56 protein-coding genes (2 of these 56 cut by a window edge) are annotated in these 57671 nt (G+C 31.7%); 44 read left to right on the plus strand and 12 right to left on the minus strand.

The window, feature by feature from the left end; all coding sequences use genetic code 11:
• On the plus strand, positions 1-1087 hold the 3' portion of the coding sequence (locus IM744_RS00550) for an exopolysaccharide biosynthesis polyprenyl glycosylphosphotransferase (RefSeq protein WP_194506138.1). Its footprint begins 320 nt before the window's first position; the window shows 1087 of its 1407 coding nt (coding positions 321-1407); its start codon lies beyond the left edge, outside the window; its stop codon occupies positions 1085-1087.
• Here the strand turns inward: IM744_RS00550 and IM744_RS00555 are convergent.
• Both IM744_RS00555 and IM744_RS00560 read right to left on the minus strand, forming a co-directional pair.
• Complete coding sequence (locus tag IM744_RS00555) at positions 1084-2247, minus strand: glycosyltransferase family 4 protein (protein ID WP_194506139.1); 1164 nt, start codon at positions 2245-2247, stop codon at positions 1084-1086. The two genes, IM744_RS00550 and IM744_RS00555, sit on opposite strands and share 4 nt — an antisense overlap.
• Positions 2244-3563, minus strand: a complete 1320-nt coding sequence (locus tag IM744_RS00560) for a phenylacetate--CoA ligase family protein (protein WP_194506140.1) — start codon at positions 3561-3563, stop codon at positions 2244-2246. Before IM744_RS00560 ends, IM744_RS00555 begins: the two co-directional genes overlap by 4 nt.
• 105 nt (positions 3564-3668) lie before the next feature.
• On the opposite strand from IM744_RS00560, the gene purD reads away from it, so the two are divergent.
• Positions 3669-4943 carry a phosphoribosylamine--glycine ligase gene (gene purD / locus IM744_RS00565; protein ID WP_194506141.1) on the plus strand — a complete coding sequence of 425 codons (1275 nt, stop codon included), beginning with the start codon at positions 3669-3671 and terminating at the stop codon, positions 4941-4943.
• Positions 4944-4961: 18 nt separating this feature from the next.
• Here purD and IM744_RS00570 read toward each other — a convergent pair whose 3' ends face one another.
• Positions 4962-5189 carry a DUF6341 family protein gene (locus IM744_RS00570; RefSeq protein WP_194506142.1) on the minus strand — a complete coding sequence of 76 codons (228 nt, stop codon included), beginning with the start codon at positions 5187-5189 and terminating at the stop codon, positions 4962-4964.
• 96 nt (positions 5190-5285) lie between these two features.
• Here IM744_RS00570 and IM744_RS00575 point away from each other — a divergent pair, with 96 nt between their 5' ends.
• Positions 5286-6209, plus strand: a complete 924-nt coding sequence (locus tag IM744_RS00575; protein ID WP_194506143.1) for a DUF6427 family protein — start codon at positions 5286-5288, stop codon at positions 6207-6209.
• On the opposite strand, the gene upp is transcribed toward IM744_RS00575, so the two are convergent.
• Positions 6198-6857: a uracil phosphoribosyltransferase gene (gene upp / locus IM744_RS00580; protein WP_194506144.1), complete on the minus strand. Its 660-nt coding sequence runs from the start codon at positions 6855-6857 to the stop codon at positions 6198-6200. The genes IM744_RS00575 and upp overlap by 12 nt on opposite strands.
• Before the next feature lie 72 nt (positions 6858-6929).
• On the opposite strand from upp, the gene IM744_RS00585 reads away from it, so the two are divergent.
• Positions 6930-7538: a DUF4254 domain-containing protein gene (locus IM744_RS00585; protein WP_194506145.1), complete on the plus strand. Its 609-nt coding sequence runs from the start codon at positions 6930-6932 to the stop codon at positions 7536-7538.
• Positions 7539-7624: 86 nt separating this feature from the next.
• The gene (locus tag IM744_RS00590) at positions 7625-8644 is read left to right on the plus strand and encodes a glycosyltransferase family 9 protein (protein WP_241738265.1); all 1020 of its coding nucleotides are present in this window, start codon (positions 7625-7627) and stop codon (positions 8642-8644) included.
• A gap of 189 nt (positions 8645-8833) precedes the next feature.
• Here the strand turns inward: IM744_RS00590 and IM744_RS00595 are convergent, their stop codons facing one another.
• On the minus strand, positions 8834-9889 hold the full coding sequence (locus IM744_RS00595) for a ferredoxin--NADP reductase (protein WP_194506146.1): 1056 nt from the start codon (positions 9887-9889) through the stop codon (positions 8834-8836).
• Positions 9890-9998: 109 nt separating this feature from the next.
• On the opposite strand from IM744_RS00595, the gene IM744_RS00600 reads away from it, so the two are divergent.
• From IM744_RS00600 to IM744_RS00720, 26 genes are all read left to right on the plus strand, one after another.
• Positions 9999-10337, plus strand: coding sequence for a PadR family transcriptional regulator (locus tag IM744_RS00600; protein WP_194506147.1), 339 nt, complete (start codon positions 9999-10001; stop codon positions 10335-10337).
• Complete coding sequence (locus IM744_RS00605; protein WP_194506148.1) at positions 10337-10996, plus strand: hypothetical protein; 660 nt, start codon at positions 10337-10339, stop codon at positions 10994-10996. The genes IM744_RS00600 and IM744_RS00605 overlap by 1 nt, the downstream gene beginning before the upstream one ends.
• Complete coding sequence (locus tag IM744_RS00610; RefSeq protein WP_194506149.1) at positions 10983-11651, plus strand: hypothetical protein; 669 nt, start codon at positions 10983-10985, stop codon at positions 11649-11651. Before IM744_RS00605 ends, IM744_RS00610 begins: the two co-directional genes overlap by 14 nt.
• 21 nt (positions 11652-11672) lie before the next feature.
• Entirely contained in the window at positions 11673-12362 is a 690-nt protein-coding gene (locus IM744_RS00615; protein ID WP_194506150.1) for a hypothetical protein, read from the plus strand.
• A 57-nt stretch (positions 12363-12419) separates the two neighbouring features.
• Positions 12420-12824 carry a DUF2059 domain-containing protein gene (locus tag IM744_RS00620; protein WP_194506151.1) on the plus strand — a complete coding sequence of 135 codons (405 nt, stop codon included), beginning with the start codon at positions 12420-12422 and terminating at the stop codon, positions 12822-12824.
• Between the two features lie 23 nt (positions 12825-12847).
• Positions 12848-14323: a DUF5687 family protein gene (locus IM744_RS00625; RefSeq protein ID WP_194506152.1), complete on the plus strand. Its 1476-nt coding sequence runs from the start codon at positions 12848-12850 to the stop codon at positions 14321-14323.
• 25 nt (positions 14324-14348) lie between these two features.
• Positions 14349-15056: an ABC transporter ATP-binding protein gene (locus tag IM744_RS00630; RefSeq protein ID WP_194506153.1), complete on the plus strand. Its 708-nt coding sequence runs from the start codon at positions 14349-14351 to the stop codon at positions 15054-15056.
• Between the two features lie 385 nt (positions 15057-15441).
• Entirely contained in the window at positions 15442-18024 is a 2583-nt protein-coding gene (gene porW, locus IM744_RS00635) for a type IX secretion system periplasmic lipoprotein PorW/SprE (RefSeq protein WP_317175373.1), read from the plus strand.
• A 37-nt stretch (positions 18025-18061) separates the two neighbouring features.
• Positions 18062-18460, plus strand: coding sequence for a bactofilin family protein (locus IM744_RS00640; protein WP_317175374.1), 399 nt, complete (start codon positions 18062-18064; stop codon positions 18458-18460).
• Positions 18411-18650, plus strand: a complete 240-nt coding sequence (locus IM744_RS00645) for an AtpZ/AtpI family protein (RefSeq protein WP_194506155.1) — start codon at positions 18411-18413, stop codon at positions 18648-18650. The genes IM744_RS00640 and IM744_RS00645 overlap by 50 nt, the downstream gene beginning before the upstream one ends.
• The gene (locus IM744_RS20870; protein ID WP_379660201.1) at positions 18643-19041 is read left to right on the plus strand and encodes a DUF6168 family protein; all 399 of its coding nucleotides are present in this window, start codon (positions 18643-18645) and stop codon (positions 19039-19041) included. Before IM744_RS00645 ends, IM744_RS20870 begins: the two co-directional genes overlap by 8 nt.
• 117 nt (positions 19042-19158) lie before the next feature.
• Positions 19159-20337, plus strand: a complete 1179-nt coding sequence (gene atpB, locus IM744_RS00650; RefSeq protein WP_194506156.1) for a F0F1 ATP synthase subunit A — start codon at positions 19159-19161, stop codon at positions 20335-20337.
• Positions 20338-20375: 38 nt separating this feature from the next.
• Positions 20376-20576, plus strand: a complete 201-nt coding sequence (gene atpE, locus IM744_RS00655) for an ATP synthase F0 subunit C (protein ID WP_092465958.1) — start codon at positions 20376-20378, stop codon at positions 20574-20576.
• Between the two features lie 95 nt (positions 20577-20671).
• The gene (locus IM744_RS00660) at positions 20672-21172 is read left to right on the plus strand and encodes a F0F1 ATP synthase subunit B (RefSeq protein WP_194506157.1); all 501 of its coding nucleotides are present in this window, start codon (positions 20672-20674) and stop codon (positions 21170-21172) included.
• A gap of 5 nt (positions 21173-21177) precedes the next feature.
• Positions 21178-21714 carry an ATP synthase F1 subunit delta gene (atpH, locus tag IM744_RS00665; RefSeq protein WP_194506158.1) on the plus strand — a complete coding sequence of 179 codons (537 nt, stop codon included), beginning with the start codon at positions 21178-21180 and terminating at the stop codon, positions 21712-21714.
• A 53-nt stretch (positions 21715-21767) separates the two neighbouring features.
• Positions 21768-23348 carry a F0F1 ATP synthase subunit alpha gene (atpA, locus tag IM744_RS00670; RefSeq protein ID WP_194506159.1) on the plus strand — a complete coding sequence of 527 codons (1581 nt, stop codon included), beginning with the start codon at positions 21768-21770 and terminating at the stop codon, positions 23346-23348.
• Positions 23349-23399: 51 nt separating this feature from the next.
• The gene (gene atpG, locus IM744_RS00675; protein ID WP_194506160.1) at positions 23400-24260 is read left to right on the plus strand and encodes an ATP synthase F1 subunit gamma; all 861 of its coding nucleotides are present in this window, start codon (positions 23400-23402) and stop codon (positions 24258-24260) included.
• A gap of 119 nt (positions 24261-24379) precedes the next feature.
• Positions 24380-24907: a hypothetical protein gene (locus IM744_RS00680; RefSeq protein ID WP_194506161.1), complete on the plus strand. Its 528-nt coding sequence runs from the start codon at positions 24380-24382 to the stop codon at positions 24905-24907.
• 21 nt (positions 24908-24928) lie between these two features.
• Positions 24929-25393: a hypothetical protein gene (locus IM744_RS00685; protein WP_194506162.1), complete on the plus strand. Its 465-nt coding sequence runs from the start codon at positions 24929-24931 to the stop codon at positions 25391-25393.
• 57 nt (positions 25394-25450) lie between these two features.
• On the plus strand, positions 25451-26878 hold the full coding sequence (locus IM744_RS00690; protein ID WP_194506163.1) for an oligosaccharide flippase family protein: 1428 nt from the start codon (positions 25451-25453) through the stop codon (positions 26876-26878).
• Between the two features lie 75 nt (positions 26879-26953).
• Positions 26954-27388: a dUTP diphosphatase gene (dut, locus tag IM744_RS00695; RefSeq protein ID WP_194506164.1), complete on the plus strand. Its 435-nt coding sequence runs from the start codon at positions 26954-26956 to the stop codon at positions 27386-27388.
• Between the two features lie 38 nt (positions 27389-27426).
• The gene (locus tag IM744_RS00700; protein WP_194506165.1) at positions 27427-27741 is read left to right on the plus strand and encodes a GIY-YIG nuclease family protein; all 315 of its coding nucleotides are present in this window, start codon (positions 27427-27429) and stop codon (positions 27739-27741) included.
• A 40-nt stretch (positions 27742-27781) separates the two neighbouring features.
• Positions 27782-28801, plus strand: coding sequence for a sugar phosphate nucleotidyltransferase (locus IM744_RS00705; protein ID WP_194506166.1), 1020 nt, complete (start codon positions 27782-27784; stop codon positions 28799-28801).
• 165 nt (positions 28802-28966) lie between these two features.
• Complete coding sequence (locus IM744_RS00710; protein WP_194506167.1) at positions 28967-30328, plus strand: tetratricopeptide repeat protein; 1362 nt, start codon at positions 28967-28969, stop codon at positions 30326-30328.
• Between the two features lie 3 nt (positions 30329-30331).
• On the plus strand, positions 30332-31102 hold the full coding sequence (locus tag IM744_RS00715) for a DUF4292 domain-containing protein (protein WP_194506168.1): 771 nt from the start codon (positions 30332-30334) through the stop codon (positions 31100-31102).
• Between the two features lies 1 nt (position 31103).
• Positions 31104-32321: a murein hydrolase activator EnvC family protein gene (locus IM744_RS00720; RefSeq protein WP_194506169.1), complete on the plus strand. Its 1218-nt coding sequence runs from the start codon at positions 31104-31106 to the stop codon at positions 32319-32321.
• 92 nt (positions 32322-32413) lie between these two features.
• Here the strand turns inward: IM744_RS00720 and IM744_RS00725 are convergent, their stop codons facing one another.
• Positions 32414-32923 (minus strand): acyl-CoA thioesterase, encoded by a 510-nt coding sequence (locus IM744_RS00725; protein ID WP_194506170.1) that lies wholly within the window; start codon positions 32921-32923, stop codon positions 32414-32416.
• 160 nt (positions 32924-33083) lie between these two features.
• A complete protein-coding gene (locus IM744_RS00730) occupies positions 33084-34022 on the minus strand; it encodes an HU domain-containing protein (protein WP_194506171.1) in 939 nt (312 codons plus the stop codon).
• Between the two features lie 104 nt (positions 34023-34126).
• Here IM744_RS00730 and dprA point away from each other — a divergent pair, with 104 nt between their 5' ends.
• Together dprA and IM744_RS00740 are read left to right on the plus strand one after the other, a co-directional pair.
• Positions 34127-35230 carry a DNA-processing protein DprA gene (gene dprA, locus IM744_RS00735; protein ID WP_194506172.1) on the plus strand — a complete coding sequence of 368 codons (1104 nt, stop codon included), beginning with the start codon at positions 34127-34129 and terminating at the stop codon, positions 35228-35230.
• A gap of 549 nt (positions 35231-35779) precedes the next feature.
• Positions 35780-39079, plus strand: coding sequence for a T9SS type A sorting domain-containing protein (locus IM744_RS00740; protein WP_194506173.1), 3300 nt, complete (start codon positions 35780-35782; stop codon positions 39077-39079).
• Positions 39080-39148: 69 nt separating this feature from the next.
• On the opposite strand, the gene trpS is transcribed toward IM744_RS00740, so the two are convergent.
• Positions 39149-40117: a tryptophan--tRNA ligase gene (trpS, locus tag IM744_RS00745; RefSeq protein WP_194506174.1), complete on the minus strand. Its 969-nt coding sequence runs from the start codon at positions 40115-40117 to the stop codon at positions 39149-39151.
• A 160-nt stretch (positions 40118-40277) separates the two neighbouring features.
• Here trpS and IM744_RS00750 point away from each other — a divergent pair, with 160 nt between their 5' ends.
• Complete coding sequence (locus tag IM744_RS00750; protein ID WP_194506175.1) at positions 40278-41015, plus strand: lysophospholipid acyltransferase family protein; 738 nt, start codon at positions 40278-40280, stop codon at positions 41013-41015.
• 80 nt (positions 41016-41095) lie between these two features.
• Here IM744_RS00750 and IM744_RS00755 read toward each other — a convergent pair whose 3' ends face one another.
• From IM744_RS00755 to recA, 4 genes are all read right to left on the minus strand, one after another.
• Entirely contained in the window at positions 41096-42796 is a 1701-nt protein-coding gene (locus tag IM744_RS00755) for a hypothetical protein (protein ID WP_194506176.1), read from the minus strand.
• Complete coding sequence (locus IM744_RS00760; RefSeq protein ID WP_194506177.1) at positions 42796-43338, minus strand: RNA polymerase sigma factor; 543 nt, start codon at positions 43336-43338, stop codon at positions 42796-42798. The genes IM744_RS00755 and IM744_RS00760 overlap by 1 nt, the downstream gene beginning before the upstream one ends.
• Before the next feature lie 20 nt (positions 43339-43358).
• Positions 43359-43775, minus strand: coding sequence for a hypothetical protein (locus tag IM744_RS00765; RefSeq protein WP_194506178.1), 417 nt, complete (start codon positions 43773-43775; stop codon positions 43359-43361).
• A 124-nt stretch (positions 43776-43899) separates the two neighbouring features.
• Positions 43900-44904: a recombinase RecA gene (gene recA / locus IM744_RS00770; protein WP_194506179.1), complete on the minus strand. Its 1005-nt coding sequence runs from the start codon at positions 44902-44904 to the stop codon at positions 43900-43902.
• 576 nt (positions 44905-45480) lie between these two features.
• Between recA and trhO the strand changes: the two genes are divergently transcribed.
• The 10 genes from trhO to IM744_RS00820 all read left to right on the plus strand — a co-directional run.
• Complete coding sequence (trhO, locus tag IM744_RS00775; protein WP_194506180.1) at positions 45481-46551, plus strand: oxygen-dependent tRNA uridine(34) hydroxylase TrhO; 1071 nt, start codon at positions 45481-45483, stop codon at positions 46549-46551.
• A complete protein-coding gene (locus tag IM744_RS00780; RefSeq protein WP_194506181.1) occupies positions 46552-47556 on the plus strand; it encodes a radical SAM protein in 1005 nt (334 codons plus the stop codon).
• A gap of 221 nt (positions 47557-47777) precedes the next feature.
• The gene (locus tag IM744_RS00785; RefSeq protein WP_194506182.1) at positions 47778-48956 is read left to right on the plus strand and encodes a PSP1 domain-containing protein; all 1179 of its coding nucleotides are present in this window, start codon (positions 47778-47780) and stop codon (positions 48954-48956) included.
• On the plus strand, positions 48943-49446 hold the full coding sequence (locus IM744_RS00790) for a gliding motility lipoprotein GldH (RefSeq protein ID WP_194506183.1): 504 nt from the start codon (positions 48943-48945) through the stop codon (positions 49444-49446). The genes IM744_RS00785 and IM744_RS00790 overlap by 14 nt, the downstream gene beginning before the upstream one ends.
• A 2-nt stretch (positions 49447-49448) precedes the next feature.
• On the plus strand, positions 49449-51806 hold the full coding sequence (locus IM744_RS00795; protein ID WP_194506184.1) for a penicillin-binding protein 1A: 2358 nt from the start codon (positions 49449-49451) through the stop codon (positions 51804-51806).
• A gap of 817 nt (positions 51807-52623) precedes the next feature.
• Positions 52624-52905, plus strand: coding sequence for a hypothetical protein (locus IM744_RS00800; RefSeq protein ID WP_194506185.1), 282 nt, complete (start codon positions 52624-52626; stop codon positions 52903-52905).
• Positions 52906-53030: 125 nt separating this feature from the next.
• Positions 53031-53762: a GLPGLI family protein gene (locus tag IM744_RS00805; protein WP_194506186.1), complete on the plus strand. Its 732-nt coding sequence runs from the start codon at positions 53031-53033 to the stop codon at positions 53760-53762.
• Between the two features lie 70 nt (positions 53763-53832).
• Positions 53833-56442 (plus strand): carboxypeptidase-like regulatory domain-containing protein, encoded by a 2610-nt coding sequence (locus IM744_RS00810; RefSeq protein WP_241738266.1) that lies wholly within the window; start codon positions 53833-53835, stop codon positions 56440-56442.
• A gap of 198 nt (positions 56443-56640) precedes the next feature.
• Positions 56641-57342, plus strand: a complete 702-nt coding sequence (locus tag IM744_RS00815; protein ID WP_194506187.1) for a CoA transferase subunit A — start codon at positions 56641-56643, stop codon at positions 57340-57342.
• A 2-nt stretch (positions 57343-57344) separates the two neighbouring features.
• On the plus strand, positions 57345-57671 hold the start of the coding sequence (locus tag IM744_RS00820) for a CoA transferase subunit B (protein WP_194506188.1). Its footprint extends 327 nt past the window's final position; the window shows 327 of its 654 coding nt (coding positions 1-327); it begins with the start codon at positions 57345-57347; the stop codon falls past the right edge of the window.

A 57671-nucleotide genomic window follows, 5' to 3' on the forward strand; every position in this document is an offset into this window, starting at 1 on the left:
TATTAATATTCAAGCTATTGATACTATAAAATACTTAGTCTATGCTTTTGGAGCAATCGCTTTAATTAAACTTTTAAGCTATTATGTTTTAAAATCGGTAAGAGTATATCTAAAAGGAAATTTAAGAAATATTGTTGTTATTGGTAAAGGAGATAGCGTTAAGCAACTCAAAAAAATATTCCTTGATAAAAAAGAATTAGGTTATAAAATAATTGGAGTATTTAATAATGAAGCTATAAATAATGATGGAACCATTAAGGATAGTTTTTCCTTTTTAGAAGGTAATAATAGAGTTGATGAGATTTATTGCGCCATAGATGAATTGACAGAGAAGCAAATTAATGAGTACGTTAGATATGCAAATTTAAACCACTGTAACATCAAATTTATTCCAAATTCTAACAAGCTTTTTACAAAAAGATTAAAAATCGATTTTTACAATTATGTACCAGTATTATCCATCCAGGAAGTAGCTTTAAATAATGAATTAAATAAGTTTCTTAAAAGAAGTTTTGATATTATTTTTTCATTGTTTATTATCATTTTTGTTCTCTCTTGGTTATCTGTGATACTATTTATTCTTATAAAATTAGAGTCTAAAGGCCCTTTGTTTTATAAGCATAAACGAACAGGTATTAATTATAAAGAGTTTTATTGTTATAAGTTTAGATCACTTAAAACAACTAAGGAAGTAAAAGGTACTTATGTGAAAAAAGATGATAAAAGAGTGACTGCCATCGGGAAATTCTTGCGAAAAACAAGTTTAGACGAACTTCCTCAATTTATCAATGTGCTTAAGGGAGATATGAGTGTTGTTGGCCCAAGACCACACATGCTTTCATATACAGATGATTACTCAAAAAAAATTAATAAATACAACTTTATTTTTAGACATAATGTAAAACCGGGTATCACAGGTTTAGCACAAATTAAAGGCTATAGAGGAGAAATAAAATTAGATAAAGATATTATTAACCGAATAAAGTACGACATTTTCTATATTGAGAATTGGTCAATACTTTTAGACATTAAAATCATATTTAAAACCATTGTAAATTTTATTAAAGGAGATGATAAAGCTTATTAAATAATAGCTTTTAATAATTCTAATTGCTTCTTGAAATTGAAATTATCTACAGCAACATCTTGTATGTTTTGTCTTCTTTCTAACGTTAAAGACTCCATTTTAATGTTAGAAATTACTCTGTTTAAATCACCATAGTCACCAGAAGTAGCTATCCACCCTAAATTGTTGTTTTCTATAACATTTTCACCCTCACCACCTCCAAAATAAAGCATTGGCATACCTAAACGAGCGTATTCAAAAATCTTTGAAGGCACACTGCCATAAATTCTATTTAGTAGTGGTATAATGGCTATATCATATTTTAATAATAGAGGATGAAGTTCATCTCTTGTGACTCGACCATGAAAAAAAATAGGAAGTTCAGGGTGTTGATATACAAAATCTTCAATTAGTGATTGCTCAGCTCCAGATCCATAAATATGTAATTCAATAGTAGAATAATCTAACGCAGTACATAATTTATAAATGCCTTGAGCAATCCCTAAAAGACCTGCGTAAACTATTTTTAACTTACCGCTAGAAGTTACTTGTTGAAGTTGTGGAGGTTGAAAATCGGGATAGTTTCGGTATAAAAATGTCTTTTTATTTGGAAACATAGAAATCACATGAGTTAAAATCTCTTCGCTTTGACCTAAAATTAAGTTTGCATTTTTGTAATTAAAGCGTTCGATTTTTTCTAGCATTTTATAACTAAAATTCTTTTTTAATGCGCCTAACTCTAATCCAGCTATAGGCCAGAGATCACTAACATTTAAGATGAGGTTTCGTTTTTTATTCCGAAGAAAAAACATAGAAGTAAAGGCGACTAAAAGTGGTGGAGATTGCACAATAACAGTCTTAGGGATTTTATTCCACATGAAAAACCAAATCAAACTACAACTATACGATAACATAGCGATTAAACGTAATAACTTGTTTTTTGAATTGCTTGCATAAATCCAAAGGCGATGAATAGTAATGTTTTTTTCTTCGGAAACATGCCTGAATTTAACCTTATAACCGTCAAAAATTTTACCGGTAGGATAATTAGGTAAAGGCGTTAAAACAGAAACATTAAAATCATTTTGTTGCAAGCCATTTGCTAACTGAAAAATACGGTTGGAAGCAGCTCCAATTTCTGGAGGAAAATAACTTGTAATAATTAAGACCTCTTTTTTCATGAATCTAAATTAACGTGTGATGTAAATTGTTTTAGTTTTCCGCTTTTAGAGCGTTTTAATGTCGATTGTTTTTCAAAAGTTATAGTCAATCCTTGTTCTAGATAGCGTTCCATTTCCTGAGCAATGGTATTCTTTTTTTCTTCAGAAAGTGTCTCTTCACTCACATAAATGACCTTAAATAGGTGTTTCTCTAATTGTTCAATAATAAACTCTTTTACATTACCATCATCTTCAATAATACTTTTGGTAATGTAATAGAATGTAAGACCTGCAGCTTTTTTTCCGCTAGGTAAAACAGCAATATCATTAGTTCTACCAATTAATGTTTTTAATAATGGTTTTTTTAAAGTGCTCCTTTTAGAAAGTACTCCAATATCACCAATATCATATCTTATAAAAGGATGTGCTTTGTTGTACAATGAAGTGATTACTATACGCCCTTCTTCTTCATGAGGTAAGATATTATCATTCTCATCTAATATCTCAATATATAATGTTTCGCTATTGAGTTGCCATTCATTATTAATGTTTTGAAATGCGATTAAGTCTAATTCAGAAGCACCATATTCGTTAATTACGGGTACTCCAAATTGTTGTTCCATTAGCTTTTTATCCTTATCAAATAACATTTCCGAAGTAACAATACAAGCTTTTAATGTTGGGCAAATAGAGGTTAAGCAAATAGATTGTCTCTCTAGAAATTTTGCAAATTGGACGATAGAACTCGTGTAACCATTGATGTAATCAAACTTAGTGGTTTTAAATTTTAGTAAATGTGCCTTAAAAGCAGCATCACTTAAATCAAATACCGAAAACCTGTAACGTTTACTCAAACTGTCCTTAAACCGTTCTTTATAATATCCTTTTTTATCTAACGGAATTCCATAAAAACGAGCCTGTCGTGACGTGTTAAAATCTAATCCATACCAACCAAATCTGTTTTGAATGACAGCCCAAGTCATAGCATGGCTAAACTTGTCTTTAGCAAACACAAACGGATCTCCAGAAGATCCAGAAGTTTTATTTACATAAACATTTTTAGCTGTAAAACCTTTTGACAATCGCTCTTCAAGTGGTTGTTGTAAATCTTTTTTAGTCATCACAGGTATAGACGACCATTGATTTGAATCTGCTTTTGGAGCTAATGATTTATAGTATGGGTTATTCTTTAGGTGATAATTTACAATAGCATGAAGCTTATCATCTAAAAATATTTTATAATCAATATCATTTTTTTGCTGAATATGGACCAATTCCTTTTTAGCCTTATCCAAAGGGTAGCCATTTAATCGTAAAGAAAAATCGAAAAGGTTCAAAAAATTGATAAGGTTTGTATTGGATGTAAAGTAAAGAAAAAAAGTCTTGTTTAGAAACTTCGAAACGCGTAAAAACGATTATTTTTACGCAAACAAATTGAAAACATGACTATTTTAATTCTAGGTTCTGGAGGTAGAGAGCACACATTTGCATGGAAAATTGCTCAAAGTCCATTATGCGATAAAATTTTTGTTGCACCAGGAAACTCTGGTACAGCACAAATAGCAACTAATGTTGATATAAAGGTAACCGATTTTGGTGCTATCAAATCCCTAGTTATTGAGCATAAAATTGATATGGTTGTTGTAGGTCCAGAAGACCCATTAGTACAGGGTATTCATGATTTCTTTTTAAATGATGAGCAATTAAAACATGTTGCTATCATTGGCCCTCAAAAAGCAGCTGCAGAGTTAGAAGGGAGTAAGGAATTTGCAAAAGAATTTTTGTTTAGACATAACATTCCAACTGCTGCTTACCAAAGTTTTAATGCCAATAATGTAGAAGATGGATATAAGTTTCTAGAAACTCTAAATCCGCCATATGTTTTAAAAGCAGATGGTTTAGCAGCAGGAAAAGGTGTTTTAATACTCAATGATTTAAATGAAGCTAAAGCAGAACTCAAAAGTATGCTTGTTGACGCTAAGTTTGGAGCAGCAAGTTCTAAAGTGGTCATCGAAGAATTTCTCGACGGAATAGAATTGAGCTGTTTTGTATTAACCGATGGGAAGAACTATAAAATTTTACCAACTGCAAAAGATTATAAACGTATTGGAGAAGGTGATACCGGATTAAATACAGGTGGTATGGGAGCAGTCTCTCCAGTACCTTTTGCGACAGAAGAATTCTTAAATAAAATTGAAGAACGTGTTGTAAAACCTACAATTTCTGGTTTGCAAAAAGACAATTTACCTTATAAAGGATTCGTGTTTATTGGTTTAATCAAAGTAGGTGATGATCCTAAAGTGATTGAGTACAATGTAAGAATGGGAGATCCAGAAACAGAAGTTGTATTACCTAGAGTGAAAAACGATTTTGTAGAAATATTGAAGGCTATTGCAGAAGAACGTCTTAACGAGATAGATATTGAAATAGATGAAAGAGCTGCAACTACAATAATGTTAGTGTCTGGTGGTTATCCTGAGGCTTATGAGAAAGGAAAAGAAATTACAGGATTAGAAAATGTAGAAGGTTCTATTGCTTTTCATGCTGGAGCAATCTTAAAAGATGATAAAATTGTAACTTCAGGAGGACGTGTTATGGCAATCACATCTTATGGTAATACATACCAAGAAGCCATAAAAAAATCTTATCAAAATATAGATAAACTACATTTTGATAAGATGAATTATCGAAAAGATATTGGTTTCGATTTAAACTAATTTATTATTAAAGGAGTTTTACAAATAAGAATGAGAAGTAACGCTTTTATCTTCCTCATTGTTTTTACTATGCTCTTTTAATTGTAACATCCAGTATACCATAGCTACAATACCAATGAGTATAAAAATCCATGATAATAAGTTTGCTGTCCACCAGCTTTCTAATTCTAGTGCTCTAAGTGCATCAAAAGGAGCAAATAAAACATTTACAAAAAAATCTTGTACAGCGTAAAAAAAGTCTTTCATTTAGTTATATTTTAAGAAACTCTTATTAAGCTTCGTTGGTATAATCATATATTTACAGCACAAAATTACGTATTTTTTTCATTTTAAACTATTGCAATGATTTCAAATTTTTTCAGCAAATCAAAACCAATTCACTACATCGTTGTTAGTGTCATATTATTGTTGGTTTTTGTTTTAGGTAGATTTAAAATGTTTTCTACGGAATTCAACATGATTAATTTTGCAGAACAAATAGGTTTGTTCATTATTGCTCTGTCTTCAGTTTTTATTTTTGATTTCTTTGTGACTCGAAATAGTTTGACAAAAAAGAACAGTTATAACATTCTTCTCTTTGTGTTGTACTTTGCTATTTTACCGCAAACAACATTAAACGCTAATCTATTATTTGCTAACTTTTTTATTCTTTTAGCTTTAAGGCGCTTAATAAGTCTGAGGTCTCAAAAAGAAATTAAAAAGAAGCTTTTTGATGCATCATTTTGGATTGCTATTGCAACGCTTTTTTACTTTTGGTCTGCATTGTTTTTTATATTGATTTTTGCTGCTTTATTAGTCTATGTTATGACAGATGTAAAGAATTATTTAATTCCAATTGTGGGAATAGCATCTGTAGCTGTAATTACAATATCTTATTTTATTTTTTTAGATAAAGATATAGTTGACTATGTAGGAGGATTATTTGATTATAGCATGGATTTTAGTCCTTTAAATTCCAAGCGAATCATAATAGGCTCAACACTATTATTATCATTTGGATTGTGGTCATTAGTTTACTACATAAAAAACATAAAATCTCAAATGAAGAGTTATAGACCATCTTTTAAGTTGGTTGTATTATCAGCTATAATAGGATTGGCAATTATTGCAATAGCACCTTCAAAAAATGGTAGTGAGTTTATTTTCATACTTGCTCCATTATCTATTATTATGACTAATTATTTAGAAGTCATTTCAGAAAAATGGTTCAAGGAAACACTACTTTGGATTTTGGTTCTAACACCAATAGTTTTATTAATGTTGTAGTTTTTTTCCGAAGGCTAAATCACCTGCATCACCCAAACCAGGTACAATGTATCCTTCTTTGCTTAAAGATTTATCTACAGTAGCAATCCATAGATGTGTATCTTTTCCGAAGTGATTATTCACAAAATCAACACCATCTTGAGCGCCAATAACGCTCACTAAATGTATGCTTTTTGGTGTTCCAAAAGGTTTTAATGCTTCAAAAGTAGCAACCATAGATTGACCAGTTGCCAACATAGGATCTGCAAGAATAAGTGTTTTGCCTTCAAGGCTGGGACAAGCCAAATACTCTACAATAATCTCAAAGGTCTCTGGGTTTTCTTTATGATGTCTGTATGCAGATATGAATGCATTTTCTGCTTCATCAAAGTAGTTTAGGAGTCCGTTATGAAGAGGTACACCTGCTCTTAATATAGAACACAACACGATGTCTTCATTAATAAGTTTTGTCTCACTTTTTCCTAAAGGTGTTGTGATCGTTTTAGGTTTAAAATCTAAAGTCTTGCTCATTTCATAGCACAAAACCTCACCTATACGTTCAATGTTTCGTCTAAAACGCATACGATCTGTTTGGATATTGACGTCTCTAATTTCTGAAATAAAAGAATTTAAGATAGAATCTTCTTGTGATAGATTATGAATGTGCATAGCTGAGTGTTCAATTTTATGAATGCTAAAGTTAATAAATACCCATATATTTGTAGTCTAAAATTTCACAATATGTTTTCAGAAAAAGCTAATAAAATATTTCAGGACGTTATAGCAAAATATCATGTCATCAATACAGTAGATCAACCATTTACTAATATTTATAATAAAGACACTAATTTATTAGAACATTTATTATACAGAAAATGTTGGATTGATACTGTACAATGGCACTATGAAGATATCATTCGTGACCCACAAATAGATCCTGTTGCTGCTTTAAAATTGAAACGTCAAATCGATGCTTCTAACCAAGATAGAACAGATATGGTAGAGTATATTGATAGTTATTTTCTTGAAAAATATAAGGATGTACCAACAAAACCAAATGCAACTATAAATACTGAAAGTCCTGCTTGGGGAATTGATAGATTATCAATTTTAGCACTTAAAGTGTACCACATGAACGAAGAAGCAACTAGAACAGATGCTACTGATGCTCATAGAGCTGCATGTCAAACAAAGTTAAATGTATTGTTAGATCAACGTGTAGATTTATCTACAGCAATAGACACGCTTTTAGAAGATATAAGTAAAGGTGATAAGTACATGAAAGTTTATAAGCAGATGAAAATGTATAACGACGATGAACTTAATCCTGTATTGCGTTCACAGAAATAAATAGATTTCAAAATTGAGCACCTTTTCTTTTTAAGATAAGGTGCTTTTTTCTTTTTTTAAAATCAAAAGACTAAAAGGTCTTTAACATGCCAAAACCAAAACACATCCTAGTAATTCGGCTCTCTGCAATGGGTGACGTGGCTATGACTATTCCTGTTTTGCGAGCATTTACAAATCAATATCCAGAGGTGAAACTTACGGTTTTAACAAGACCATTTTTCACACCTTTTTTCAGGAATCTTCCCAATACTACTATTGTTTCTGTAGATTTAAAAGACAAGCATAAAGGTGTTTTAGGGCTCTATAAATTATCAAAAGAACTTAAATCTTTAGACATAGAAGCAGTTGCAGATTTACACAATGTTTTAAGAAGTAAGATTTTAAAGTTTTTTCTCTTCGGAAAGCGTGTCGTACAAATAGATAAAGGGCGTGATGAAAAAAAGATTTTGGTTAACGGACAATCATTCAAGCAACTAAAAACCACACATCAACGCTATGCAGATGTTTTTGAAAAGTTAGGGTATCCAATAGATTTGAGTCAACCTACTTTTCCGAAGAAAGAAAATCTAAAAGAGAAATACATACAAGTTATTGGTAGTGATTCAAAACCTTGGGTTGGTATTGCGCCTTTTGCAGCCTTTGAAGGTAAAATGTACCCTTTAAACTTAATGACAACTGTTATTGAAGCGCTTTCAAAAAATTGTAAAGTATTATTATTTGGCGCTGGCAACGATGAGAAAAAGGCGTTAGAGAACATTGCCAATCAATTTGAGAACGTCATTAATCTTGCAGGACAATTTTCTCTAAGTGAAGAATTAGACATCATATCCAACTTGGACCTCATGCTTGCTATGGATTCTGGTAACGCACACATGGCAGCTATGTTAGGTGTAAAAGTGATTACGGTTTGGGGAGTTACACATCCTTATGCAGGATTTTTACCGTTTAATCAAAGTATAGATTCTGCAATTTTAGTAGATAGAGATCAATATCCTAAAATACCGACTTCGATTTATGGTAACAAGTTTCCAGAAGGCTATGAAAATGCAATGCGTTCTATTTCTCCAAATATCATTATTTCAAAAATAAATACAGCTTTAAAATAAAAAAGCCTCGTTCCAGAAGAACGAGGCATGATTTAGAATTTTTAGATAATCCCTACGATTAAATTCTAATCTAGAACGAAAGTATTTTGATTAAAATTAGCTATCAAACTTACGAAGTAATAAATTTTATTTATTCGACAAAGTGTTCGTTTTTAGGGATTAAAACCAAATAAGTCAGACGACGTGTAATTATACATCATCATAATCAACTTTAATTGTTGGTGTTATAGGTTGTGCTTGACAGGTTAATATTAAGCCTTCAGCCAATTCACCATCTGTTAAAATATTATTTTGTCTCATGATAGCTTCGCCTTCTGTGATTTTAGCAATACAACTGCTGCAAATTCCACCTTGACAAGAGTAAGGTGCATCAATATCTTCATCTAAGGCAGCTTCTAAAATGGTTTGCTTTTGAGACATTTCAAACGTAAAAGTTTCATCATCTACGAGAACAGTTATTTTTGTTTTTCCGCTTGCAGCTGCTGTATCATTAACGACAGCAGGTTTTGCAGCTTTAAAAAGCTCATAATGAATACGGTCTTCTTTGGTGCCATGTCCTGTCAATACATCTTTAACAGTATGAATCATCGCTTCAGGACCACAAAGATAATAAGCATCAACATCAATATGTTTGTGCTTATTTTTCATAACGTAGTTTACTGTGCTTTTTTCAATACGTCCAAAAATAGCGTCATCTTCATCTGCTTGACTAAACACAAATTGAATAGAAAAACGGGCGCTATATTGATGTTGTAATTCTAACAACTCATTTAAAAACATAGTGTCCTTTGTCGTTTTATTGCCATAAACAAGTATTACTTTACTTAGAACTTCTTCCTCTAAAGCACATTTAATAATGCTCAAAATTGGAGTGATACCACTTCCTGCAGCAAATAATCCAATATTTTTAGTTTTAGAATCATTAGGTTCAAACACAAAACGACCTTTTGGAGGTGCAACATCTAAGACATTACCAACACTCAATTGTGTATTGGCATAAGCAGAGAATGTACCATCTTCAACTTCTTTTACAGCAACTTTAAGTTCGCCACTTTTTGGAGACGAACATAGAGAATAATCTCTTCTTACTTCGTTTCCGTTAAGATTTGTTTTTAAAGTGATGTATTGTCCTGCTTTAAATTGAAATGTGTTTTTTAATTCCGTCGGAACGTCAAAACTTATAGTAACCGCGTTTTCGGTTGTTTTATTAATTTCTTTTATAGAAAGCTTATGAAATTGTGACATGGTTTATTTTTTTGTAAAAATAATGAAGCTAAAACACTTTGTCATTTATTTAGAGAAAAAAAATAATACATAAGACTTTTATACATAAGAATATTATGTATATTTGATTATGGCAAATTCTAAATTATATAAAGGCAGTTTAGTCACTATTATTTTAAAGCTTTTAAATGAAAGCGATAAAATGTATGGTTATGAAATTACACAAAAAGTTAAAGCGCTTACCAAAGGTGAATTAAAAATTACTGAAGGCGCTTTATATCCTGCACTTCATAAATTAGAAGCAGAAGGATTGTTGGAGGTTGAGGTAAAAAAAGTAGATAATAGACTTAGAAAATATTATAAACTAACCGAAAAGGGCAATAAAGAAACCGTTAGCAAATTACAAGAATTACAGGAGTATATCAAAACGATGCAGGTTTTGGTGAACCCTAAATTAATTGTAGAGTAATGGTTAAGTTAGAAAAAGAAGACATACAGTTTATAGAAAACTATCTGGAAAACTCAGATATTTTTTACGCAGATATCCGTATGGAAATGACAGATCATGTTGCTTCGGAAATTGAACAACTCATGGACTCAGAACACACAACATTCTATGAGACTTTCAAAGATTACATGCTAAGTAATAAAGCCATATTATTAGAAAGTAACAAACAGTTTATTAGAGGAGCAGATAAATCTATTCTAAAACGATTAATGGTAGAAACACTTAAGTTGCCAACATTACTTGTCTTTGGATTAACTTTTTTTATCAGTTTTAAATGGTTATCTACTATAGAGGTTGAAAATTTAAGAGATTATATGTCATTATTTCCAATACTGTCTATTGTGCCATTTTGTATAGTATATGTTATTGCTTTAAATATGTTTAAACTACCTCGGTTTTCTGGTATTGAGCGATTGGCATTTTTATACATGATTTGCTTTCAGTTTTTTAATTTTATCAGTTCTTTCTCAGGTGTGTATATTCAAAGTAAAAGCAACTTTTATATTGTAGCAGTTGTTATGTCCATTATTATGACTTTAAGTTTACTAATTATAAAAATCACGTTAAAGATTATCAATCAATATCGTAACAATTATAAATTTAACTATGAAATTGAATAAAGACCAAATACAAATTATAGATAATTACCTCATTAGAAAGCAAGTTAAATATGCTGATTTAAAACTTGAAATTTTAGATCATATGATCTCTGATATTGAGAGCGAAATGGAAACCAATAAAATTTCATTTGATGACGCATTTGATAAAACGATAGTTAAATGGAAAAGCAGTTTCTTAGAAACGTCTAGTCTATGGTTAGGAGCAGCTTATGTAAGGCCAAAAATCATTATTTCAAAATTAACTAATACTTTAAAACCATTGATTTTAAAGGTTTTAATGAGTACGGTTTTAATAACTGTTTTACTTTATGTACTAGATAATGGTTTTTTTAAAATGAATTTAAATGATTACAAAGAAAGCTTACTTATTGCTATTTATGTATTCGCAGCAGTCAATACATTGATCTTAAGTTACTGGGCTATTTTAATGTACAGGTCAAAAGTAAAAACATCATTTAGTTTCTTGTACTATCGTCAAGTTGTTGTGTTTTGCTTTTTTCCGTTTATGATAACAGATACTTTTTTATTAAAAGAAGGGTCAATTAATTTTATCTCTTTAGGGTTTATCATATTATCTGTTTTTATCTCTTTAATGGGAAGAGAGTTGTTTAAAGCTCATTTTAAAACATTAAAAATAATAAACCAATTCGCTTAATTTTTAAGTGCTTATTTAACAATGAAAATTAAAGAAACTCAAATAGAAGACCTCTACGCTTTTACAAGACAACATTTTGTAGAACATTATGATTTACAAACCGAACTTGTAGATCATTTAGCTAATGATATTGAAACTATTTGGATTGAACAGCCAAAATTGTCTTACATAGAGGCTCGCGATATGGCTTTTAAAAAGTTTGGGATTTTCGGGTTTATGGATGTTGCAAGCAAACGTCAAAAAGCAATGGGTAAGCGATATAATAAATACTTATGGCAAGAATTTAAAGAATGGTTTACATTTCCGAAGTTAATAATAACACTATCTATATGTTTGGGTTTATATGTAGCACTTTCTTTTAATTTTGTATCCTATGTTTTAATTACTGTTTATAGCATAATCACTATTTGGAGCTTCTATAAGAGCATACAATTAAATAGACAATTTAAACGCAGAAAAAAGATTTCAAAAAAGAAATGGATGCTAGAAGAGATTATATTTAAACAAGCTGGTGTTTCTGGTTTATTATTAATGTCTCAACTTCCTTCATTGCATAGATTTTTAGATGCTTCATCATTATCAATTAGCATGATAATCATTGTGTCTACATGTTCAACCTTAATAATTCTTTGGATGTACATAAGCTTCGAACTCCTTCCGAATAAAGCAGAAGAACTCCTTAATGACACCTATCCAGAATTTAGTTTGTAACAAAATAAGATTATCAACTACTAATATTTTAGAATAATAAATTAAATAACAAAAACCATGAAAAAACTATTATTTGCTATCGCTTTTATCTGTACACTTACTATTCAAGCACAAGACAATTCAGAATTTAAAACACAAACTATCGAGTTTATTCAACTAACAGGAACTGCCGATGCTTTTAATAATGCTATTTCTCAAATAGGAGCAATGGTTCCTGCAGATAAAAAAGAAGCATATACTAAAGAAGCTAATGGGACTTTAGATGATTTATACAGCAAATTAGCAGATGTATATATGAAAGAATTTACAGAAGAAGACATCAACGAATTGGTGGTGTTTTACAAAACTGATTTAGGAAAAAAATTAGCTTCAAAACAAACCCAATTGGTGCAATCTGGAATGGCTATTGGTCAAACCTGGGGAATGGAATTATCACAAATTGCTGGTAAATACGCTAATTAGTAAAATTCAATCAATCAAAAATTATGATTAAACGTTTTTTAAGTTTAGAGTGGAAACAATTTAGAAGAGCTTCTTATTTTCAAAAAGGAATCGCTATTAAAATCCTATTATTTTTTGGAGTTATCTATTTTGGAGGTGCAGCACTTATGCTTGGTGCTGGAATGTTTTTTATTCTTAAAAAAACGTTCCCAGAAATAGATCCATTAGTAATGGTAAATAATTATTTAGTTTATTGGATATTATTTGAGTTAATGCTTCGATATTTTATGCAGCAACTGCCTGTAATGAACATTAAGCCATTGATGATTATACCTATAAAGAGAAATTCTGTAATTCATTATTTATTAGGAAAAACAGCGTTTTCGTTTTTTAATTTTATTTCAGTTTTAATATTTCTTCCTTTTTCTATTGTATTATTATTTCAAGGTTACCCAGTAGTTAATGTAATCTTATGGTTTTTCGCTTTAATGTGTATTACCATGTCAATTAACTTTTTAAATTTTTTAATCAATAAAAGTAATACCGTTTTTTATGGTATTGCATCTATGGTGATTGCAATTGTAGCATTGAGATATTTTAACATTTTTGATGTAACAGAACCAGTTGGAAAAATCTTTAATGGATTATTTAACCAACCTTATTTAGCAATTATTCCATTATTAACAATGATAGGATTTTATAAGGCGAATTTTGATTTTATCAGAAAAGGATTTTATTTAGATGGAGCAGTTTCAAAGAAAATAAAAGAAGTTAATGCAACCGATTTATCATGGATGGATCGTTTTGGAAGTGTTGCTCCTTTTCTAAAAAATGATATAAAAATGATTACGCGTAATGCAAGACCAAAACAAGTGGTCCTCATGTCATTTTTCTTTTTATTCTATGGTTTATTCTTTTTTACTCAAAAAGTGTACATTGAAGAGATGCCTTATTTATTAGGTTTTGCTTCAATATTTATTACTGGAGGATTTCTTTTAAGTTTTGGTCAATTGGTGCCTTCTTGGGATAGTGAATATTATAAACTTTTAATGAGTCAAAATATTCCGTATAGACAGTATTTAGAATCTAAATGGTATTTAATGGTTTTTGCAGTAATTGTTGCATTTATATTAAGTACACCATACTTATATTTTGGGATGGATATTTATTTAATAATAGCAGCTGGTGCATTATTTAATATTGGTCTAAACACATTTATTACCTTATTTGGAGGTGCTTTAAACAGAGTTCCAATAGAATTAGATACAAAAGCAAAAGCTTTTAGCAATACCAATGGTTTTAATCCAACGCAACTACTTATAGCACTACCAAAAATGCTATTGCCAATAATAATCTTTTTTATACCTTATCACTTTATTAGTTTTAATGCAGGGATTATAGCGTTAGCGTTATCTGGAGTTATTGGTATTGTGTTTAAAAACTTTTTCTTAAACAAAATAGAGCAAGTATACCAAAAAGGAAAGTATAAGACTATTGCAGCATTTAGCGAAAAAAAATAATTAGAATTTAAAACATATAACACTAATGATAATTACATCAAACTTATCAAAAAAATATAATGGCGTTTCAGTATTGCATATTGAAAACCTTGAGATTCCAAAAGGTCAAAGTTTTGGATTAGTAGGTAATAATGGCGCAGGAAAAACAACATATTTTAGTTTGTTGTTGGATTTAATTCAGCCAACGACAGGATATATTGAAAATAATGGAGTAATGGTTCATGAAAGTGAAGATTGGAAGCCATTCACATCATCTTTTATTGATGAAAGTTTTCTAATTGGTTATTTAACTGCTGAAGAGTATTTTTACTTCATAGGCGAGTTACGTGGACAAAACAAAGCAGATGTGGACGCATTAGTGTCTCAGTTTGAAGACTTCTTTCACGGTGAAATTTTAGGTCAGAAAAAATACCTCAGGGATTTAAGTAAAGGAAACCAGAAAAAAGCAGGAATCGTTGCAGCTTTAATAGGAAATCCAGAAGTGATCATTCTTGATGAACCATTTGCAAATTTAGATCCAACTACTCAAATTCGTTTAAAAGGGATTATTAAAGACTTAGCAGAAAAGCAAGGTGTTACCGTTTTGGTTTCTAGTCATGACTTATTGCACGTTACAGACGTTTGTGAACGTATTGTAGTTTTAGAAAAAGGTGAAGTTGTAAAAGATTTGGCTACTACTGAAGCAACTTTAAAAGAACTTGAAGCACATTTTTCAGGTTCTGAGGTCGTATAAGACTCTTTCTCGCTAAGGAGCAAAGTCACAAAGCAACTCATACTAATGGTTTGTTAAAAGTGAATAGTTTGAGCTAATTATAAAATAGTATTGCTTTTCATAAGAGTAATCATACAACGCTTTGCTACTCTGCACCTTTGCGACAGAACCCAAGTAAAAGTATTCACATAACACTTTGCTACTTTGCGCTTTTGCGAGAAAAAAAGGATAAGAGTAAAACGCTAGAGTAAGTCAACTAAACACCGAGCACCTTTCCACCAAACGACTCAATACATCGATAAATCACCCATTTTTCCAAGATAAATCAAAAAGATGCTTATTTTTACAGCGCTACATAATATATGCGAGCGATTTTAGTTATAGTATTTACAAAAAACTAAACCTTTTGAATACATCTTTTAAAGTCTTAATATCAGTTTTTTGCGTAACAATGCTTATCACAAGTTGTTCACGTAAGAAGGATACTTTTATTAATCGAAATTTTCATGCACTAGGTACCAAATACAATATTTTGTATAATGGTAATATTGCATTAGAAAAAGGAAGAGAAACTGTTGATAATGCTGCAACAGATAACTATTGGCAATTACTTCCAATAGAACGAATGCAAGTCTCAGAAGATATTTTTTTTCCTGGTCAATCTAAAAACCAAGATTTTGAACGTGCTGAAGAAAAAGCAATTAAAGCAGTTCAAAAACATGGGATGAATATTAAGGGTAAAGAGTACAACCCTCAAATAGATGAAGCGTATTTACTCTTAGGTCAAGCACGTTATTTCGATCAACGTTTTGTGCCAGCTCTTGAAGCTTTCAACTACATTTTATACAAATATCCGGCTAGTGATAAAATTAATACTGCTAAAGTTTGGAGAGAAAAAGCAAACATTAGATTAGAAAATAATGAACTAGCTATTAAAAATTTAAAGCGTCTTTTAGAGCAAGAAGAACTAGAAGATCAAGATTTAGCAGATGCGACATCAATATTAGCTCAAGCTTATATTAATGTGAAATCTAAAGACAGTGCTTTAACACAATTAGCAATTGCTGCAGATTTCACGAAGAAGAACAAAGAAAAAGCACGTTTCAATTATGTTATTGGTCAGCTTTATAATGAATTCGGAAAAAAAGACAGTGCAAACCTGGCGTTTGATAACGTTATTGATATGCATCGTAAAATCCCAAGACCATATTACATCAATGCTCACTTAGCCAAATCAAATAACTTTGATATGGAAAACGGAAACCAAATAGAGTTTCTAGAGTACTTGACAGATTTGGAAGAAGACCGTGAAAATCGCCCTTTTTTAGATAAGATTTATTACCGCATTGCAGAGTTTCATAGAGCCAACAAGAGAGATTCTATGGCAATCGCTTACTACAACAAATCACTTCGTACCAATTCAGGTGATAAAGATTTGAAATCAAGAGATTATGCAACGCTAGGTGATATGAGTTTTGACAATGCAGAGTATAAACTCGCAGGAGCATATTACGATAGTACGATGTTGAATATGAAGCTTAATTCTAAGCCATATCGTGTTGTTAAGCGGAAACGTGAGAACCTTGAAGATGTGATCTATTATGAAGATATTGCTCAAGCAAATGACAGTATTTTGAGATTGGTAAATCTTTCCGAAGTAGAAAGACTTGCGTATTTCACAACCTATACAGAAGAATTAAAAGTATTGGCAGAAGCCGAAAAAGAAAAAGCGGAAGCTGAAGCGAGACGCAAAGCAAGTGGCTCTGGGCTAAAAACCTCAGAAAACACCAATAATAGCAAAAGTAGCCTAGGATCAAAATCTGTTAGAGCAACTCCTGGAGGAGCTAAAACTAGCCAAGAAAGCGACTTTTACTTTTATAATCCTACAACAGTTGCCTACGGAAAAAGTGAATTCGTGAAAGTTTGGGGAGACAGAGAATTAAAAGATAATTGGAGATTGTCTGACGCAAAAGGTAAAGGATCTAATAGTTCTCAAGATATAGATGTTGCTGCAAATGCTACAGATGACGAGCGTTTTGATCCTGAGTTTTATATTGCTAAAATACCATCAGATCAAAAAGTGATTGATAGTTTAGCAAAAGATAGAAACTATGCTTATTACCAATTAGGGACTATTTATAAAGAGAAATTCAAAGAGTATGAATTAGCGAAAGTTAAACTCGAAACCTTATTACAAAACAATCCTGAAGACCGTTTAATATTACCTTCAAAATATAACTTATATAAAATTTATATAGAGTTAGGATTGAGCAGTAAAGCATCTGCAATGATGGATGAGATTGTAAATACATATCCAGATTCTAGATATGCAAAAATATTACTCAATCCAAAGTCTGAATTTGCACTAGACGAGAATAGCCCAGAAAGTTTATATAAAAAGATATTTAAACAATTTGGTGACCAGCAATATGCTGAGGTTGTTACAAAAGCAGAACAATACATTACTCAATTTGAAGGAGACCCTTTAGTGCCTAAATTTGAAATTTTAAAAGCTTCTGCAAACGGTCGATTAAATGGGTTTGAAGCTTACAAAAAAGGCGTAAATTATATTGCGTTGACATATCCAAATTCCGAAGAAGGAAAAAAAGCAAAAGAGATTTTAAAAACCGTGATTCCTATTTTAGCTAAAAAAGAATTTGTTAGTAATGATACAGGGAATCGCTTTAATGTATTGTACTCTTTTACTAATGAAGAGAAAGATCAAATAGAAGAGTTTGTGAAAAAATTAGATAATTCAGTCTCAAAAGTAAGTTACTTCAATCTGTCTACATCAGTAGATTTTTATGATGCTAATACAACTTTTGTTGTTGTCCACGGACTAAAAAGTATTCAAGGTGCTGCTGGTTTTGCAGAAATACTAAAAGAAAACAAAGACAAAATAGACCGAGATTTTTATTCAATTTCTTCACCTAATTATGAAATTGTTCAGCGACATAAAAACTTAAACGAATACCTCGAATCACAATAAATATAGACCTATGTTTTCAGGCAAAAAAACAATACGTATGGCTTCAGATACAACCTCACAACAAAACACAATAGCTAAAGGCACTGTCATTACAGGTGATATTATTAGCGAAGGCGATTTTAGAATTGAAGGAACCGTTCAAGGCAACATCAAAACACCAGGAAAGGTCGTTATTGGTAAAACAGGAATCATCAATGGTACTTTGAAAAGTGCAAATGCAGATATTGAAGGTAAGTTTACAGGCAAATTATTACTGTCTGATACGTTGTCTTTAAAATCATCTGCACATGTTGAAGGAGAAGTAATGGTTGGTAGATTAGCTGTAGAACCTGGAGCTAATTTTAACGCAACTTGTTCAATGAAAGGCGGTTTAAAAGATGTAAGCAATGGCAATTCAAAAGCGCAACAACAAGAAACAAGGCAAATCGCCAAGTAAATACATTAGATTTACATCTGTGGCTTTCCAAATGGGAGCTACAATTTGGTTGGGTAATCTCCTCGGAAAATGGCTAGACTCAAAGTATAATCAAGATTTCTGGGAATCTACGGTAACACTACTTTCTGTATTTATAGCTATGTATATGGTGATTATTCAAGTGATCAAAGTCTCTAAAGAAGATGATTAAGAAATTATTGATTTTTGCAGGTGCTTTCGCTGCTCTATTTGTTGTCATATATTTTACTCAAGACTCAATAATAGGTATATCTTTTCAAGAAATTAGATTTAGTGTGTTTGACACCAATATGTTTTTTGCTGTGTCGTCATTGATAATTTGTATCCATTTTGAAATCTTCTCACATATTAAAAAGTTACAATCACAATTAGGTTTTATTTATTTACCAACTTTGTTTATAAAAGGAATTTTATTTTTTGTAATCTTCAAACCTTCAATATTTAATTCTGAAACTTTAAGCACTATAGAGCGATTAAACCTATTATTCCCACTACTTCTTTTTCTCGTATTAGAAGTCTTTTTTATCACTCGAATTCTGAATAGAAAGCTACCAAATAGCTAGTATTATCAAAGAGTATTTTTTGTTCTAATTTTTATGATAAAAAAACATATTGTTATTTTAATAATTTCCGTACTTTTGCACCGAATTTAGAAAGAGTAGTTTTTTGATTTTATAACAATGAAGATATTTCAACAAAGTTTTAAATTTTTAGCAATTGTAAGTGTACTGTTTTTTTCAACAGCATCATTTGCAAATAGTTCTACTGAAGGTGGAGGTCAAATCGACACCAAAAAAGAAGTGGAAGATTACATCTTACATCACATACAAGATTCACACGATTTTTCGTTGTTCTCATATACAAGTGATGCAGGTGAGCGTAAACATGTTGGTTTTCCATTACCTATCATAATATGGACAAGCAATGGTTTGACTACGTTTATGTCTTCTAAGTTTCACCATAATGATGATGGACATGTAATCGTTGAAAAAAACGGACTTAAATTCGCTAAGATTCATTCAAAGATTTATGAGTTAGATGCAACAGCATCTGAAGTAAGCTTTGACAAAGATCATCATGCAGAGAATGCTCATAAAGTGTTAGATTTTTCTATTACTAAAAGTGTTGTAGGTGTTTTGTTGATTGGATTGTTAATGTTCTTCTGGTTTTCACGTTTAGCAAGGCAATATAAAAAGAAAGCAATTCCAACTGGATTTAGTCGTGTGCTTGAGCCTCTTGTATTATATGTAAGAGATGAGATTGCAAGACCTAATATTGGAGAGAAACATTATAGAAAATTTACAGGTTACTTATTAACAGTATTCTTTTTTATCTGGATCTTAAACTTATTAGGATTAACACCTTTTGGATTTAATGTCACAGGACAATTGGCTGTAACAGCTTGTTTAGCAATATTTACATTAATTATTTATACTACAAGTGGTAATAAAGATTACTGGATGCATATTTTATGGATGCAGGATGCTCCATGGTGGATTCGTCCAATTTTAGCAGTTATAGAACTTGCTGGTACATTTATAATTAAGCCATTTTCATTATTAGTGCGTTTGTTTGCAAATATTTCTGCAGGACACATTGTAGTGATGAGTTTAATTGCAATAATGTTCACCTTAAAAGAATCTTTAGGAGTTGTAGGTGCAACAACATTATCATTAGTATTATCATTTTTTATAACATTAATCGAAGTATTAGTCGCGTTCTTACAGGCGTATATCTTTACAATGCTTTCAGCATTATTTATTGGTATGGCAGTAGCAGAACACGATCACGATCATGCTCATGATGAGCAAGGTCAAGAAATTCCTGACGCAGAAGATGTGAGAGGAGATTTCATTTAATAAGAGTTTTTTTTAATTTAACTATAAATACATTTATTATGGAACCAGTAACTTACAATTTAATTGGAGCAGGTTTAATCGTAATCGGAGCAGGAATTGGTCTTGGACAAATTGGTGGAAAAGCAATGGAAGGTATTGCACGTCAACCAGAAGCAACAGGAAAAATTCAAACAGCGATGATTATCATTGCAGCACTTTTAGAAGGTTTAGCATTTGGAGCTTTATTCTTAGGAAAATAAGAACCAAATCAACTTACAAAACTCTATCCTGTAACGGTTGGTTGCAGGATAGGTTTTAAATTAAAAAAAAGATAAGAACATTAAGCATATCTAAAATGGATAAATTACTAAACGATTTTTCACCAGGACTTTTTGTAGTACAAACGATACTACTTTTATTGTTGATTTTCATCATGGTAAAATTTGCATGGAAACCAATTCTTAATTCACTTAATGAAAGAGAAGAAGGAATCCAAGGTGCATTAGATGCAGCTGAAAAAGCAAAGCGTGAAATGGAAAATCTTCAAGCAGATAACCAAAAGTTATTGCAAGAAGCAAGATTAGAAAGAGAAGCAATGCTTAAAGAGGCTAGAGAAATGAAAGCACAGATGATTACTGATGCAGAAACTCAAGCACAAACGCAAGCTAATAAAATGATTGAGCAAGCACAATTGGCTATTAATAATGAAAAGAAAACTGCTATGGCAGAGCTTAAAAATCATGTAGCTAACTTATCTATAGAAATTGCAGAGAAAGTAGTGCGTCAAGAATTATCTAACAAAGGGAAACAACTAGAATTAGTTGAATCTATGTTAGCTGAAACGACTTTAAACTAATAACAATGGCAGGAGCAAGAGCAGCAATTCGTTATGCAAAAGCAGTATTAAGTTTAGCTCAAGAGCAAAAACTTGAAGACACTGTTAACTCAGATATGAAGTTAATAGCATCAACTATTGCAGATAATAAAGAATTAAAACTGACGCTTCAAAATCCTGTGGTACGTTCTTCAGTAAAAAAATCTATTGTATTAGAGATCTTTAAAAATATGAATCCATTATCTGCTAAACTTGTAGATACATTGATTGATAATAAAAGAATCTCAGCAATAGGTGATGTTGCATCGCAATATAATATGCTTTATGATCAACTTAAAGATACACAAATAGCTACGGTTACTACAGCTGTTGAATTATCTGATGATTTAAGAGCTAAAGTTTTATTGAAATTAAAAGAGCTTACAGGAAAAGAAGTTGAAATCAATAATGTTATTGATGACAGTATTTTAGGAGGATTTGTATTGCGTATTGGAGATATTCAATATGATGCAAGTGTTGCTAATAAATTGAGTAAATTAAAAAGAGAGTTTACATTAAATTAAATAGTATTCGGTCACTGAGCTTATAGAAGTGAACGTATAAAATCTAAATAAAGATGGCAGAAGTAAAACCAGCTGAAATATCAGCAATCTTAAAACAACAACTTTCAGGTTTTGAAGCAGGAGCTTCATTAAATGAAGTTGGAACAGTATTAACAGTAGGTGATGGTATTGTACGTGCTTACGGATTAGCTAATGCGCAATATGGCGAATTAGTAGAATTCGATGGTGGCTTAGAAGGTATTGTACTTAACCTTGAAGAAGATAATGTAGGTATTGTATTGTTAGGAGTCTCTGTAGGAGTTAGAGAAGGCTCTACAGTAAAACGTACTAATCGTATTGCTTCTGTAAATGTAGGTGAAGGTATTGTTGGTCGTGTTGTAGATACTTTAGGTAACCCAATTGATGGTAAAGGACCAATCACTGGTACAACTTATGAGATGCCTTTAGAGCGTAAAGCACCCGGAGTTATCTATAGAGAGCCAGTAACAGAGCCATTGCAAACAGGTATTAAAGCAATTGATGCTATGATTCCAGTAGGTAGAGGTCAACGTGAGTTGGTTATTGGTGACAGACAAACAGGTAAAACTGCAGTTTGTATTGATGCTATCTTAAATCAAAAAGAATTTTACGATGCAGGTGAGCCTGTATATTGTATATATGTTGCTGTAGGTCAAAAGGCTTCAACAGTAGCACTTATTGCTAAAACTTTAGAAGAAAAAGGAGCTTTAGCTTATACTACAATAGTAGCTGCAAATGCATCAGATCCTGCTGCAATGCAAGTTTATGCACCTTTTACAGGGGCATCTATTGGAGAGTACTTTAGAGATACTGGTAGACCAGCTTTAATTGTATTTGATGATTTATCAAAACAAGCAGTTGCATATCGTGAGGTATCTTTGTTATTACGTCGTCCTCCAGGACGTGAGGCGTATCCTGGTGATGTATTTTATTTACACTCAAGATTATTAGAACGTTCTGCAAAAATCATTAATAATGATGCAATTGCTAGAGAAATGAATGATTTACCAGATTCATTAAAACCAATTGTAAAAGGTGGTGGTTCTTTAACAGCTTTACCAATTATTGAAACACAAGCAGGTGACGTTTCAGCATATATCCCAACAAACGTAATTTCAATTACAGATGGGCAAATCTTCTTAGATGGAGATTTATTTAACTCTGGTGTTCGTCCAGCAATTAACGTAGGTATTTCTGTATCTCGTGTTGGTGGTAATGCACAGATTAAATCAATGAAAAAAGTATCTGGAACATTAAAATTAGATCAAGCTCAGTATCGTGAATTAGAAGCGTTTGCTAAGTTTGGATCAGATTTAGATGCTGTTACATTGAATGTAATTAATAAAGGAAAACGTAACGTTGAGATTTTAAAGCAAGGACAAAACGATCCATTTAAAGTTGAAGATCAAGTAGCGATTATTTACGCTGGATCTAAAAACTTATTGAAAGACGTTCCAGTAAATAAAGTAAAAGAATTTGAGAGAGATTATCTTGAATTCCTAAATGCTAAACACAGAGATGTTTTAGACACTTTAAAAGCAGGGAAATTAACTGATGAAGTTACAGATGTATTAATGACTGTAGCTAAAGATTTATCAGGAAAGTATAGAGCATAATTAACATTCCTGTTTTCAATTTGAGAACAGGAATATTTCATATTCTGAAATATGGCTAATCTTAAAGAAATACGTAATAGAATATCTTCAGTATCGTCAACGATGCAGATCACTAGCGCCATGAAAATGGTATCTGCTGCAAAATTGAAGAAAGCGCAAGATGCAATTACAGCGATGAGACCTTACTCTGATAAGTTGACTGAGCTTTTACAAAGTTTAAGTTCAACATTAGAAGGTGATTCTGCTAGTGCATTTGCAGAGCAACGTGAAGTTAAGAAAGTATTACTAGTTGCTATCACCTCAAATAGAGGTCTTGCAGGTGCTTTTAATTCTAATATAATCAAAGAGGTCACAAGGCTAACCAAAAACAAATACGCCAATCAAGAGGTGTCTTATGTTGTTATTGGTAAAAAAGCTAACGACGCTTTCAAAAAGACAAATAATATTATCGCTAATAAAAGTGAAGTCTATGATGATTTAACTTTTGATAATGTTGCTGAGATTGCAGAGATGCTAATGGAAAAATTTGTTGATGGTGATTTTGATAGAATCGAAGTGATTTACAACAAGTTTAAAAATGCAGCAACTCAAATAGTGATGAATGAGCAATTTTTACCAATTGTTCCTATGGAAGGAGAAGCTAATACAAATACAGATTATACTTTTGAACCATCAAAAGTAGAAATCGTAGAGCAATTAATTCCGAAGTCATTAAAAACACAATTATACAAATCTATTAGAGATAGTTTTGCTTCAGAGCATGGTGCACGTATGACTGCAATGCACAAGGCAACAGATAATGCTACTGAGTTAAGAGATCAATTAAAACTGACCTATAACAAAGCACGTCAAGCAGCAATTACTAACGAGATCCTTGAGATTGTTGGTGGAGCAGAAGCTTTGAATAACTAATTTTTATCATTCTGTATTCAATACGGAATCAAAATAATTTAAAACCTAACTTTAACGAGTTAGGTTTTTTTATGGCATTAATTTTGAAGTTGTATCTTTATAATGATTAAAATATAAATATGAAATCACTTAAACAAATTTCTTTTTCGATGGTAATGCTAATTCTTATGGCGAGTTTTTCTCAATGCTCTACTGCACAAAAATTACAAGAGAAGGCTCCAACTCAATTTGGAGATGTGTACTTTCAAAAATGGACAGCAGGAGTTAAAGGTGGAGGTTCTGGATTAAATTTATTTGTTCCAGTGAAAGATAAATCTGTTAGGCTCGATAGTGCGTATTTTAGAGGAAAAGCTGTGAAATTTGAAATTAGGGAAGCAAATGAAGGTTTATTATATGTTGGAAGATTTAAAACTGAATTCAATCAACCTAAGCAGGATATGATAATGAGTAGCGATCCTAATAAAGAATATGGTAACCAATTACAAAAAAAAACGAGCGCTATTCCTTTTGAATTAAAAGATGATGAATGCGTTGTGAGCTATATTAAAGATGGTAAAATACTGTATTATAAAATTTCAAATGTTAATGAAAGGGAATCCTTGAATTACCCAAGTGCTCCACCAAATAAAAATATTAAAATTAATTAACCTAAGTAGAACTTAGTCAATATGAATAGTTCAAAATCACTACATTTTTGTGTTGTCCTTTTTATATTTATACTTTTAATGGGATGTTCTAATGCTTTTAAATTAGAAAAAACTGCTCCAATTCAATACTCTAAAGCTTATTTTCAAAACTGGACTAGCGCAATTAAAATTGGGAGTTCTGGTTATAATTTTCACATCGCTAATCTAACACCAGCAAAAAATGTCGTTATTGATAGTGTTTTTTTTAGAAATCTTAAAGGTCGATTAGTACCAGATAAAGGTAAGTACGTTTGTCAGTTAATAAAACGAGATCCAATTAGTAAAGGGCACGTATTAAATACGATAAAAGATTTCCCTTTTGAGATCTCAAACAGAGCTTGTGTGATTAGTTATCGTGAAGATGGTATAACTAAATACTTCAAAATAAACAATGTTATTGAAAATGAAGGGGTTTACTATGAAAATGGGCCACCAAATATGCAATAACATATCTTTGGTTCACGTTTGCTAATAACGTATTTTTAGCCCAACAAATTAATACTCTTGAGCGTACTAAAATCCTTTTTTAAAGACACAGTTATTTATGGTTTAGCAATTGTATTGCCTCGCCTTATTAATTTTCTCTTAGTACGATTACATACAGATGTACTTCCTAATGAAAGCTATTCTGAAAATACAGAATTTTATGTTGTAGCTGCATTTTTTAATGTGATTCTAACCTACGGTATGGAAACTTCTTTTTTTAGGTTTTTCAGTAAAAACAAAGATAAGAGTGCTGTGTTATCTACTGCGATGATTACAATTGTTGTGAGTACTTTTTTCTTCGGAATATTACTTTTCTTGTTTAGAGTTCCAATTTCCGAAGCATTAAGAATTAATACTGATTTTTATACCTTACTAGTTGGTATAACACTTATTGATACACTAATTGTTATTCCATTTGCTTATTTAAGAGTTACAGGTAGACCAATTAAATTTGCAGTTATTAAGTTGATCAACGTGCTTATCATGGTATTATTAAATGTGCTGTTACTGTCAAAAACATATGGTTTAGAAAGTCTTAGGCAAGTATTTAATGTAGAGAATAATGTCGAATATATATTCATAGCAAACTTGATAGCAAGTGGAGTGGTATTAATCTTAGTATTGCCATATTTCTTTAAAGCGAAATTGCAATATGACACTACAGTTTTAAAACAGTTGTTACGTTATGGTTGGCCAATAATGGTTGCAGGTTTAGCATTTGTTATTAATGAAAACTTAGATAAATGGTTATTACCAGAAATTGAGGGCGAATTTGTAAATGGTGCTTATAGTGCCTGCTATAAACTTGCAGTCTTTATGACTCTTTTTATTCAAGCGTTTAGAATGGGAGCAGAACCATTTTTCTTCAATCACTCAGATAAAGAAAATGCAACGCAAACCTACGCAACCATATTAAAGTATTTTACCATTGTTGGAGCTTTAGGTTTGATGATTGTGGTGATCTATATAGATCTATTGAGACCAATTTTCATTAAAAAGGAAAGCTACTTATTAGCTCTAGATATTGTTCCAATTGTATTGTTAGCTAATTTATGTTTAGGGATTTATCATAACCTTTCTATTTGGTATAAACTTACAGATCAAACACGTTTTGGGATGTACATCTCAATTATAGGTGCTGCAATAACTATTGCTTTCAATCTTATTTTTATTCCGAAGATAGGTTTTATGGCTTGTGCGTATGCAACGCTTATTGCTTACGGATTAATGATGCTTATTTCCTATTTTTTGGGTCGAAAATATTATCCAGTACCTTATGATATTAATCGAATTTCATTATACTTGCTAGTAAGTGCTGGTTTAAGTTTTATAACTTATTATCATTTTGACAGAAATATTTTATTAGGAACTGTATTTTTGTTACTCTTTGTGGCTTTAGTTGCTTTTTTAGAGAGAAATGAATTTAAACAGTTATTAAAAAGATAATTACTTTTCATCCTGAGTACTATTTAAATGAAAATATAGAGCGAAGCTCCGAAGTACTAATTAATAAAATCAAGAATGCAAATCAAAATCATAAACAAATCTAATCACGATTTACCACACTACGAAACCATCGCATCAGCAGGAATGGACTTACGTGCAAACCTAACTGAACCAAGAATATTAAAACCATTGGAGCGTAGTATAGTTGGCACAGGCTTATTTATAGAATTACCAGTTGGTATTGAAGCACAAGTAAGACCACGAAGCGGATTAGCAGCAAAAAAAGGAATCACAGTACTCAACGCACCAGGAACTGTAGATGCAGATTATAGAGGTGAAATAGGAGTCATTTTAGTAAATTTATCTAACGAAGATTTCACCATAAATAATGGAGAACGTATTGCACAATTAGTCATTGCAAAACATGAACGTGCAGATTGGACAGAATTAAATGAACTTTCAGAAACAGATCGAGGTGAAGGTGGTTTTGGAAGTACTGGAGTAAAATAAGTAATTCCTGCAAACGCAGGAATCTCATTGGTAATTTTATGAAACACTGGTACGTCTATATAATGAGCAATAATAAGGATGGTGTTTTATACATAGGAGTAACAGATAATATTGAAGAAAGAGTAAAAGAACATAAACTAAAGGTTTATCCAAAATCTTTTACTGCAAAATACAATTGCGATAATTTGATATATTTTGAAGAGTTTGAAAATGGTAATGATGCTGAAAAAAGAGAAAAAAGCTTTAAAAAATGGAAACGTGATTGGAAAATCGAACTCATTGAAGAAATGAATTTCAGCTGGTCAGATTTGAGTATCAATTGGAATTTAAATTATAATAAACTTAAAAAATAGTATAACACTTTAAAAGATACCTGCTTTCGCAGGCATGCATATGAAAATAATAGTACCAATGGCAGGACGAGGTTCTCGTCTAAGACCACATAGTTTAACAGTACCAAAACCATTAATTCCAGTAGCTGGTCAACCTATCGTGCATCGATTAGTAAAAGACATAGTGAAAGTATTAAATGAACCTATAGATGAAATCGCTTTTGTATTAGGTGATCCAGCTTGGTTTGATGATGATGTTGTAGACAGTTTAAAAGCTTTGGCTAGAAGTTTAGGTGCAAAACCGTCAATCTATCGTCAAGACCAACCTTTAGGAACTGGCCATGCGATTATGTGTGCAAAGCCATCGCTTTCTGGACCAGCAGTTGTTGCGTATGCAGATACATTGATTCGTGCAGAATTTGATTTAGATCCAACAGCAGATAGCGTGATTTGGACTAAAAAAGTAGCAAATCCAGAAGCATATGGAGTTGTAAAACTTAACGACAATCAAGAAATCGTAGAACTAGTCGAAAAACCAGAAACATTTGTAAGTGATCAAGCAGTTATTGGGATTTATTACTTTAAAGATGTAGCAGTTTTAAAAGATAAATTACAAGAAGTTCTTGATGAAAACGTTATGAATGGAGGAGAATACCAAATTAATGATGGTATTAAACGCATGATGGCAGACGGTAAAATTTTTAAAACAGGAACTGTTGATGAGTGGATGGACTGCGGAAATAAAAACGTGACGTTAGAAACTAACACTAGAATGTTAATATTTTTAAAAGCAGATGGAGAAGAGCAAATGATTGCCAAGTCTGTAAAAAATAATAACTCTACTATCATTGAACCTTGTTATATTGGTGAGAACGTAGAATTAAATAATGCTACCGTTGGACCTAATGTATCCATTGGTAATAATTGTGTGATAGAAAATTCAAGCGTTAAAAATAGCTTAATACAAAACCATACTAACATTAAAAATGCTACTTTAGACAATGCTATGATTGGAAATCACGTTAAATATAATGGTGATTTTAAAGCGATTAGTATTGGTGACTATTCTGTTTTGGAATAATATTACTACGAAGGCAGGAATCTCTTTAGTAAACTTGGAATAAAATTTGAACAGTAAACTTTAAGATAAAAACCTATTTAATAAATTTTGGATTTTTTAGCATAAAATTTAAAAACGCTTTAACCCTAAGAATAACTGAGATTCCCTTTTTTAAGGGAAATGAATATGAAAACTAAATTATACATTCTGCTTTTTTTCTTCGGAATATTTATGCTTCCGCAGAACACCTACGCGCAAGTTGATTTCAACAAGCGTCCAGATGACGATTTAGGAAATTTTGAAGATAAATTTCAAGAATATTTCTTTGAAGCCTTGAAACAAAAAGGGATTGAGAACTATCAAAAATCTGCAGATGCACTCTTAATTTGTATTGAGATGAATGATAGCGATCCTGTCTTGTATTTTGAATTAGGGAAAAACTACATGCAGCTTAAAAACTTTGGAGCTGCAGAAGATGCATTTAAAAAAGCAGTTTCAAAGTCTCCAGAAAATGAATGGTTTTTAGATGAGTTGTATGGTGTTTATATTCAGCAAAATGATATGAACAAAGCGCTTAAAACAGTAAAGCAACTTGTTCAATATCATCCAGATTATAAGCAAGATTTGGCATCGTTATATATTCAGTTAGAAAAATATAAAGACGCATTAAAGATTTTGGACGAAATGGATTCAAAATTGGGTTATAGTGAAGACAGAGATTATCTACGTAATCAAATTTACAATATAACAGGTAACAATGAAGATCGTATAGAAAATCTTGAAGAACGAGTTAAGAGCAATCCAGAAGACGAGTCTAACTATCTTCGTCTTATTTATCGTTACAGTGAAACAGGAGAAACTCAAAAAGCATTTGATGCTGCAAAGCGTTTGCTAAAACTTAATCCAGAATCACAATTAGTGCATTTAGCATTATATAAGTTTTATTTGGATGAAAACGATACTGGTAATGCTATCAAATCAATGAAAGTAGTATTAACAAGTCCTGTCATAAAACCAGAAGCGAAAACAAAAGTGCTTAATGATTTTGTGAAATTTGTTGGTAAAAACCCACAGTACGAAGCAGATTTAGTAGAGATTACATCCTTAATAAGTGAAGATAAGAGTGTGAAAACATTATTAGAATTGGGTGACTATTATTTGAAATCTAACGACAAAGTAAAAGCATTAAATTATTACGAAGAAGCGTTACAACAAGAACCTAATCAATTTAAAACCATTAGAGATGTACTCTTGCTTCAAATAGATTTAAATAAGGATAAAGAGGCAGTAGCTAAAAGCAAAGAAGCTTTAGATATCTTTCCATCTCAACCCATATTATATTTAATTAATGGTGTAGCAAATAATAAACTAAAACAACCAGAAAAAGCCATTGAAAGCTTAGAAATAGGTTTAGATTTCTTAGTTGAAAACCCAAAAATGGAAGCAGACTTCTACAAGCAGTTAAGCGAATCGCACAAACAATTAAATAATATTAGTCAATCTCAAACGTTTGCTAAAAAGGCAGAAGCCTTATTGAAAGATCAATAATATATGAGGATTTTAAAAATTGGTATAGCCTGCTTTCTCTTAATGTTGGGAGTTTCTTGCAAGTCAGCACGAAGTATCGTTGCTAATGGTGAGGTAGATTCTAAGTTGACAGCAAAACAATTAATTAGAGAAAATGGTAAGCAGGAAGCTAAATTTAAAACGCTACAAGCTAAGGTAAAGATTGATATTATAGATGGTCTCAAAGAATCATCATATTCTCTAAACCTAAGAATGGAAAAAGATAAAACCATTTGGTTAAGTGCCACTTTAGGTTTAGCAAGAGCAATGATTACACCAGATCGTGTTCAGTTTTATGATAAAATCAATAACCAATATTTTGATGGTGACTACAAATTATTAAGTGATTTATTGGGTGTAGAATTAAACTTTGAGAAAGTACAAAGCTTGCTAATTGGAGAATCGCTTTTTGATTTAAAAGAGGACACGTATGTCATTTCTAATAACGAAACATCATACATTCTTCAACCTAAAAACCAAAATGCATTATTAGAGTTATTTTTATTGTTTAATCCATCACATTTTAAAATGGATTCTCAGCAATTAATGCAACCCTTAAAAAAACGGTTTCTTCAAATAGATTATACAGGATATCAGGAAGTTGATAAAGAAGTGTTACCGCAAAATATTAAGATTATTGCAGTAGAAGATAGTGAAGAACTCAATGTTTTGATGGAATACAAGTCGGTTTCTGTCAATGAAGAGATACGATTTCCGTTTAAAATCCCTTCAGGTTTTGAAGAAATAATATTATAAAATGCGATATAAAATTACCTACATACTGTTTCTTTTTTTACTTCTGAATAGTTTTACTTCGGAAGCACAAAGTGCTAAACAAAAAGCATTAGAGGCTAAACGTGTTCAAATTCAGAAGCAATTAAATATACTTAATAGTCTCTATTCTAAAGATAAAAAGGAAGAAAAGGGTGTTCTTTCATTAGTTGAAGATCTTAATCTGAAAGTAAACACAAGACGTAATTTAATTAAAATCACCAACGATCAAGCCAATTTATTGACTCGAGAAATTAATACCAACCAAAACGAAATATCGAGTTTAAGAGATCAATTAACAGCACTCAAAAAAGACTATTCTGAAATGATAGTCAAATCTTATAAAAACAAATCTGAGCAAAGTCGGGTGATGTTTTTATTATCATCAGATGATTTTAAACAAGCCTACAAACGTCTTCAGTATATTAAACAATACGCAGATTATCAAAAGGAGCAAGGCGATTTAATAAAAGGGAAAACCACAAAACTCCAAGAACTAAACACAGACTTATTACGTCAAAAAGGAGATAAGGATAAACTCATCGTAGAAAACAGAGCAGCTAAAAAAGAATTAGAAAAAGAGCTCAAAGAGCAAGATCAATTGATGGCTTCAATACGACAAAATTTAAGTTCTTATTCATCTAAGATTAAAAAGAAACAACAAGAAATTAGTGCTATCGATAAAGAGATTGATAGATTGGTTAGAGAAGCGATTGCAGCGTCAAATAAAAAGGCAGGAAAATCTAAATCTTCAAAAGGGTTTGCATTAACACCAGAAGAAAAATTAGTTGCAAAGAATTTTATAGGTAATAAAGGAAAATTACCTTGGCCAGTAGAGAAAGGTGTGGTTAAAGTACGTTTTGGTACACAACCATCTCCAATTGATCCATCAGTCAAAATTAATAGTAATGGTGTACGAATAGCAACAGAAAGAAATGCAAAAGTAAGAGCTGTTTTTGGAGGAGAAGTATTAGCGGTTGCAGGACAAAAGAATTCTAACCCTACAGTTTTAATTAGACATGGTAATTACATTACAGCGTATAGAAACTTATCAAAAGTATACGTTCGTAAAGGAGATAAAATTTCTGCAAAGCAAGAAATAGGAGAAGTGTTCACAAACAACGCAGGAGAAACCATGTTAGGATTTGGTGTTTTTAAAGACTCCAAACCTGAAAATCCAGCAGGTTGGATTTACAAAATGTAATAACATTTACGTCATTCTGAACTTGTTTATTCTGAAAATTAAGGTATTCATGAATCTTTGATTTCAGAATCTCATCATCATTGATTTTCAAACTATATAAACAAAGCCTTCAACTCAGTAGCATCTGCTGCTTTCATTTTACCAGCAACAACCAAGCTTAATTGTTTACGACGCAATGCTGCATCATAACGCTCTTTTTCTAATTTAGTTTCTGCTATTAATTCAGGTACTTTAACAGGACGACCAGTTTCATCTACAGCTACAAACGTGTAAATAGCTTCATTAGCTTTTATGCACTCACCAGACTCTCTATCTTCTATCCAAACATCCAAAAAAACCTCCATAGAACTAGAAAAAGCTCTAGAGACTTTTGCCTCTACAGTAACCACACTTCCTAAAGGAATAGATCTATTAAAAGCTACGTGATTTACAGCAGCAGTAACGACAATTCGTCTACTATGACGACGTGCAGCAATACTCGCAGCACGATCCATACGTGCTAATAATTCACCACCAAAAAGATTATTTATAGGGTTAGTTTCACTAGGTAAAACCAAATCGGTCATGATTGTTTTAGACTGAAATGCAGTTCTTGATTCCATTAAAGGGTAGTTTTAAAATTTCCGAAGCATAAAAAGTCATGCTTTGTTTAAAAATGCAAAGGTAAGATGATTTTGTCGCTTAGATAAGCGATTTAAGTTTTTGTTAAATGATATGTTTTCACTTCGGAAATGTAGAATCTCCAAAGTCTCGCTTTTTAAATTAATCTAAAGCTTTAACCAACAACCAAGCATCACGATTCTGAGTACTTTTAATAGCGCGTAAAGCATTTAAAGCTTCAATTCTATCTGTGTGACTAGAATATACAACTTCGTGAAGTCCGTAGCGGTTCATGCCAATTTTACGAGCTTTAAAGCCTTTATCTTTTAATTGCTGTACTTTCTTGTCAGAGTTTGCTTCTACACGAAAAGCACCAGCAACAATATGGTAATTACCAATCTTTTTCTCTACTTGAAGTGTTGCAGCCGGCAACGGACTATTAATTACAAAAGTCGCTTCTTGTACCTTAGCATCTAATTGTTCATTAGCTTCTTCTTGCGCAATTTGATTGTGAGTATCAACTTGTTTTCCGTAGTAATTAGAAGCAACAAAACCTCCAGCAGTTAAAAAGATTAAACCAATGGCTGCATATTTAAGATAGGGTCTGCTTTTACGTTTTTCTGGAGTAATCGCAATTGGGATCACTTTTTCTACCGCTTCAACAGTTTCTTTATATACTTCTCTAGTAACTTGAGCAGTCTTAAATGGCGACAAACCAAAAGCATCTGTAAGATAATTGATGTGGTTAGAAGGTTCAAAATTGATGTTACCTTCTTTATTTAAAATTAAATCACCAATATTATTAAGTTCTATGGTTTCGCTTTCAATTAAGTACGATTTGATAGATTTTACTTGTTTGGCAATTTTTTCTACAGCAACGAGGTATGGTACTTTTTCAACTTCAGCGATGTAGTTGGCAAGAAGACCATCATTAGTTTGTAATTGCTCATTAAAAGACAATGTCTTTTTTGGCGGATAAAAAGAATGTGTGGTTTCGTTTAATTTTGCTGAAACACGATGCGTTAAAAAGGCTCCAAACTGAGGCACAATAACACAATCGTATCTATATAATAAATCGCTGATGTAAGTCTCTAATTGCATAAAAACAAAGTTATAAATTTTTAAACGCCAATAAAACATCATCTCAAGTATTTATTAACAGTCTAAAAAGTTGTTACTTGTAACTTATAAATCAACTAAATAGAATGACAGATCAAGATTTAATTTATGTTTTAGCGCTACAACATGTTCCTAAAATTGGAGATATTACTGCTAAAAAACTGATTAATCACTGTGGTTCTGCGGAAAATGTTTTGAAAGAAACTCAAAATAATCTTCTAAAAATTGATGGGATAGGAGCCACCACAATTAAAAGTATTTTTGATCCTAAACATATAAAAGAAGCCGAAAATGAACTCCGTTTTATTAAAGAAAATGATATCACGTGTTTATACTTTAGTGATGAAAATTATCCTGAACGATTAAAACATTGTATTGACAGTCCTATTTTATTATTTCAAGTTGGTAATGTCAACCTCAAACAAAAACGCATTATAAGTGTTATTGGGACTAGAAAAATCACGACTTACGGAGTTGCATTCTGTGAAAAACTGATTGAGCAACTCGCTCCTTTTGATCCTATTATAGTTTCTGGTTTTGCCTATGGTACAGATATCACAGCACAAAAAGCTGCAATTAAACACAATCTTCAAACGATAGGTTGTTTGGCTCATGGATTGAATCAAATTTACCCTAAAACGCATAAAAGATACATGACTGAAGTTGAAGAAAACGGTGGATTCCTCACTGATTTCTGGAGTTCAGATTCTTTTGACAGAAACAACTTTTTAAAACGTAATCGCATCATTGCTGGTATGAGCGAAGCAACGATTGTAATAGAATCTGCCGAAAAAGGAGGTAGTCTTGTTACTGCAGATATTGCCAATTCTTATGGTAAAGATGTATTTGCGGTTCCTGGTCGTGCAAATGATAGTCAAAGTATAGGTTGTAATAATTTGATAAAAACGCAACAAGCACATTTGTTGTCAAATCCTATGGATGTTCCTTATTTGCTTAATTGGCAATTAGAAAAGAACGAAAAACCTGCAATTCAAAAACAGTTATTTGTGGAGCTAAATTCCGAAGAAAAAGCGATTTATAATTTTTTAAAAGATAAGGATGCGCAGTTATTAGATGTCATTGCTGTACAATGTGAGCTTCCAACCTTTAAAGTAGCAGGTTTACTTCTACAAATGGAATTAAAAGGAGTTACTAGACCTTTGCCTGGGAAATTGTTTGAGCTGGTTTAGCATTCGTGTCTTCGCAGGGATTTATTAATACCCACCCCTTTTACGAAGAGGTTTAAACACAATCTTTGCGCTTTCTGTCCCAATAGCTAATGCATCATTAATTTCGTAGAGATTAGGCATATAATAGTTTTGATGTGTTTTTTATGCTACTAGAAGTTAGTAGTAATTAGAACCTTCTTTCAAAATTACATTAAACGGAATTTACTTACACGTCAACTAGTTTATTTTGGTCATAGTATTATTTGCCTCATTTTTGTAGTCCCAAACCTAAATTAATTTTGAATAGATATTTTTGAATTGCATGTTTTCATGTATATATCATTTCAAAACTGTTTTTTATTATAATAACCTATGAAAATATTTCTACAATCTCCTTTTACTAATCATGTCCTTTTTATTACAAACAGTAACAAATGTGTTCTATACGCAAGTTGTTACCAGTAATAAAATTATTAGTGTTACCCTTCCCTCATTGAAATAAATTAAAAATACTGTTTTATCAACTAAAATATTTATGGTAAAGCTTAATATTAAATAAATATCCTACTTATGTCGTTAAAAATTACACGCGCTTTAAAATGTCTTGGTTTATTGCAGTTTTTTGTTTTAGCCAATTTTCTAGTATTTCCATCTATAGTTATGGCCCAGACTGTAACTAATGTATTTCCTACACGAGTGACTACCAGTAGTAAAGTTACTATTATTGGTACAGGGTTTACAACTGCAATGAGAGATGAGATAAAATTAAATGGAAGTGAAAGCTCTTCAATACTAAGCACAAGAACTCTGGTTAGTGACACTGAAATGACTTTTGTGATTACTATAAATAGTGGTTCAAATAGTAGTAAAACACTTTCGATTACTGGTGTTACGTTTAACACAGGAGTTGATACTAATATTAATTATATTGCTCCAGTCTATAAGGCTCTAGGGTCAACTAGTGAGAATATGGTTTTAGAAGTTTATACTACTTGGGATCAAAACAATGATGGTGTTGGTTTTTGGAAATCGTCAGATTGGAGTTCATCTTCTAGTGCTGCAGGGAAGTCAACTTGGCCAAATGATAATCATGATTTATTAGGATTTAAAATGAATTATGGAAGTGGTGACATTATTTTTACAACTGGTGTTGATGATGCCTTATTAGAAAGTGAATTAACAGATCTCGGAGTTGATATATCTGATAATACAGTATACAATAGTCAAGTTTTTAATGCTTATTCTTCGAATGGTGTTAGTGGAAAGCCTCATTCAGCTAATTATTTGGCAATGGCAGATAAAATTGATAATCAAATCAATGATAGAGTTTTAAATAGTTCTGTATTAGCAACAGTTTATGATGTAATTATTGATGGCGTAAATGGTTTAGATATGGGTACTGGGATTACCAATTTCAATAAAAATGCAGATATTAAGTTTTTTAGTGGAAATGGACAAGTTGGAGCTCTTGATGATACTCCAGATTTAATAATAACACAAATGGCACAACCAGGAGGAAGTGATGTGTATTATTATTCTGATATTGATGGCAATGTTGTAGGGACACCTGTTAAACTTGCGTTTGGAAGTAGTCCTAGATTATATGAGTGGAGATTAGATTTATATAGGTTAGATTTATCTTCTGGAGTGACTTATGAAAATTCTTATCCTGTTCATGAGTCTTTTGGTACTCAAGAACATAGACCCTTTAGAATGGCTGCTTTTAAGCTTGAAGATTTTGGTCTAAATAATTCTAATATTACAGATGTTAATAGTATTAATATGGGAGCCGGAGGGTCTTCTGATGTAGCTTTTATGGCATACAATAAGGCTGCTTTTGAAATTAAATCTCCTCAAATTGATGAAGCTCCTGTGTCTCGATATGTTTGTAGACTTCCAACTACTTCGGCATTAACTTTCAATGCTTTTGGAATTGTAGATGAAGCTACAGGAGATTCTGATGAAACTATATCATATCAATGGTATAAGAATTATCAACCATTATCATCTGAAACATCAACTTCTTTTACAATACCTGCAGGTTTGTCTGCAAGTGATTTAGCAAACTTGATTTATAAGGTAAGACTTAAAAATGAGTATGGAGCAATTGAGGTTCCTTTTACTGTTAATGAAGGTGGAACTCCAACATATTGGAATGGTACAGATTGGATACTAGCGCCTATTTACACAGGAATAGCTATCAATCAAGAGGATAAAAATTTGATTTTTACGGATGATTATAATAAATCTGGTGATTTAATAGGTTGTGATTGTACGGTACCTGCAGGAAAAAATGTTGTTATTCCGTCTGGATCAACTATTAAACTTTATAATAATATAACGGTTGAGGCAGAAACACCAACTTATACAGATGATGAGGGTAATATTGTGCTTTCTGTAGCTGCAGGAACTTTTACTTTAGAAGATGATGCTAGTCTAGTGCAGATTAAAAACGTTACTACGAATGAAAATAGTGGTGCAATTAAAGTAAAAAGAAAAGTAGAGGCTAGTACTTTACATCCAAACGACTATGTCTATTGGTCTACACCTGTTGCAGATTTTAACGTTTCAGGTATTTCAAATATGCCGACATATCAGTGGAGTGTAAATCAAACTAATGCCAATGGACAAGCGGGTAATTGGGTGTCTGCAGCTAATACAATTATGGCTCCTGGTGAAGGTTATATCATAAGGATAGAAAATGCTTCTGTTTCTACAGGTTTTACATCAGAATTTGTAGGTGTACCAAATAACGGAAACATAGAGGTTGATGTATTTAAAACAACTGGATTTGTAGCCGATGAAGAAAACAAAAATTGGAATTTAATTGGGAATCCTTACCCTTCTGCTTTAAATGTAAATGATTTTATTCTCGACAATCCGACAATTGAAGGTCGTGTGGATTTATGGTTACATAATTCAGAAGCTTCAAATTCTGTAAATAATCCATTTTATCAAGATTTCTCATATAATTATGGGAATCAATATGTAACTTATAATGGTGTTGGTGCTTCAAACCCAGATGATTTGTTTGATGGAAATATTGCTTCAGGACAAGGGTTTTTTGTAAATGTTGACGATGCTTCGCCAAATACGAGTTCAATAAATTTTACCAATGAAATGCGCTACGGTAGTGGAGAAATTTCTTATGATAATTCACAGTTTCTTAGAAGTAGCTCAGAAGCGACTACAGTACAAACAGAAAAGGAGTTAGTATGGTTAAGTTTAGTAAATGAAAGTAATGTGTCTTCTACTACTTTAATAGGATATGTAAATGGAGCAACTACTGAAAAAGATAGATTATACGATGCCTATACTAATAATGATGGATTTAGTTTGTATTCTATGATTGATGAAGATAATATGGTGATACAAGGTCGTCCTTTACCATTTGAAGATAGTGATATTGTGCCTTTAGGTTTTGAGTTAATTGAAAGCGGGATTTATAAAATTGGTATTGATAATTTAAAAGGAAGCTTGTTTGTAGATCAGGGACAGAGTATCTATATAGAAGATACTTACTCAGGTGTGATTCATGACTTAAGAGTATCTCCATACTCTTTTACAGGAGAAGCAGGCGTGTTCAATGATCGTCTTGTTCTTAGGTATACCGCTTCAACTCTTTCTATTAGCGATGTTTCTGCTTCTAACATTTTTGCTTATGTTCATAATGACATATTGCATGTAAAATCTTTAAAAGGTATTAAAGACATTAAAGTTTATGATTTAAACGGACGACAAGTGGCTTCTTATAAACTTAATGGGGAAAGTAATACTATAGATGAAAGCTTTCTCTTTTCTAAAGGAGTATACATTGTTTCTATAACTTTAGAAGGTGATACTCTTGTGACAAAGAAAATAATGAACTAAACGGTTAATTTCGTTTTAAAAAAAAAGACCTCTGTAATTATTACAGAGGTCTTTTTTTTTAAGTATTTTTTAATACCCAACCTTACCACGAACACGATTCAAAACTTCATTAGCAACTTTCTTAGCTTTTTCAGCTCCAATAGCTAGTGCATCATCAATTTCGTTGAGGTTAGACATATAGTGGTTGTAACGTTCTCTTTCCGTAGAAAATTTAGAAAGTATTAATTCATATAAAGCCTGTTTTGCGTGACCATAACCATAATTACCATTTTCGTAATTGGCTTTCATGGTATTGATTTCATCTTCTGAAGCTAATAAATCATAAAGCGCAAAGCAGTTACAAGTTGACCAATCTTTTGGGTCTTCAAGAGGTGTGCTATCGGTTTCAATAGACATTATTTGCTTGCGTAGTTTCTTTTCTGGTAAGAAGATATTGATAAAGTTGTTTCTACTTTTACTCATTTTTTCACCATCAGTTCCAGGAATGAGCATGGTGTTTTCTTGTACTTTACCTTCTGGTAGTACAAAAGTTTCTCCCATTTGTGCATGAAAACGAGATGCAACATCACGAGTCATTTCTATATGTTGCAATTGATCTTTTCCTACTGGAATAATTTCTGCATCATACAATAAAATATCTGCAGCCATAAGCATTGGATACATAAATAATCCAGAATTAACGTCATCTAAACGGTCTGCTTTGTCTTTAAATCCGTGAGCTAACTTTAATCGTTTATACGGAAAAAAACAATTTAAATACCAAGCCAATTCTGTCACTTGAGGAATATCACTTTGACGATAAAACACCGTTTTTTCAACATCCAATCCAAAAGCTAACCAAGTAGCAGCAGTAGAATAGGTGTTGTTACGTAAGGTCTCTCCATCTTTAATTTGAGTTAATGTATGCAAATTAGCGATGAATAAATACGACTCATTTTTAGGATCATTAGCCATTTGTATTGCTGGAAAAATAGCTCCTAAGATATTTCCTAAATGTGGTGTTCCTGTACTTTGTATTCCTGTGAGTATTCTTGCCATAATAATGCCTGCAAAAGCAGGTATTTCATTTTAATTAATTTAAGCGTTTGATATAGTATGTTCTTTTTCAGTCTTCAGTCTTCTAACTTAGAACTATATCGTCAGCAAAGGTAATTTTTTTAGTAGAAATGTTGAATTAATTTAAGTAGTTTTGAGCCCAATGAAGATTTTTAAGAATATATTCTACACGTTATATCGCATTTGGTTCTACATATTAGTAGCAATACCAATTATTGTATTTTTCCCAATATTGATAATATCAATTTTGAAAGAGTCCTGGTATCCATTATTTTTTAGAATTGCTCGACTTTGGGCCTGGTTCATATTATTAGGGATGGGTTTTAGGGTTAAGATTGAGCGTGAGGAAATTCCGAAGAAAAAAGAAAGCTACATGTTTGTTGCAAATCACACCTCAATGGCAGACATTATGTTGATGTTGGTGACGGTTAAAAACCCGTTTGTATTTGTTGGTAAGGCAGAGTTGGCAAAGATTCCGTTATTTGGATTTTTCTACAAACGCACCAGTATTTTGGTGGATAGAAATGATGCAAAAAGCAGACAAACCGTATTCTTAAGAGCACAACGCAGACTGAAACAAGGCATGAGTATTTGTATTTTTCCAGAAGGTGGTGTACCAGATGAAAGCATTATATTAGATGATTTTAAAGATGGTGCTTTTAGAATGGCTATCAATCATCAAATCCCAATTGTACCTATTACATTTGGTGATAATAAAAAGCGATTTTCTTATACGTTTTTAAGTGGAGGTCCGGGAGTAATGAGAGCAAAAAAGCATCATTTTATTTCTACGGAAGGATTAAAGGTTGCAGATACAAAACCATTAAATGCTCAAGCACGTCAATTAATTTTAAATCAATTGAATACATTTAATAATTAAAACAAAAAAGCTACTCCTGGCACGGAGTAGCTTTTCGTCATTATTGCTTTTTGCAATAATTATCTAACCAACTAAAAAACTTAAAATCTAAAACTAAGTCCTGTATAAACACCAATAAAAAATGGTTGAAAATCTCCAGACGTATTATTAAAAGTGTTTATTTGATACTTGAACGTGGGTTCAAGATTAAATCGTAATTGTTTTGAAATATTATAGTTAATCCCAATTCCAAAATTGGCACTATAACTCATATCATTAATATTAGATGCTTCGCCTAGTCGTGTTTTGGTACCATTATTTTCAACAGAATAGACATCATTATCACTTAAAAATAACGTACTAAAACCACCAATAAGGTTTAACCCAATTTTTTTGTCAAGCACATTATATTCTAGCTCTATAGGTACTTCAATAAACCCTAATTGTTGGCTAATTGACCCTTGTTCTTTTATAAACAATACTTCTGGACCTGTTGCGAAACTAAAATTATTAGCGCTTATATAAGTCGTTGTAGAATCGTTAGAAGATATATTTTGTAAAGCACGACTCGTACTAGATCCATTTGGGTTATTAAAAGCAACCACATTATTAGTAGAATATCCTAAATTAACTTTGTTAACTCCTGCTCTAATGGTAAATTTTTTATTGATAGCATAAGAGCCTTTGATACCATAACTTACATTAACCTCTCCTTCTTTAGTATTATCTACAAATTGCTCATCAATTGAAGATCCATTACCTAAAGTATTAAAATAGACAGGAGCCATATTTGGAGCAATACTCCAGCGTTTTGATAACGGATCAATAGAATCTTTAATCTTTTCGTTGTCTTCTGTTTCAGTTTGAGCAATTGCTTTTTCTATAGCGTTCTCGTCTTTTTCTAATGCTTTTGTTGTATCAATCAACGTTTCGTTATTTTCCTTTTCCGAGGTATTGGAATTGGTAACTTGAGTTGATTTTTCTGTCTTAAGTTTTTTTATGAGTTTATCAATTTCAGATTTATCCTTTCTAATATCGTTTTTAAGATTAATATCTTGAGGCGTATCTTTATTAGAGTTTTTTGCAATAGCATTTTTGTTTTTTAGGTTGCTATTATTTTCCTTATCGTTCTTAAGACTTTTGTTTTTATTAGAAACTACTGCATCACGTTGTAATGATTTGTTCTTAATAATCGATTTGTTTTTATGCGTCTCGTTAAGATTCTTATCAATTTCTTGCTTCTTTTTCTCTTCGGAAATCGTCACACTCGTTTTATTGTCTGCTTTAGAGGTTGTAAGCTTATTTTGAGGCGTATTATTGTTGTTGTTGTTGTTGTTGTTGTTGTTGTTGTTGTTGTTGTTGTTGTTGTTGTTGTTGTCTGACTTATCAGATGTTATGAGTTTATTTTGAAGTGTATTGTTTTTATGTTCTTCAAGATCTTGTTCAGAATTATTTTCGCGATCTACAATAGGATTTTTATCTAAACCTTCCGAAGTATTTAATTCAGAACCATTTGTTTTAGTATCGTTGTTTGTTGAGTTATTGTTAGAGTTTTCTGTATCAACAATTTCCTTATCTACTGTATTGTCAGATTCATTAAATAACGAATGAGCAACAGTAAACATCAATATTAGAGCAGCAGCTACTCCTGCGAATCTCCACCAAATTGGGATTACTCTACGCTTTCGTTTATCCTTATTGAGTTCTAGCTCAATGTTTTCCCAGACAGCATCACTAGGAGCAACCTCAAAATCTTTGAGTTGCTCTTTAAAGAGTTTGTCTATGTGTTTTTTTTCACTCATTATATGCTTTGCGAATTGGGACTCGCTTTATATTGTTTTATTTTCTCTTTTAAAATCAAACGAGCTCTCGCTAAATTTGATTTTGATGTGCCTACAGAAATAGTTAACATCGCAGCAATTTCTTTATGCGAGTAATCATCTAAGGCATATAAATTAAATACCAATCTGTAACGATCTGGTAAATCTTGAATGATGTTTAGCAGATAATCAATGCTCATATCATCGTCATCAACTTCTACGGTTACATCTTCAATTTGATCTTCATTTACAATGTCAAAAACACCAGCACTTCTATACCGTTGTAAAGCAGTATTGATGGTAATACGTTTCATCCAACCTTCTAACGATCCTTGACTTTTAAACTGGCCAATCTTTTTAAAAATCGTTAAGTAGGCATCTTGCAAATTATCTTCGGCCTCAACATAATTGCGCGAATACTTCAAGCAAACCGAAAACAATTTACTAGCATATAGCTTGTATAATTGACTTTGAGCTTGAGTATCATTACGTTTACAGCCTTTAATGAGTTGGTCTAAACTCACATAATTTTGGTTTAATTAATTTATTCTACAACGGGAACTTCTACGATATAGTAGAGATCATTTTCATTATCATCTTGTCCTTGAAAAAACTTAAAAGTATAGGTGTCAAAACTATTAACTTGAAAGTTAAATGAGACTTCTATTTCATTTTCTTCTGGCTCATAAATGTCACAATCTTGATTGTCATAAACAGTATTAATTACAGCAACTATTCGTTCATTACCATCTATTTCATAATAGAAATTATTAAATATATGACAACCAGATGGTCTAAAATAAGTAACACCTATTTCATAAACTTCACCAAATTGAAATTCTTGTGGAATTGTAACACTCTCAATTGGTAAAACATCATAATGAAAACTCGGCTGACTGTCATCAGGAGTGCAGGATGCTAATAACACTATTAAAAAGCTTAATAAAAAAATCTTCTTCATTTATATAAATTAATTACGAAACATATATGATTTCATCATGTAGATACAAAAAGTTTAAAAAGGTTGCGTCTAAAAACAAAAAAAATCCCAAAAAGAGGGATTTTTTTATTTATGAATGCGTTATTTAGTCTTTAGAATTGATATTTGCTCGAACTTTTCCTTCAAGCTCATCCATTAATTCTGGATTATCTTTTATCAAAGCTTTTACAGCATCTCTACCTTGACCTAATTTGGTTTCGCCATAACTAAACCATGAGCCACTCTTTTTAATAATTTCTTGCTCTACAGCAACATCTAATATTTCTCCTACTTTAGAAATCCCTTCGCCATACATGATATCAAATTCACACATTCTAAAAGGTGGAGCTACTTTGTTTTTAACAACCTTAACTCTGGTTTTATTACCCATGACACCTCCATCTGTATTTTTAATTTGTGTAGAACGACGAATATCTAAACGTACAGAAGCATAAAATTTTAAGGCATTACCACCAGTTGTTGTTTCTGGATTACCAAACATAACACCAATTTTTTCACGTAACTGGTTAATGAATATTACCGTACAATTTGTTTTACTAATAGATCCTGTTAATTTTCTAAGTGCTTGAGACATTAAACGAGCATGTAATCCCATTTTAGAATCTCCCATTTCACCTTCAATTTCACTTTTTGGTGTTAATGCAGCAACCGAGTCAATAACAACAATGTCAATAGCACCAGATCGTATTAAATTATCTGCGATTTCTAATGCTTGTTCACCATTATCAGGTTGTGAGATGATGAGGTTGTCTATATCTACACCTAGGTTCCCAGCATAAAAACGATCAAAAGCATGCTCTGCGTCAATAAATGCAGCAATACCTCCAGCCTTTTGAGCTTCAGCGATGGCATGTAATGTTAAAGTTGTTTTACCAGAAGATTCTGGTCCATATATTTCAACAACTCGTCCTCTAGGATATCCACCAACTCCTAAGGCAATATCTAAACCTAAAGATCCAGAAGAAATAGCTTCAACATCTACGACAGCTTGGTCGCTCATTTTCATTACTGTTCCCTTTCCGTAGGCTTTATCAAGTTTATCTAAAGTTAATTTTAATGCTTTTAATTTTGCGTCTTTTTCACTGCTCATTTTCTTGTTTTTATAAAATTAATCTCCGTTTAAAACGGTTAGCTAAAATACAACATCTTTTATTTTTTTTTGACTTATGACGCAACCTTTTTAAACTTTTTGCATCTACTAATTGAGATTGGGAAATCTTGCTATGAAAAAGAAGCTTTAAATCTGTAAATGAGTTTAAAGGTTATTGATAAATTGAAATTAAAAACTTTGTACTTTTTATTAATTTAAAAAGTGTGCGACTTAGTTTTATGTGTTTTAGAACATCATAATTTTTAATGAAATCTATAGAGTAAGGCATATCCATTAAATTTAAATTCTTATTAAAAATGAGATTTTTTAGAAAAACTATTTTAAATAATACGTCAGGCTCTTCAATAGCTGTTGTTGTAAACAGTAATTGTAAAGCCGATGGAGGCTAACTCGTTATGTATTTTTAAGACAAAATTAAAAATATTAATAACGAGTTAGTCCTCTAAAAAAGCCCTGTTTTTTCAAATCCGCAGGGCTTTTTTATGCGTTTTCATTAACATTAAAACTTTCCCTATCTTTGCGTTTTCATTTTTTAACCTTAAAAATTAGTATAGCATGCAACTGTACAATAACTTAAGTGCTAAAGAAAGAGCAGAGCTTATTGAAAAAGCGGGAAAAGAACGCTTAACAATCTCTTTCTACAAGTACGCCAAAATTTACAATACAGAAATTTTTAGAAATCACATGTTCTTAGCATGGGATGAATTTGAAGTCTTAGGACGAATTTATGTCGCTAAAGAAGGCATAAATGCACAACTCTCTGTTCCTGCAGAAAATTTCGACACCTTTAAAAACCATTTAGATACCATTACTTTTTTAGAAAATGTAAGATTAAATATTGCTATTGAGCATGATAATTATGCCTTTTTAAAATTAAAAGTCAAAGTGCGACAAAAAATTGTGGCAGATGGTCTCAATGATGACACATTTGATGTTACAGATAAAGGAGTTCATGTTGACGCTTCAAAATTTAATGAGCTTATTGAAGATCCAAACACCGTTTTGGTAGATATGAGAAATCATTATGAAAGTGAGATCGGTCATTTTAAAAATGCAGTCACTCCAGATGTAGATACTTTTAGAGAATCGCTTGATATTATTGAAGAAGATCTAAAAGAACATAAAGAAGATAAAAACCTTGTGATGTATTGTACTGGCGGAATTAGATGCGAAAAAGCAAGTGCCTACTACAAACATAAAGGGTTTAAAAATGTGTTTCAATTAGATGGAGGCATTATCAATTATGTGAGACAAGTAGAATCTAATGATTTAGAAAATAAATTCATTGGTAAAAACTTTGTGTTTGACGAGCGAAGATCAGAGCGAATTAGTGATGATGTAATTGCTAATTGTCACCAATGTGGTCAACCTGCAGATTTACATACTAACTGTGCTAATGAAGCCTGTCATTTATTGTTTATACAATGCGACAGCTGTAAAGAACAAATGGAAAACTGCTGTTCAACCAATTGCATGGAAATTCATAAATTACCTTTTGAGGAGCAAAAAGCACTTCGAAAAGGTCAAGGAAATAGTAATGATATTTTCAAAAAAGGTAGAGCAGACCATTTACCATTCAAAAAAGATTTGAGAAATATTTTCGATACCTTTGACAAAACAGTTTAGATGAATATCTACAAACTTTTACAACTCAATAGAAAAATTAAAAGCCATAGAATTAAATTTCTAGGGCTTTTTTTACTTCATAAATTTAATAAAAGATATTTAGCTGTCAATTTAGATCCAGTAATGGCATGTAATTTACGTTGTAAAATGTGTTATTTTACAGATGAAGATTATGTTAAAACACTAAAAGGACAGTTTAAAGATGAAGACCTAGACCTTGTAGCAAAATCAATTTTTAAACGCGCTTTAAAGTTGCAGATTGGTTGTGGTACAGAGCCTACACTTTATAAAAATCTAGTGAGAATTGTAGAATTGGGTAAACAGTACAATGTACCTTATATCTCAATAACGACCAATGCGAATTTACTTTCCGAAGAAAAAATAGAAGCCTTATTAAAAGCTGGACTTAATGAATTCACAATATCTCTACACGGTGTAACCAAAGAGAGTTATGAGAATTTTATGAAAAAAGCGAGTTATGAGAAATTTCAAAATGCGTTTAAAGCGTTTGCAAAATTAAAATCAACGTATGATTTTAAAGTTAGAATAAATTACACATTTAATAAAGACAACTTTTACGAACTCAAAGATTTTTTCAATCATTTTGATCCAAAAGGATTTGATATGTTGCAAATAAGACCAATTCAAAAAATTGGGAATACAGAGTATAATGATTTTGATATTTCAACTTTAGAGAAAGATTACCCAACGGTAATTTCATCAATAAGAGAACAGTGTAAGGCTAATCATATTTTGTTAATGGCTCCAAATACATTGTCAACACTTAAAGATGAAAATCAATCTAGTTTTGTGTTTGATTATACGTTTTGCTATATATCACCCAATAAATTTTGGAAAGAAGGGTTTAATTGGAGAGAAGAATCGTTCAATGCGTTTTCTAAAAAAATTGGTTGGAGTCAACTTCTGTTCTCTGGTATTTTTAAGTCAAAATCACAACTTAAAACATTATCTCATAGACTTAACTACGAGATAGAGTTTAATTAATAAATAGTTAGTTTTTTCTTCGGAAATTTAACACCTAGTAAGGATTGCAAATAAATAATACTTAAGAAAAGAGCTGTTTTGTATGTTGGCAAGGAAACCAAAACTGACAGACTTCAACTACATTATTTTTGTGAATAAATAATCTTATATTTACATTTCAAAAGAAACATTAATCGTCATTTGATAATGTAGTCACATTATCAAATTTTATATATAATTTCATGAGTTGTAAAAGTTGCTCAACTGGTAAGGATGGACAACCAAAAGGATGCAAAAATAATGGGACTTGCGGTACAGATAGCTGCAATAAACTCACTGTTTTCGATTGGTTAGCTAACATGTCTTTACCTCAAGGTCAAGAACCGTTTATAGGTGTAGAAGTTCGTTTTAAAAACGGACGAAAATTATACTACAAAAATACCGAAAATTTAACACTAAGTATTGGTGATATCGTTGCTACTGAGGCAAGTTCTGGTCATGACATCGGTATGGTAACACTTACTGGAGAATTGGTGAGAGTTCAAATGAAGCGTAAAAAAGTAAATATTGATGACAAAGAAAATGTCATGAAAATTTACCGAAAAGCGAGTCAAAAGGATATCGATATTTGGTCTGCTGCTAGAGATAAAGAAGAACCAATGAAAGTCAAAGCAAGACAATTTGCTATTGATTTAAAACTTCATATGAAAATCTCAGATATTGAATATCAAGGAGATGCAAGTAAAGCTACATTTTATTATACTGCAGAAGAACGTGTAGATTTTAGAGAACTTATTAAAGTTTTTGCACGTGAGTTTAGAACACGTATAGAAATGAAACAAGTAGGATTTCGTCAAGAGGCTGCACGTCTAGGAGGTATTGGTTCTTGCGGAAGAGAGCTATGTTGCTCAACTTGGTTAACAGATTTTAGATCTGTAAGCACATCTGCTGCGAGATACCAACAATTATCATTGAATCCATTAAAATTAGCTGGGCAATGTGGTAAATTAAAATGCTGTTTAAACTATGAGTTGGATGCCTATTTAGATGCTTTAAAAGCTTTCCCAAAATCGGACACCAAACTTTTTACAGAAAAAGGAAAAGCAGTTTGTCAAAAAACAGATATTTTTAAAGGACATCTTTGGTATGCATACGAAGGAGAATGGATGAATTGGCATGTATTAACGACAGACCAAGCCAATGAAATTATAGAAAAAAATAAAAAAAGAGAAAAAGTAGCAAGCTTAGAAGAGTACGCTTCTTTATTGATTGAAGATACTAAAACAGAGTTCGAAAACGTTGTTGGTCAAGATAGTTTAACACGATTTGATGGTCCAAAACGTAATAAGAAACGTAGAAATAATAAAGGAAAACAAAAACCACGTCCTAAAAACACAAATAATAGTAATGCAAAAAAGTAAGTATTGGATAGGATGTGTAATGCTTGTGTTGAGTTTTGTGTCTTGCGACTCTAATCGCGTCTTTGACGAATATAAGTCAGTTCCGAATGAATGGGATAAAGACAATAAAATAGAGTTTAAGGTCACACCTCCAGATTCAACAAACGCTTATAATTTGTATGTTAATTTAAGAAACACAGAAGACTACAAATACAGTAATTTGTTTTTGATTGTAGAACTTAATTATCCAAACGGAAAAACATTAAAAGACACATTAGAATACAAAATGGCAAATCCAGATGGTACATTTTTAGGCACTGGATTTACTGATGTAAAAGAAAGTAAACTTTGGTATAAAGGGTATAAAGAACCTTTTGTATTTGATGAAGCAGGAGAATATATAATTAACGTACAACAAGCCATGAGAGAAAATGGAAGTATCAATGGTGTTGATAAATTAGAAGGCATCACAGATGTTGGTTTTAGAATAGAGCATTCGCAAACAAATTGATTATGGCAAAAAAAACTGTAACAAAGAAAAAGTCTACAAAGGATAACGCTCAAGACTTTTCAAAATATGTAAGACGTTTCTGGATTATTTTTACAGGAGGCGTTTTCGCGTTTTTCTTCATGTTCCTATTAGCATCTTGGGGACTCTTGGGAGAAATGCCAGACTATACTATTTTAGAAAATCCAAAAACGTTTTTGGCAACAGAGATCATATCTTCAGATGATAAAACTTTAGGTAAATTTTATCTAGATGATAATAGAACACCTGTAGATTACGAAGAACTTCCAAAAGAATTGGTTGAGGCTTTAGTTGCAACCGAAGATATTAGGTATTATGAGCACTCAGGTATTGATTTTAGAGGTACTATGAGAGCTATTGTAAAATTAGGAAGTGGAGGTGGAGCAAGTACCATTTCACAACAATTAGCTAAGCAGTTGTTTACAAAACAGGTGTCTTCTAATAAGGTTCAACGTGTGTTTCAAAAAGTTAAAGAATGGGTTATAGCCATTCGTTTAGAACGTCAATACACTAAGGAGGAAATTATTGCGATGTATTTCAATATTTATGACTTCGGAAATAATGGTGATGGCATTAGAAGTGCGTCTCGTATTTACTTCGGAAAAGAGCCAATAAACCTTAACATGAAAGAATCTGCAATGTTGGTTGGGATGTTTAAAAATTCATCATTATATAATCCAATCCCATCGCGAAATCCTGAAGGCGTAAAAAACAGACGAAATGTGGTTTTGGCGCAGATGAATAAATATGAGTACATTTCCGAAGCAACAAAAGATAGTCTTCAAAACACAGAGTTAGATTTAAATTTTTCGCCTGAGTCTCATCGCGAAGGGTCAGCAACTTATTTTAGAGCATATTTAGATAAGTTCATGAAAGATTGGATTAAAGAGAATCCAAAACCAGATGGTGAAAAGTACAATTTGTATAACGACGGACTCAAAATCTACACAACCATAGATTCTAGAATGCAACATTATGCAGAAGATGCAGTAGGTCGTCATATGCCAAGATTACAAGCAGAGTTTGATAACCAAAACACACCAGAAAGAAATAAAACAGCACCTTTTCTAGAACTTGACACCAAGGAAATAGAAAAGTTAATGAACTCTGGTATGAGACGCTCAGAGCGTTGGAGGGTTATGAAATCTCAAGGAAAATCTGAAAAGGAAATTAAAGCTTCTTTTCAAAAGCCTACTCAAATGAGCATTTTTGCATGGAAGGACGGTCAACCAACCGAAATTGATACGGTTATGAAACCTATAGATTCTATGCGTTACTATAAATCATTTTTACAACCAGGTATGATGTCTATGGATCCTCAAACTGGTCATGTGAAAGCTTGGGTTGGTGGTATGAATTTTAGGCATTTTCAATATGATCATGTAAAAACAGGAAAACGTCAAGTTGGTTCTACATTTAAGCCATTTGTATATGCAACAGCAATTGATCAATTACATTTATCGCCTTGCGATACGATACCAAGACAACAAATAACAATTGAAGCTGGAAAGTATGGAAACCCAGAGCCATGGACAGCGAAAAACTCAGATGGTCGCTATGACGGTTTTATGACCTTAAAAGCTGCTTTAGGAAGTTCTGTAAACACTGCAACCGCTCGATTGATGGATAAAGTAGGTCCAGAGCCTGTAGCAGATATGGCTCACAATTTAGGGATTACTTCAGATATACCTATAGTTCCAGCAATTGCATTAGGTACACCAGATATTAGTGTTTACGAGATGGTAGCAGCATACTCAACATTTGCAAATAAGGGTGTGTATAATAAACCAGTAATGGTCACGCGTATTGAAGACAAAAACGGAACTGTTTTATATCAATTTACTCCAGAAACGAAGGATGTGTTAAGTGCAGAGGTTGCTTATACTACAGTGAATTTAATGCAAGGAGTTGTAGAGTCAGGATCTGGTTCAAGATTACGACGAACTTGGGGAGCAGATCAAGGTATTTACAAAAAGATCATGACAGGTTATCCTTATGAACTTATGAATCCCATTGCAGGAAAAACAGGGACAACACAAAATCAAAGTGACGGTTGGTTTATGGGTATGGTACCAAATTTAGTAACAGGTGTTTGGGTTGGTGCAGAGGATCGTGCAGCACATTTTAAAAGTATTACTTATGGTCAAGGAGCCTCTATGGCATTACCAATTTGGGGATTATATATGAAAGCTTGTTATGCAGACGAAGAGTTGGGTATTTCTAAAGGAGACTTTGAGAGACCAGCAAACCTATCTATAGAAGTAGATTGTAGTAAATGGGAAGGTAATGGAGATGATGCAGCAAATCCTGATGATGATTTGGATGGTGTTATTGATTTTTAATATTCCTGCGCAGGCAGGAATCTCATAGTCGAGATTCTAAAACAATATGAAGCCATTCAGTTTTGAATGGCTTTTTTAATTCATTCTGTTATCATTCCGAACTTGATGCCGAATCCATTTTGGATTTAAAAATTAAAGTATAAGTAGTAATATCAATTTATTTTCTTCGGAAATGAGCATCACTCAAAAAATTCTCAACATATTAAACTACAATTCATCTAGAATCTCTTACCTCATTCGATCTATCAATAAGCAAAATCACGTATTAAAAATCGATTATTTACGATTTTAAATAGAAATTTGATTACATGATTTGATTTTATAAAATAGTTAGTTTTTATAAAACATCAGTAAATTAATAATTTATTATATGTAGGACATGGACTACATTTGGGTTTCAAGCATATTTTAATAATCCAAATCAAAATACGTAAAATTTGTAAGCCAATTCCTGCTTATGGGTAAGGTTTTACCATACACTCTAGATGTAGCAAGTAGTACGAGTATGAAAAACAGTTAAAAAACTTATTAACAGGTGTTTATATAAAATTTTAACACAATAACTTTTGTAATTAAGCGTTTTTTTTTTGTAGGTTTACAATGTTGAAGATAAAGTTTAAATCACTTACAAGGCGGTTTAAATGGCATCTAAAGCAATGGGTAGCTCCCAAAAAACCAGCGTTGGTTTTATTTTTTAAACGTCTTGTAGCCTTGTATATTTTAAGCCTTGTTATTGCCTTGTAATTTTTTAAATGCCTTGTTAATTTAATATTAACCAACCTATGTAAAATAGAGCATGGGTTTAAATTTAGAAATTATGAAAAAAATATTTTTTACTTTGGCTCTAATGCTTAGCGGTTCTTTTGTTTTTGCAAGTAATGCAGATACTTCAAATTTCGCAATTAATTATGAAAAAACAATTTTTCAGCAGGATTGTAACGAATATGCAGCAAATGCTGCCGATCAAGAAGTTGGGTTTTGGGAAAATTTCCTAACGGAAGGTCAAGCATATATGAATTCATATAACTATTGGCAAGGTTACTGTGAAGGGGCTTCTGCTGGAGGTGCAACGGTATTAGACCCGGTTTTTATTGATTAAAAGCTAAAATACTTATAAACTATCGGAATTAATTCACACAATATTCCGATAGTTGTTTTTTATAATTTAAAGGCTCAATAATAAAATTATTATTGCTATTTAAAAGCCACCAAATTTACAATCAAATGAATTTATCTAAAATAATTACAATAGTCATTGTATTCCTATCTATACTAAAAGTTTACTCACAGGAAAATAGGGTTGAAATTGAATATTATCAAGCAATAATAAATAAAGAAATTACCAAATCAGATGAACCTAAAATATTGAGTGACATTGAATATGTGTTACAATTCACTAACACAGAATCATCTTTTTATAACATACCAAAAATGGACTCTGATGGATACAGAAGTAATAGTAGATATATTGTTAAATCTGGAGCCTCAGGTATTTTTTATAAAAACTTAAAAACAAAAGAAAAGTTTAATACAGTAAATTTATTAGGCAAGACTTTTCTTGTTAAAAATAAATTATCAAAAGAAAAATGGACATTAACAAAAGAAACAAAACAAATTGACAGATACCTATGTTATAAGGCTTACTATAAACTGACAAACCCGAAAATACCGAATAAATCTATAATTATTACTGCTTGGTATACAATTGATTTACCATTTCCATTTGGACCCTTAGGTTATGACAGTTTACCTGGAATAGTCTTAGAAGTAAATTTTTTAGATTATGCATTTGTAGCAAAAAAAATATCTTTCAATAAAGAATTTGAAATAACTAAGCCAGAAGGAGAAATTGTAACAAACGAAGAACTTATGTCTTATTTTAAAAAAAACACAGGAGTTGATGTCAATAGTAAATTAAAGAATGATGCAAAAAATGAGGGTAGAAAAGAAAATTAAAACTTTCACTTTCATCAAATACTTAATACTAATATTTTTTGTTAATACGTCTATTTCTCAAAATGTAATTTTGGAAGGAAAAATTACAGATTCACTTCAAAAACCATTAGCATATTCAAATATTTTAGCAATCCCAGAAAGTAGTGACCAAGATATTCGTTTTGCTGTAACTGAATCGGGAGGCACTTATAAATTAGGCTTACAAAAAAACCAAACCTACAACATTACAGTAAGTTATTTAGGCTACAAATCTCAAACTATTGATATCACAACCAAAGAAGAAGATATTACCCAAAATTTTATATTACTAGAAAATCCAGACCAGCTTGATGAGGTCATTTTAAACTATACGCCTCCAATTTCAGTTAAAAAAGACACTATTACATACAATGTAGATAGCTTTAAAACAGGAGAAGAACGTAAACTAAGAGAATTACTCAAAAAACTACCAGGAGTAGAAGTGGATAGAGCTGGTAATGTAATGGTTCAAGGTAAAAGAGTGACTAAGGTCTTGGTAGAAAATAAAACGTTTTTTACAGGAGATAGTAAATTAGCAGTTAATAATATCCCAGCAGATGCTGTTGATAAAGTAGAGATTTTAGATAATTACAATGAGGTGGCTATGCTCAAAAATCTACAGGACTCTGAGGATATGGCAATGAATATTAAATTAAAAGAAGATAAAAAAGAATTTGCTTTTGGAAATGTAGAAGTGGGAGCAGGTATAAAAGAGAGATATCTTATTCATCCTAATTTATTTTATTATAGCCCAAAAACTACGGTTAATTTTATAGGAGACCATAATAACCAAGGGATTAAAAGTTTTACATTTAAAGATTATTTGGAGTTTGAAGGTGGTTTTAGCAAACTTATGGAAGATGGAGGAAGTTATTTCTCATTATACAATAGTGATTTTGCACAATACCTCAACAACCAAGATTATACATCAAACACCAATCAATTTGGAGCTTTAAATATCAGGCAGTCCATCAATGCAAAAACAGATATTAGTGGTTATATCATAACCTCAAATTCAAAAACAGATACCCAAAGTAATACGTTAAACGAGTATCTTAACTTTAGCGAGCCTTTTACAGAAGATAGAACAACAACAAATAGCATTAACAACTTCTTTACTATTGGTAAAATTACAGTTGATTATGACCCAAGTTTTGATGAAGATTTTGCCTATAACAGTTTTGTAAAACTCACCAATAATGATGCTAATGGTTTAATAACGACCATTAACCCTTCACAAAACAATAGCATTAAAACAATTACAGATATTAAAGGTGTAAACCTCAAACAGAATGTTAGTTACAGTAGGAAACTCTCAAAAGATCATACAGCAACATTAGAAGCCACCTATAATTTTCAAAATGATAAACCAATAACAGAATGGCTTACCAATCAACAAATTTTACAAGGTTTAATCCCGTTAGAAGACGATACGGTTTACAATATTTTACAAACCAAACGCTCCAATTCACATAATGCTAATGCGATTGTAAAAGATTATTGGGTGCTTAATAACTTTAATCATTTATATACCACTTTTGGAGTCAATGCTGCATTTACCAATTTTGAAAACCAAGATGTACAACAATTAAGTGATGGTAGTATCAATAATTTTAATACTGCTGGTTTTGGTAATGATTTTGAGTACAATTTTATAGATACCTTTATTGGTTTAGAGTATAAGTTTCAAATTGGGATTGCAACTTTTAAACCTATGCTATATTATCATTTCTATAACTGGAATACCAAACAGTTTGATGAACGTTTTACTAATAGAAAAGCATTGTTATTACCTCAATTTACTACCAAAGTAGAATTCAATAACAGTGAAAAATTAAATTTTAGATACAAATTAAACGCAAGGTTCCCAAGTATTAATCGTTTGGCAAACAACTTTGTGCTCTCCAGTTTTAACAGTGTTTTTAGAGGAGATACGACTTTAGACAATCAACTATATCATACAGCTAGTTTGAGTTATTACAAGTTTAGCCTGTTTAAAAATTTAAACTTTAATGTTAATACGAGTTTTAATAAACGTATAAAAACTATAAAATCGGTAACAGAGCTTCAAGGAATTGATCAATTTACAACTCAAACCTTATTTGACCAACCAGAGCACAGTTGGAATTTGAGTGCTAGGCTTTCAAAGAAAATCAAAAAAATAAAATATAATATAAGCGCACGTTATGTTTACAGTGATTTCTATCAAATTCTAAACAGCGAAACCAATCTAAATATTTCAAAAAATATGTCATCAACATTAAGTATAGAAACCTCGTTTAAAAAGCATCCAAATATAGAAATTGGATACACTAAAGATTTCAATAACTATAAATCTATTGCAGGAGAAAACAATTTCGAAAATGATCGATTTTTCGCCATATTAGAATATGATTTTTTAGAAAATTTCATCTTTAAAGCAGATTATAGTTATGATGCTTATGCCAATAAAAGTGCAAATATCAAAAACACGTTTGATACTGCAAATGCATCTCTATTTTATCAAATTGAAGATAGTCCTTGGGGATTTGAAGTCAACGCAACCAATTTGTTTGACGTCACATTTAAACAACAGAACAGTTTTAATAGTTTTCTCATTTCCGATAGTAAAACATTTATACTCCCAAGAATCGTCATGTTTAAAGTGGCATATAAGTTTTAGTTTTACTCTTCCGAAAAAATATAGAGTCATTCAGTTTTAGAATGGCTTTTTTTATTTAAAGTGTCATACTGAGTATAGTTCAAGTATAGAGCGAAGAATCTCTTTATTTTGTTCAAAGACATAGTTTCTTTAGCTTTTCAGAATCCTCTCAATGACAAATATATTTCGTAAATTTCCGTAGCAAAAAAACAAATACAAATGATAAGTAAAAAAGTAGCTAATGTTCAAGAAGCACTAGAAGGTGTTAGTGATAATATGACCTTTATGTTTGGTGGTTTTGGGTTATCTGGAATTCCAGAAAATTCTATTGCAGAGCTAGTTCGTTTAGGCACAAAAGGTCTCAAGTGCATTTCTAATAATGCAGGAGTAGATGATTTTGGATTAGGATTATTGTTGCAAGGCAAGCAAATAGATAAAATGACATCTTCTTATGTAGGAGAAAATGATGAATTTGAAAGACAGATGTTATCTGGAGAATTGGAGGTGGAGTTAATACCACAAGGAACGTTAGCAGAACGTTGCAGAGCAGCACAAGCAGGATTTCCTGCAATATATACACCTGCTGGTTATGGTACAGAAGTAGCAGAGGGTAAAGAAACCAGAGAGTTTGATGGTAAGATGTATGTTTTAGAATATGCCTTTAAAGCAGATTTTGCTTTCGTAAAAGCATGGAAAGGTGATGCAGCTGGAAATCTAGTTTTTAAGGGAACTGCAAGAAATTTTAATCCAAATATGTGTGGTGCAGCAAAAATAACGGTTGCTGAGGTAGAAGAGCTAGTTCCTGTTGGAACCTTAGATCCTAACCAAATTCATATTCCAGGGATTTTTGTGAAACGTATTTTTCAAGGAGAGAAATATGAGAAGAGAATCGAACAACGAACAGTTAGACAAAGAGATTAATTATGTTAGATAAAAACGGAATCGCAAAACGCATCGCAAAAGAAGTGCAAGATGGATATTATGTAAATCTCGGAATCGGGATTCCTACGCTTGTGGCCAATTATGTTAGAGACGATATAGAAGTAGAATTTCAAAGTGAAAACGGAGTTCTAGGTATGGGACCTTTTCCTTTTGAAGGCGAAGAAGATGCAGATATCATAAATGCAGGAAAGCAAACTATTACTACATTACCAGGAGCAAGTTTTTTTGATTCTGCAATGAGTTTCTCTATGATTAGAGGTCAACATGTTGACTTAACTATTCTAGGCGCAATGGAAGTTTCAGAAGAA

The sequence above is a fragment of the Psychroserpens luteus genome (assembly GCF_015319355.1).
Taxonomy (GTDB): domain Bacteria; phylum Bacteroidota; class Bacteroidia; order Flavobacteriales; family Flavobacteriaceae; genus Psychroserpens; species Psychroserpens luteus.

Coding starts and splice junctions, on each gene's coding strand:
- atpA (WP_194506159.1), top strand. CDS start 21,768: ATGGCAGAAGTAAAACCAGCTGAAATATCAGCAATCTTAAAACAACAA.
- IM744_RS00800 (WP_194506185.1), top strand. CDS start 52,624: ATGAAAAAAATATTTTTTACTTTGGCTCTAATGCTTAGCGGTTCTTTT.
- IM744_RS00730 (WP_194506171.1), bottom strand. CDS start 34,022: ATGCAATTAGAGACTTACATCAGCGATTTATTATATAGATACGATTGT.
- purD (WP_194506141.1), top strand. CDS start 3,669: ATGACTATTTTAATTCTAGGTTCTGGAGGTAGAGAGCACACATTTGCA.
- IM744_RS00710 (WP_194506167.1), top strand. CDS start 28,967: ATGAAAACTAAATTATACATTCTGCTTTTTTTCTTCGGAATATTTATG.
- IM744_RS00805 (WP_194506186.1), top strand. CDS start 53,031: ATGAATTTATCTAAAATAATTACAATAGTCATTGTATTCCTATCTATA.
- IM744_RS00645 (WP_194506155.1), top strand. CDS start 18,411: ATGGCAATTCAAAAGCGCAACAACAAGAAACAAGGCAAATCGCCAAGT.
- IM744_RS00625 (WP_194506152.1), top strand. CDS start 12,848: ATGATTAAACGTTTTTTAAGTTTAGAGTGGAAACAATTTAGAAGAGCT.
- IM744_RS00555 (WP_194506139.1), bottom strand. CDS start 2,247: ATGAAAAAAGAGGTCTTAATTATTACAAGTTATTTTCCTCCAGAAATT.
- IM744_RS00705 (WP_194506166.1), top strand. CDS start 27,782: ATGAAAATAATAGTACCAATGGCAGGACGAGGTTCTCGTCTAAGACCA.
- IM744_RS00660 (WP_194506157.1), top strand. CDS start 20,672: ATGGATAAATTACTAAACGATTTTTCACCAGGACTTTTTGTAGTACAA.
- IM744_RS00725 (WP_194506170.1), bottom strand. CDS start 32,923: ATGGAATCAAGAACTGCATTTCAGTCTAAAACAATCATGACCGATTTG.
- IM744_RS00570 (WP_194506142.1), bottom strand. CDS start 5,189: ATGAAAGACTTTTTTTACGCTGTACAAGATTTTTTTGTAAATGTTTTA.
- atpB (WP_194506156.1), top strand. CDS start 19,159: ATGAAGATATTTCAACAAAGTTTTAAATTTTTAGCAATTGTAAGTGTA.
- IM744_RS00620 (WP_194506151.1), top strand. CDS start 12,420: ATGAAAAAACTATTATTTGCTATCGCTTTTATCTGTACACTTACTATT.
- IM744_RS00765 (WP_194506178.1), bottom strand. CDS start 43,775: ATGAAGAAGATTTTTTTATTAAGCTTTTTAATAGTGTTATTAGCATCC.
- trhO (WP_194506180.1), top strand. CDS start 45,481: ATGCAACTGTACAATAACTTAAGTGCTAAAGAAAGAGCAGAGCTTATT.
- recA (WP_194506179.1), bottom strand. CDS start 44,904: ATGAGCAGTGAAAAAGACGCAAAATTAAAAGCATTAAAATTAACTTTA.
- IM744_RS00815 (WP_194506187.1), top strand. CDS start 56,641: ATGATAAGTAAAAAAGTAGCTAATGTTCAAGAAGCACTAGAAGGTGTT.
- atpH (WP_194506158.1), top strand. CDS start 21,178: ATGGCAGGAGCAAGAGCAGCAATTCGTTATGCAAAAGCAGTATTAAGT.
- upp (WP_194506144.1), bottom strand. CDS start 6,857: ATGCACATTCATAATCTATCACAAGAAGATTCTATCTTAAATTCTTTT.
- IM744_RS00685 (WP_194506162.1), top strand. CDS start 24,929: ATGAATAGTTCAAAATCACTACATTTTTGTGTTGTCCTTTTTATATTT.
- IM744_RS00785 (WP_194506182.1), top strand. CDS start 47,778: ATGAGTTGTAAAAGTTGCTCAACTGGTAAGGATGGACAACCAAAAGGA.
- IM744_RS00720 (WP_194506169.1), top strand. CDS start 31,104: ATGCGATATAAAATTACCTACATACTGTTTCTTTTTTTACTTCTGAAT.
- IM744_RS00750 (WP_194506175.1), top strand. CDS start 40,278: ATGAAGATTTTTAAGAATATATTCTACACGTTATATCGCATTTGGTTC.
- IM744_RS00715 (WP_194506168.1), top strand. CDS start 30,332: ATGAGGATTTTAAAAATTGGTATAGCCTGCTTTCTCTTAATGTTGGGA.
- IM744_RS00600 (WP_194506147.1), top strand. CDS start 9,999: ATGGCAAATTCTAAATTATATAAAGGCAGTTTAGTCACTATTATTTTA.
- IM744_RS00630 (WP_194506153.1), top strand. CDS start 14,349: ATGATAATTACATCAAACTTATCAAAAAAATATAATGGCGTTTCAGTA.
- atpE (WP_092465958.1), top strand. CDS start 20,376: ATGGAACCAGTAACTTACAATTTAATTGGAGCAGGTTTAATCGTAATC.
- IM744_RS20870 (WP_379660201.1), top strand. CDS start 18,643: ATGATTAAGAAATTATTGATTTTTGCAGGTGCTTTCGCTGCTCTATTT.
- IM744_RS00595 (WP_194506146.1), bottom strand. CDS start 9,889: ATGTCACAATTTCATAAGCTTTCTATAAAAGAAATTAATAAAACAACC.
- IM744_RS00605 (WP_194506148.1), top strand. CDS start 10,337: ATGGTTAAGTTAGAAAAAGAAGACATACAGTTTATAGAAAACTATCTG.
- trpS (WP_194506174.1), bottom strand. CDS start 40,117: ATGGCAAGAATACTCACAGGAATACAAAGTACAGGAACACCACATTTA.
- IM744_RS00755 (WP_194506176.1), bottom strand. CDS start 42,796: ATGAGTGAAAAAAAACACATAGACAAACTCTTTAAAGAGCAACTCAAA.
- IM744_RS00610 (WP_194506149.1), top strand. CDS start 10,983: ATGAAATTGAATAAAGACCAAATACAAATTATAGATAATTACCTCATT.
- IM744_RS00680 (WP_194506161.1), top strand. CDS start 24,380: ATGAAATCACTTAAACAAATTTCTTTTTCGATGGTAATGCTAATTCTT.
- IM744_RS00700 (WP_194506165.1), top strand. CDS start 27,427: ATGAAACACTGGTACGTCTATATAATGAGCAATAATAAGGATGGTGTT.
- IM744_RS00640 (WP_317175374.1), top strand. CDS start 18,062: ATGGCTTCAGATACAACCTCACAACAAAACACAATAGCTAAAGGCACT.
- IM744_RS00590 (WP_241738265.1), top strand. CDS start 7,625: ATGCCAAAACCAAAACACATCCTAGTAATTCGGCTCTCTGCAATGGGT.
- dut (WP_194506164.1), top strand. CDS start 26,954: ATGCAAATCAAAATCATAAACAAATCTAATCACGATTTACCACACTAC.
- dprA (WP_194506172.1), top strand. CDS start 34,127: ATGACAGATCAAGATTTAATTTATGTTTTAGCGCTACAACATGTTCCT.
- IM744_RS00615 (WP_194506150.1), top strand. CDS start 11,673: ATGAAAATTAAAGAAACTCAAATAGAAGACCTCTACGCTTTTACAAGA.
- IM744_RS00575 (WP_194506143.1), top strand. CDS start 5,286: ATGATTTCAAATTTTTTCAGCAAATCAAAACCAATTCACTACATCGTT.
- IM744_RS00780 (WP_194506181.1), top strand. CDS start 46,552: ATGAATATCTACAAACTTTTACAACTCAATAGAAAAATTAAAAGCCAT.
- IM744_RS00585 (WP_194506145.1), top strand. CDS start 6,930: ATGTTTTCAGAAAAAGCTAATAAAATATTTCAGGACGTTATAGCAAAA.
- IM744_RS00795 (WP_194506184.1), top strand. CDS start 49,449: ATGGCAAAAAAAACTGTAACAAAGAAAAAGTCTACAAAGGATAACGCT.
- atpG (WP_194506160.1), top strand. CDS start 23,400: ATGGCTAATCTTAAAGAAATACGTAATAGAATATCTTCAGTATCGTCA.
- IM744_RS00740 (WP_194506173.1), top strand. CDS start 35,780: ATGTCGTTAAAAATTACACGCGCTTTAAAATGTCTTGGTTTATTGCAG.
- IM744_RS00790 (WP_194506183.1), top strand. CDS start 48,943: ATGCAAAAAAGTAAGTATTGGATAGGATGTGTAATGCTTGTGTTGAGT.